This is a genomic window from Streptomyces sp. NPDC053665 (assembly GCF_055585285.1).
Genome location: NZ_JBVJKK010000003.1, coordinates 841,498 through 897,072, shown reverse-complemented (window position 1 = coordinate 897,072; position 55,575 = coordinate 841,498). Strand labels below are relative to the sequence as shown.

Sequence of the window (55,575 nt, the reverse complement as noted above, 5' to 3'; positions counted from 1 at the left end):
TGCCTGGTCGTCACCCCGGGCGACCGGGCGGACCTGGTGGTCGGCGCGCTGGCCGCCCACAGCGCCGGGACACCGCCGATCGCCGGCGTGCTGCTCACCCTGGACGAGGTGCCCGGCCGGGACATCCTGACCCTGGCCGACCGCCTCGCCCCCGGCACCCCCGTGCTGTCGGTGGCCGGCACCAGCTTCCCCACCGCCGAGCAGCTGTTCTCCCTGGAGGGCAAGCTCAACGCGGCCACCCCGCGCAAGGCCGAGCGCGCCCTCGGCCTGTTCGAGCGGTACGCCGACACCGCCGGACTGGCCCACCGCGTCTCCGCGCCGAGCAGCGACCGCGTCACGCCGATGATGTTCGAGCACAAGCTGCTGGAGCAGGCCCGCACCGACCTGCGCCGGGTGGTGCTCCCCGAGGGCACCGAGGAGCGGGTGCTGCACGCCGCGGAGGTGCTGCTGCGCCGCGGGGTGTGCGACCTGACGCTGCTGGGCCCGGTCGACCGGATCCGCAAGAAGGCCGCCGACCTCGGTGTGGACCTCGGCGAGTCCCGGCTGATCGACCCGGCCACCTCCGAGCTGCGGGACTCCTTCGCCGAGAAGTACGCGGCCCTGCGCGCCCACCGGGGCGTGACCGTGGAGCTGGCTTACGACGTCGTCTCGGACGTGAACTACTTCGGCACGCTGATGGTCCAGGAGGGTCTCGCCGACGGCATGGTGTCGGGCTCGGTGCACTCCACCGCCGCGACGATCCGCCCGGCCTTCGAGATCATCAAGACCAAGCCGGACGCGGACATCGTCTCGTCGGTGTTCTTCATGTGCCTGGCCGACAAGGTCCTCGTCTACGGGGACTGCGCCGTCAACCCGGATCCCGACGCCGAGCAGCTGGCCGACATCGCCATCCAGTCGGCCACCACGGCCGAGCAGTTCGGCGTGGAGCCCCGCATCGCGATGCTGTCGTACTCCACCGGCACCTCCGGCTCGGGGGCCGACGTCGACAAGGTCCGTGAGGCCACCGAGCTGGTGCGCGCCCGCCGGCCCGACCTGCGGATCGAGGGCCCGATCCAGTACGACGCCGCCGTGGAGCCGTCCGTCGCGGCGACCAAGCTGCCCGGCTCGGAGGTCGCCGGGCAGGCGAGCGTGCTGATCTTCCCCGACCTGAACACCGGCAACAACACCTACAAGGCCGTGCAGCGCTCGGCGGGCGCGATCGCCGTCGGGCCGGTGCTCCAGGGCCTGCGCAAGCCGGTCAACGACCTGTCCCGGGGCGCCCTGGTGCAGGACATCGTCAACACCGTCGCCATCACGGCGATCCAGGCCCAGTCCCCCGCCCCGTCCCCGAGCGAGAAGGCGACCGTCCAGTGAGCCCCACCCGTGTCCTCGTCCTCAACTCCGGCTCCTCGTCGGTGAAGTACCAGCTGCTCGACATGCGCGACAGCAGCCGCCTGGCGATGGGCCTGGTCGAGCGCATCGGCGAGCGGTCCTCCCGGCTGAAGCACACGCCGGCGGGCGGCGAGAGCCGGGAGCGCGGCGGCGCGATCGCCGACCACGACGCCGCCCTGAAGGCCGTGGCGGAGGAGCTCGCCAAGGACGGCCTGGGGCTGGACTCCCCCGAACTGGCCGCCATCGGGCACCGGGTGGTGCACGGGGGCAAGTCCTTCACCGAGCCCACCGTGATCGACGACGCCGTGCTCGCCGAGATCGAGCGGCTCATCCCGGTGGCGCCGCTGCACAACCCGGCCAACCTCACCGGCATCCGCACGGCGCAGGCGCTGCGGCCGGATCTGCCGCAGGTCGCCGTCTTCGACACCGCGTTCCACACCACGATGCCGGAGTCGGCCGCCCGCTACGCGATCGACGTGAAGACCGCCGACGAGCACCGCATCCGCCGCTACGGCTTCCACGGCACCTCGCACGCCTACGTCTCCCGGGCCACCGCCTCCCTGCTGGGCAAGGACCCGTCCGAGACGAACGTGATCGTGCTGCACCTGGGCAACGGGGCGTCGGCCTCGGCCGTGCGGGGCGGCAGGTGCGTCGACACCTCCATGGGGCTGACGCCTTTGGAGGGGCTCGTGATGGGTACGCGCTCGGGAGACATGGACCCGGCCGTCATCTTCCATTTGATGCGCGTCGGCGGAATGTCCGCCGACGAGATCGACACTCTTCTCAACAAGAGGAGCGGGCTGATCGGGCTGTGCGGTGACAACGACATGCGGGAGATCCGCAGTCGTGTCGACGCGGGCGACGAGCAGGCGGAGCTGGCGTTCGACATCTACATTCACCGGCTGAAGAAGTACATCGGCGCCTATTACGCCGTTCTCGGGCGGGTGGACGCGGTCGCCTTCACCGCCGGTGTCGGCGAGAACGCGGCGCCCGTGCGCGCGGCCGCCGTGGCGGGTCTGGAGGAGCTGGGTCTCGCCGTGGACCCCGGACGCAACGGGGTGCGCTCGGACGAGGCGCGGCTGATCTCGCCCGACGGTGCCCGGGTGGCGGTGGCCGTGGTCCCCACCGACGAGGAAATGGAGATCGCCACGCAGACCTACGCGCTGGTAATTGGTTCGGGGAATCACACCTGAGCGGCAACCCGCCCTTTTGTATTTTCCGCCAGACGGAATATTCCGCTGGGAAACAAACCGATAGGATCGCCCCCATGCGCCGTTCGAAAATCGTCTGTACTCTCGGCCCCGCGGTCGACTCCCACGAGCAGCTTGTCGCGTTGATCGAAGCCGGCATGAACGTGGCCCGCTTCAACTTCAGCCACGGCTCGCACGCCGAGCACCAGGGCCGATACGACCGGGTCCGGGCCGCCGCCAAGGAGACCGGCCGGGCCATCGGTGTCCTCGCCGACCTCCAGGGCCCGAAGATCCGGCTGGAGACCTTCGCCGAGGGTCCCGTGGAGCTGGTCCGCGGTGACGAGTTCACCATCACCACCGAGGACGTCCCCGGCGACAAGACGATCTGCGGGACGACCTACAAGGGCCTGCCCGGCGACGTGAACAAGGGTGACCAGGTTCTCATCAACGACGGCAACGTCGAGCTGAAGGTCACCGAGGTCGAGGGCCCCCGGGTGAAGACGATCGTCATCGAGGGCGGCGTCATCTCCGACCACAAGGGCATCAACCTGCCCGGTGCGGCCGTCAACGTGCCCGCCCTGTCGGAGAAGGACATCGAGGACCTGCGCTTCGCCCTCCGCATGGGCTGCGACCTGGTCGCGCTGTCGTTCGTCCGGGACGCCAAGGACGTCCAGGACGTGCACCGCGTGATGGACGAGGAGGGCCGCCGCGTCCCGGTCGTCGCCAAGGTGGAGAAGCCGCAGGCGGTGCAGAACATGGAGGACGTCGTGATGGCGTTCGACGGTGTGATGGTCGCCCGTGGCGACCTCGCCGTCGAGTACCCGCTCGAGAAGGTCCCCATGGTGCAGAAGCGGCTCATCGAGCTGTGCCGCCGCAACGCCAAGCCGGTGATCGTGGCGACCCAGATGATGGAGTCGATGATCACCAACTCCCGTCCGACCCGCGCCGAGGCCTCCGACGTGGCCAACGCGATCCTGGACGGCGCCGACGCGGTCATGCTGTCCGCCGAGTCGAGCGTGGGCGCGTACCCGATCGAGACCGTCAAGACGATGTCGAAGATCGTCACCGCGGCCGAGCAGGAGCTGATGTCCAAGGGCCTGCAGCCGCTGGTTCCGGGCAAGAAGCCCCGCACGCAGGGCGGTTCGGTGGCCCGTGCCGCCTGCGAGATCGCCGACTTCCTCGGCGGCCGCGGCCTGGTGGCCTTCACGCAGTCCGGCGACACCGCCCGCCGGCTGTCCCGCTACCGCGCCCAGCAGCCGATCATCGCCTTCACCACCGACGAGGGCACCCGCAACCAGATGGCGCTCAGCTGGGGCGTCGAGCCGTACGTCGTGCCGTTCGTGAACAGCACCGACGAGATGGTCGAACTGGTCGAGCAGGAGCTGGTCAAGCTCAACCGCTTCAACACCGGTGACATCGTGGTGATCACCGCCGGTTCGCCCCCCGGCGTCCCCGGCACCACCAACATGGTCCGCGTCCACCACCTGGGCGACGCCACGAGCTGACCCCCGCCCCACCCGCCCGGACGACCGAGGGCGCCCCCCCGCGTACGGGGGGCGCCCTCGCTGGCGTTCATGGCTGATCATCATCTATCCATATTCGATCAGATGTGAAAATCTTGTGCCGCTCCCGGGGAGAGGGCACAGGGGGAACGCGCCTGACCAGCGCACATGTCTCACCCGACGGACCACATCCGTCGGCTCTTCACACCAGCTGCCGCGCAGCCATGTCCGCCTGCTCTCTTCCTGGCCTCATCATCCGACAGCAGACAGGCGACGACATGCGAAGAGCCCTGCGCTCGCGGGGGTTGTCCGGCACCGCTCTGGTGGCCGCCACCGCCGTACTCACCGGACTGGTGTACGCGACACCGGCCCGCGCCGACGACCCCCCGGCCGATGACCCGGACGCCGGCAGTGTCCGGATCAGTCTCGGGATGCGCGCCCGTACGGACCGGTGCGTGGCCGGCACGGCACTGCACATCGGCGGCCCCGCCCTCAAGACCGCGGCCGCCAAGGCCCTGAACGGCACCGACACCGATCTCGCCGCCGCCCTGGAAGGCCACCAACTGGGCCTGGGCACGATCGGTGACGCCCGCTCCAAGGACAACGACGCCGTCATCGACTACCTGGACCAGTCCCGCAAGCGCAAGGACCGCTGGGAGACGGCCAACAAGATCTACGCGCAGACGGGCTGGGACTCGGGCACCGAGTACCACGCTCCGGAGTTCGACAAGGGGATCGTCGCCTTCACCCTGGGTCCGCAGCGCGACCTCTACGGCAGGCTCGGGCAGGACGGCCGCAGCGTGCCCACCAAGGCCTCGGTCGACCAGGCGAAGAAGATCGCCGAGGAGATCAAGGGCCAGGACGACTGGAACGACTTCGCGGTCGGCACCATGCTCGGGGACACCGACGTCCGCGGCCCCTACAACACCACCACCGCCAGCGACGTCGCCTCCTTCCTGCGCCACGGCGGCTTCGTCAACAAGCCGCTGGAGGAGGGCTCCGCCGAGTACCGCCTGGAGGTCGAGGCCCTCAAGGTCGCCTGGGGCGGTTGCGACAGCTTCAACCCCGTCGACGCCCGCCGGATCCTCACCCCGGTGGTGCTGACCGCCCATCAGGAGTGGGAGCAGGAGTACGCCGCCCAGGCCAAACCCCGGACGACCATCATGGCCGCCGAGGCGACCGCCTCGGCCGAGGCCCGCAAGGCCACCGAGGCGATGATCGAGTCCATCGGGCAGGCGTGGCTCGCCGAGCAGATCCTCCTGTGGCAGAAGTACTGGGCGGGCCAGCCCAAGGACAACATCCACCGGCCCAAGGCGGCGGTCTTCACCCAGGCGAAGACGGATCTCGCCAACGCCCAGAAGCGCGCCGCCGACCAGCTGACGCTCGCCAACAAGGCGGTGGCGTCGGCCAAGACGGCCTCCGAGCAGGCGGGCACGGCCCAGAACGACGCCTACGCCCTCGCCGACGCCGCCAAGACGCCGCGCGGCCGGGGTCTGCTGTACGCGCAGCAGTCGGTGCAGGTCGCCAAGGCCTCGTACGCGGCCGCCCAGGCCGCGGCGAAGGCCACGCAGACCGCGGTGAACGCGGCCAAGGCGACGGTGGCCGACAGCAAGGCGCTGTTCGCGCTGTCCAAGACCCAGGCGCACGCCATCAACACCGAGTTCCGCCGGATCGCCGCGCAGGAGGCGGCCGCCCAGGCCAAGGCGGCCCGGGTGTCCGCGGACGCGCTGGCCAAGGAGGCCGCGGCCAACGCCACGAAGGCGAAGAACGCCCAGGCCACGGCCGAGGCGGCACAGGAGACCGCCCGCGAGGCGGCGCAGACCGCCAAGGAGCAGCGCACCAAGGCCGAGCAGGAGAAGGCCGTCGCGGCGAAGGAACGCCGTACCGCGGCCGGTGAACGCGGCAAGGCACAGGCGGCCGAGAAGCGCGCGGCCGAGGAACGCGAGACGGCCGGAAGCGCCCGCACCAAGGCGGAGAGTGCCGCCAAGACGGCCGACGAGCAACTCGGCGTGGCGCTCGAGGCCGAGGGCAAGGCCGCCGCGGCGCGGGAGAAGGCCGAGGAGGCGGAGCGCAACAAGAAGGCCACCGCCGCACGAGCCGCCGCCCTGGAGTCGGCCGCCGCCGCGGCCGTCGGTACCGGTGCCGCGGCCGAGACCCGTGAGGCGGCCACCGTCGCCCGCGCCGCCGCCGACGACGCGGCCGGCGCGGCCACCCGGGCGAACACCGCCGCCGGCGAGGCGAGCACCGCGGCACAGAAGGCACGCGCCGCCGCCACCCGGTCCGAGGCCGCGGCCCAGCGCTCGAACGCGGCCGCGGACAAGGCCTGGTCGGCCTACCAGACGGCTGTGGCCGCGGGCGCCACCGCGCATGCCGCAGCCGCCGAGGCCATCGACGCCTCCGATGCCGCGTCGGCGAACGCCGCCAAGGCGGAGCAGGAGGCCAAGAAGGCCCAAGCCGCCTCCCTGAAGGCGGGCAAGGAGGCCGAAGCGGCCCGCACCGAGGCGGCCAGGACCAGCTCTTGGGCGGCCGTGACCGCCGGGCACGCCTACGCGGCCGGCCTGGCGGCTTCGGCAGCCCGCGACTCGGCCGCCGAGGTCATCAAGCCCGCCAACGAGGCCATCACCGTCGGGACTCCCTACAAGGAGACCGACACCGCGGCCGCGTTCGCGGTGCTCGTCGGACAGACCTCGAAGCCGATCGCCGAGCGGCAGGCCGCCGCGGCAGCGGCCAAGGCCAAGGACGCGGCCAAGGCGGCCGCCGATGCCAAGGCACTGGCCGACAAGGCGTCCGGTGACGCCAAGCTCGCCGCCCAGGCGGCAGCGGCAGCCGCGGCCGACGCGGCGGCCGCGCTCACCTCCGCCTCCGCCGCCCGGGCTTCGGCCGCGGAAGCGGCCAAGGCCGCCGAGGCCGCCAAGAAGGCCGACACCAAGACCGGCGAGTACGTGGCCCAGGCGGGCACGGACTGGTTCTACGCGGACTTCGCGGCCCGCGAGGCGTCGACCGAGGCGGCCGCGGCGAACGACGAGGCCACCGAGGCCGAGAAGAGCGCCGTCAACGCCCGCGCCTCCGCCGACGCTGCCACGCGCGACGCCGGCGCCGCGGACTCGGCGGCCACCCGGTCCGAGAAGGACGCCGACACCGCGGAGAAGTCCGCGGCCAACGCCGACGAGGACGCGAAGGCGGCCGACGCGGCGGCGGACCGCGCCGAGAAGGAGTTCCTGGAGGACCTGGAGGAAGAGCGCAAGGCGGCCCTGGAGGGTCCCAAGCCGGCGACGGGGCCGGACCTGACCCAGGACGAGGAGGCCCTGCTCCGGGCCCAGTGCGGCCAGACCTGCGTCGACGATTTCCGCGAGGCCAAGCAGCTCCTGGCCATGGACGTCATGGACTGGGTGGTCGCCAACGGCGGCCAGATCATCCTCGACGAACTCGGCTACACCGACGCCAAGAAGTGCTTCACCAAGCGCGACGTCGAGGGCTGCCTGTGGACACTGGTGAACGTGATCCTCGTGGGCGCGGCCGTCACCAAGATCCCGGCGGTCGGCAAGGCGATCTACCGGGTCGGCAACGGGATCCACAGCTTCTGGGAGCGCCTCGACAAGGCCAAGGACACCCTCGACCGGTTGCGTACGGTCGTCGACCGGGTCAAGAAGGGGCAGAGCGCCGTGGCGTGCCTCGTCCCGCTCGCCGAGGGAGCCGCAGCGCGGCAGGCCCCGTCCCACCAGGCGGCAGCGAACGCGAGCAGGGTCGCCACTGCCGCCTCCGCGGGGAACCCGAAGGTCTGCGTGACCTCGGCGCTCGGCAAGAACAGCCGGCTGGCGAAGCTTGCGGAGAAATCCACGAAGAACCAGGCCGTGCAGCGTGAGATGAACCAGCTCATCAACAAGCTGATGGGCGGCAACGACCAGCCGGGCAAGGGTTCCAAGGCGCTGTCGCACGGCATCCGGTACCTTCGGGGCGACGCCGGCGCGCGGCTGTTCTTCCGCGAGGTCGACGGCGGCTTCGAGATCATCGGCAAGTCCGACAAGCCGAACGAGCCGAACGTCATCAAGGAGTTGCTGAAGATCTATGGCTCATGAGCCCCTGGTGACGGTGGAGACGGCCGACTTCTCCATCACCTATGTACTGGCCCTGGACGACGACGCACGCACTGTCGAGGACGTGGACGCCGTCATCACCACCGGTGACGGGACAGGGTGGACCGCGACACTCATGACGGCACGGAAGATCGCCGAGGTGCTGGACGAGCGTTCCTCGACCGGCGGGGACCCGTGTCTGCGGATCCCCGACCTCGTGGTCGTGCGCAGCGGCGGCCTCCCGGCCATGACCGCGGCCCTGGTCGACCTCTTCGGCCGACACGGCCTGGACACCGACGTCCTGCCGCGCTTCGTCGACGACGAGGACGGGGAAGAGGACGACTGACGCATCGCGCAACGAGCTGTGCCCCGCCGGATTCGTCCGGCGGGGCACAGCTCGTTGCGGCTCCCTGGAAGACCTCGCAGGCGGCGTCAGTCCGTGACGTACTGGCGCAGCCCCGGCACGGTCAGCGTGCCGCCGAACTGGGCGGCCTGGGTGACCTTCACCTTGGTGAAGTAGATCAGCGGGATGTTCAGGGGCGGCGGGTGCTCCGGGTCGAAGGTGACCGGGATCAGTCCGAGCAGGTTGCCGGAGATGCTCTCCGTGTACATCACCGTCTTGCCGTCGTCGATCGTGGAGGTCGATCCCTTCGCGGCCTGGACGTGGTGCGTCTTCCCGGACTGCTTGTCCTTGACCAGCTGGTGCAGGTCCCCGATGTCGGTGCCGTTGCTGATGACGTACTTCAGCACCTTCTTGGTGGTCCCGCTGGCCGTCCTGACCTCGACGATGCCCTGGTAGTCGGCGCCCTTGAGCGTCAGGGAGCTGGCTTCCAGGTACCACGGTTCGTCGGGCACCAGGATCTGGTTGTCGACGCCTCCCTCGGCATCGGTGGCGGCCGGGCAGTCCTCGGGGTCGACCGACGGGCTCGCGGAGGGGCTGGGGGAAGCGGTGGCCTCGTCCGCTGCCTCCTCGGCCTTGTCCTCGGCGTCCTCGGCCGCCTTCGACGCCGCGTCGGTGGTGTCCTTCGCGGTGTCCTCGACGGTGTCCTTCACGGCGTCGGTGGCCTTGCCGGCGGTCTTCCCGGCACTGCCGGCGGCGTCGGACGTGTCCGTGCCCGAGGGCTTCTCGGTCTTCTCCGGCGTGCCCGTCTCCGCGGACGGGGACGAGCTGGACGCCGACGGCGTGGGGCTCGGGCTCTCGGTGGACTTGCCGCCCGTGAGGATGCCGCCGATCGCGTCGCCGATGCCCTCGAGGAGGCCGCCGCTCCTGGACTCCGAGGGGCTGGGCGCCGCCTCGTCCTCCTTCTCGTCCGAGGCGTCCCCGGAGGCGGAAGGGGCGGGCTTCGGTTCGGCGTTGTCGCCCGGGTCGTCGGAACCTGAATCCGACGAACCTGACGAACCGGAGGAACCCGACGGGCTCTTGTCCGCGTCCGTGCCCGAACCGCCCGCCGACGCCGAGGGAGTCGGCTCGGCCGCAGGGGTGTCCTTGCCGCCGTCGTTTTCACTGCCGCTCGCCGAGGGCGAGGGGGAGGGCGAGGCGTCGGCCTTGTCCTTGTCGTCCTTGCCGAGCGCCTCGACGCAGTCCTTGTACTCGTCGGCCTTGAGGCTGTTGGACGCCGTCGGGTGGTCGTCGGCGAGGGCCAGCGTCGGGGTGAAGCCCATGCCCATGAGGACGGCGGTGGGCATCGCCGCCATGGCTATCGCCTTGCCGGCCGGCATCTGGAACCTGGTGAACAGCGGCTTCCTGGGGGCCGCGTGACGGGGACCCGTTCTCGGCCGGTCCTGCGTCCCGGGGAACTGGTCGCGGGCGTCAGCCGACACGGTGCCCCCCGTGGTGCGCCTCGGGCCGCACGTCGCCGGCCGCCTCGCCGTCACCGGTCCCCGGCGCGGGGTGCGGGTGCCCCGGCTCCCCGGGCTCGCCGGCGGGGGCGGGCTCCCAGGCGGCCTTGTCCGCGGGACCCTCGTCCGCCGGCCCCTTGCCGCGCCCGGTGTCCTCCGGCCGGCCCGGCGCCCAGGCCATCGCCAGTGCGCCGCCGAGCATGGCGAGCAGGAAGCCGATGATGAAACCGCCGATGTTGGAGACCACCAGCGACACCAGGGCCAGGATGATCGCCGCCACACCGGCGAAGATGCGCGTCGCCTGCTGGAACCACATCGTCAGGCCCAGCGTGACGAGCAGGACGCCGATGATGAGGGAGCCGGCACCCGCGGTGGTCGCCATGGTGAGCGACATGGTTCCCAGCTTCAGGGTGGCGTAGGGGAAGTAGGCGATCGGCACGCCGCCGAGGATGGTGAACAGCCCCGCCCAGAACGGCCGGTTGCCCCGCCAGTCACGGAATCGCCGACGCAGCCGGGTGAAGGTCCCGGCGCTCTGGACCGGAGTCTCGGCACTCATGGAAAACAGCTCCCTCGGTCCGGTGGAGGTACGTACCGGCTCGGCCGTAGGCGTTCAGTAGCCGGAAATGGTGAGTCTGTGGAGGCGCCCGGCGTACGGCCGGGCCGGGCGGCGGGGCGGGGAAGCGAGGGCTTCCCCGCCCTTCAGGGGCGCTTCGGCCCTGGGGGTGTCTGTCGGCCGGAGACCGTCAGAAGCACTCCATCTCCTTGTTCATGCCGAGCTTCATCGACAGGCCGTTCAGCGTGAACGTCCCCGCGGAGGTCGCCCACGCCGTCTGCTCGACCTTTGTAAGGTCGGCCGACTCGGCCTGCTGGGCGAAGCCGCCCGGCAGGACGTTCTCGCCCTGCTTGACGTCGGGGCCGCGGGTCTTGTCCTTGACGGCGACGCCGATGTCGATGTTCTTGAACTTCGCGTCGGCGTCGAGCTGGGCGACGTCGATGTAGAGGTTCTCGGCGGTGACCGGCTTGTCGTTGCCCGCCTCGAGACGGAGGTACACCGTCTTGCCGATGAGCGGGATCGGCGTCGCGACCGACTGACACATCTTCTTGATGGTCGCCGTGTCGAACGAGGAGATGGCGACCGGGACCGGCACCTTCTCCTTGCCCTCGGTCGTCTTGTAGACGGTGTCGATTCCGCCGTACTGGGCGAAACCGTCACCGTGCAGGTGACCGGCCGACACCTTGAACTGCTGGCCGGAGACGCTGAACGACGCGGCGAGCGCCCCCTGAGCGAGTCCGACACCCACACATGCCGCGGCGGCGACGCTGGGCACCATGACCACAGCGAACCGCTTCCATCTGGTCCCGCCACGCACCTGGGACTCCATATTTCCTCCTTCTCGGACGTACATCTCCTGTCCTGGCCCGCCGCGAACTGCGGCTCAGCCGGGCAGGGATGGGAGAAGTGCTACGTCCTCGGGAAGGAGAGCGCCTGCACTCGGCGGCGCAACTGCGCCCGAATCACCGGCGATCACCCCCGAGCGACAACCACTGGTCGCGCCTGACACGCATCACGCACAACCCTGCTGGACAGGCTTCACCCTGTGGGCGAAGACCCCCCTGTCCAAGAGCCGGCGCCACTGCCGCCGGCTCTGCTCGGTGGGGACCCAGATCGTCCCGCGACCCAACCGGCTGCCGGGGTACGGGAATGGACCGAGCGTGGCCGATCGTGGTGCATTCTCGCCGCCCGCACAAGGGGGTTCGTTACTCACTAGTAACGGCGGGATAACCGAACAACGACCCAACGGTCTCGGACGGCGACACAGGGTTGCGCCGGACGGCGGTACAAAGCTGTTGATCGCTGGACAGAATCCGACAGATCAACGCCCCGGTCTTACTGGTAGTAACAGCGACCGCGATTGCCAAGATTTGGCAAAGCGCGGCCGCAGTGAGGACTCCACAGCAGACTTTTCACCCGGGCACCACAGGCCCGGGCGTTTAGCGACTGGTCAGAACAGAGCGCGCGCCAGGGCCCGGCGCGCCGCGATCACCCGCGGGTCCTCGGGACCGACGACCTCGAACAGCTCCAGCAGCCGCACGCGTACGGCGTCCCGGTCGTCGCCCGCCGTGCGCGCCACGGTCTCGATGAGCCGGCCGAACGCGTCCTCGACGTGACCGCCCACCAGGTCCAGGTCGGCGGCGGCGATCTGCGCCTGTACGTCGGACGGCTTCTCGGCCGCGTCCCGGCGCACGCGCTGCGGGTCGGCGCCCTGCACCCGCTGGAGCAACTCGGCCTGTGCGAGGCCCAGTTTGGCCTCCTCGTTGGCCGGGTCCTCGTTCAGCACGTTGCGGTACGCCTGGATCGCCCCGCCCAGGTCGCCCGAGTCCAGTGCCTGCACGGCGGCCTCCAGGAGCCCGTCGTGCGGACCGGCCGGCCGCTCGGGGGCGGCCGGGGCGCCGCCCGGCTCGGCCTCCGGGTCGACGACGAGGCCGGTCAGGCCGAAGCGCTGCTCGGCGACCTGCACCAGCTGGTCCAGGGTCTGCCGGATCTGCGCCTCGCCCGCGGCACCCTGGAAGAGCGGCAGCGCCTGCCCGGCGACCACCGCGAACACCGCGGGGATCCCCTGGACACCGAACTGCTGCATCAGCATCTGGTTGGCGTCGACGTCGATCTTGGCGAGCAGGAAGCGGCCGTTGTACTCGACGGCCAGCCGCTCCAGGACGGGGCTCAGCTGCTTGCAGGGCTGACACCACTCGGCCCAGAAGTCGATGACGACCGGCACCTCGGCGGAGCGCTGCAGGACGTCGTTCTCGAAGCCCGCTTCGTCGACGTCGATGACCAGGTCGGCCGGGGAGATGGCCCCCGTGCCGCCCTCGCGGGCCGCCTGGGCCCGCGCCTGCTCCGCCTTCGCCTTGGCCTCCTGGGCCGCCTTCACCGCGGCGAGGTCGACGACTCCGCTCATGGACATGTTCCGTGGCTGCATGCGCCTATCCTCCCCCGTAGTGCGCGCGCGTGTGAAAACGCGGTGTGGAAGCCGGGCCGGTCGGTGCCCTTCGGCGCCGGGTCCCCACCCCACGCCGTGCGTGTCGAGGCCCGTGTACGTCCGGCACGGGCTTTCGCTACGAGTCGTAGCGTAATGCCAGAGACGGCCTTCGGGACACCGTCCCCCGGTGATCTCCCTCACGGGGCCGTGCGGGAACCGTCGGTTTATGGTCAGGACATGCACAGTCGCAGCCCGTCCGGCCGTTCCGGGCGCCCGCGCAGCGCCGCGGCGGACGCCGCGATCCTGGCCGCGACCCGTGCGGCGCTGGTGGACCTGGGCTGGTCCAAGCTCACCCTGGGGGACGTGGCGACGCGTGCGGGGGTTGCGAAGACGACGCTCTACCGCCGCTGGGCGGGCAAGAACGAACTGGTCGTCGACGCCGTGGCCGAACTGTTCGACGCGCTGGAGCTGCCCGACTGCGGCTCGCTGGCCGCGGACATCGAGGGCGTGGTGCTGCAGTTCGCCGCGATCCTGGCCCTTCCGGAGGCGCGCAGCGGGCTGATGGCGGTGGTGGCGGAGGCCACCCGCGACGAGGCGCTGCGCGAGCGCATCCGCGCCTCCGTGGTGGACCGGCAGAAGCGGCTGGTCGTGGAGGGCCGCGCCCGGGCCCAGGCGCGCGGCGAACTCCCGGCCGAGGACGACCCGGAGTCGGCGGCGCGCACGGTGGACCTGATCTTCGACATGGTGGCGGGCGCGGTGGTGCACCGCACCCTGGTGAGCGCGGAACCCGCCGACGAGGAGTGGGTCCGCGGCTTCACCAGGGTGCTGTTGCAGGGGCTGGGGTCGTAGCCCGTCAGAAGCCGGCCGGCTCCGTGTACACGCCCCACTCGTCGCGAAGCACCCCGCAGATCTCGCCGAGGGTGGCCTCCGCGCGGACGGCGTCCAGCATCGGCTCGATCATGTTGGCGCCGCTGCGGGCGGCGGCCAGCATGGCGTCCAGGGCGGTGCGCACCGCCGCGTCGTCCCGCGCCGTCTTCCGGCCGGCCAGCACGCGCACCTGCTCGCGCTCCACCTCGTGGCTGACGCGCAGGATCTCCAGGTCCCCGGTCACCGAGCCGTCATGGCAGTTGACGCCGACGACCCTCTTGTCGCCCTTCTCCAGCGCCTGCTGGTAGCGGAACGCCGACTCGGCGATCTCGCCGGTGAACCAGCCGTCCTCGATGCCGCGCAGGATGCCGGACGTGATCGGGCCGATGGGGTGCTGCCCGTCGGGGTGGGCCCGCAGACCGCGCTCCTTGATCTGGTCGAAGATCTTCTCGGCGTCGGCCTCGATGCGGTCGGTGAGCTGCTCGATGTACCAGGAACCGCCCAGCGGGTCGGCCACGTTGGCGACGCCGGTCTCCTCCATCAGCACCTGCTGCGTGCGCAGCGCGATCTCCGCGGCCTGCTCGCTGGGCAGGGCCAGGGTCTCGTCGAGCGCGTTGGTGTGCAGCGAGTTCGTCCCGCCGAGCACCGCGGCCAGGGCCTCGACGGCCGTGCGGACGACGTTGTTGTACGGCTGCTGGGCGGTGAGGGAGACACCCGCGGTCTGCGTGTGGAAGCGCAGCCACTGGGCCTTCTCCGACTGCGCGCCGTACACGTCCCGCATCCAGCGGGCCCAGATGCGGCGGGCCGCGCGGAACTTGGCGATCTCCTCGAAGAAGTCGACGTGTGCGTCGAAGAAGAAGGACAGGCCGGGCGCGAACACGTCGACGTCCAGGCCGCGCGAGAGGCCCAGCTCCACGTAGCCGAAGCCGTCCGCGAGGGTGTAGGCCAGCTCCTGGGCGGCCGTGGCCCCGGCCTCGCGGATGTGGTAGCCGGAGACGGACAGCGGCTTGTACGCCGGGATCCCGCCCGCGCAGTACTCCATGAGGTCGCCGATGAGCCGCAGGTGGGGCTCGGGCTGGAAGAGCCACTCCTTCTGGGCGATGTACTCCTTGAAGATGTCCGTCTGGAGCGTGCCGTTGAGGACGGACGGGTCGACGCCCTGCCGCTCGGCGGCGACCAGGTACATGCAGAAGACGGGCACGGCCGGGCCGCTGATGGTCATGGACGTGGTGACGTCGCCCAGCGGGATGTCCTTGAACAGGACCTCCATGTCGGCCGCCGAGTCGATCGCCACGCCGCAGTGCCCGACCTCGCCCAGCGAGCGCGGGTCGTCGGAGTCGCGGCCCATGAGGGTCGGCATGTCGAAGGCGACCGAGAGCCCGCCCCCGCCGTTGCGGAGGATCATCTTGTAGCGCTCGTTGGTCTGCTCGGCGTTGCCGAACCCGGCGAACTGCCGGATGGTCCAGGTGCGGCCCCGGTAGCCCGTCGCGTACAGACCGCGGGTGAAGGGGTACTCCCCGGGCCAGCCGATCCGCTCGAACCCGTCGTACCGGTCCCCGGGCCGGGGCCCGTACACCGGCTCCACGGGGTCCCCGGAGAGCGTGGTGAAGTCGGCCTCGCGCTTGCGTGCGGCGTCGTACCGGGCCTGCCAGCGGCGGCGGCCCTCCTCGATGGCGTCAGCGTCCATACCCTCGAATTTACTTGGACGTCCTAGTAAATGTCGATGGCTGACGGCAGTGACCTGGCGAACGGGTGAGGCCGGCCGCCGTACGCGCGCGTACGGCGGCGGTCCCGGGTGTCCTGCTACGCCTTGGCCGGCGCGGGCACGTCCTCGGCGAGCCTGCCGTCCAGCTCACGGCTGATCCGGCGCTCGACGAAGAACGCGGCCGTGGGGATCGTGCCGGCCAGCAGCACCCACAGCTGCTTCTTGACCGGCCACTTCGCCTTGGAACCCAGATCGAAGGCGAAGATCAGGTACACGACGTACAGCCAGCCGTGCGCGATGCTGACCACCTGGGTGAAGTCGGCCGCGCCGCCCAGATCCAGGACGTACTTGCCGATCATTCCGAGGGTCAGCGCGACGAGCAGCACACCGGTGACGTAGGCCATGACCCGGTAGCGGGTCAGCACGCTCTTCTTCATGCCGTCGAGCGTAACGACCCGTTCCGGGAGATCTTGCCCCGGGTCACTGCTCCTCGAAGTCGCCGGCCGCGACGCGCAGCGGGCGCAGCATCGCGAAGATCTCGGCGCACTCCTCCGCGTCGTACGCGCCGAGCCCGAAGTCCATCGCCATCAGGTCCCGCGTGGCCGACTCGACCACCTCGCGGCCCTTGGCGGTGATGCTGGCCAGGGTGCCGCGGCCGTCGTTGGGGTTGGGCCGCTTGGCGACCAGGCCGGACCGGACCAGCCGGTCGACGGTGTTGGTCACGGACGTGGGGTGCACCATCAGCCGCTCGCCGATCTTGGACATCGGCAGCTCGCCCGACTTGGAGAAGGTGAGCAGCACCAGGGCCTCGTAGCGGGCGAAGGTCAGCCCGTACGGCCTGACCACCGCGTCGACCTCGGCGAGCAGGATCTGCTGGGCGCGCATGATCGAGGTGATCGCGGCCATGGACGGCACGTTCCCCCAGCGCTGCTTCCAGCGTTCGTCGGCGCGCGCGATCGGATCGAAGGAGAGACTGAGCGGCTTCGGCACGGACCAGACCTTACCGGCCGGTCACATGGTGGTCAGCTCCGTCTCGCCCTTCGGTCCACCCGCCGCCGCGGGCACCCCGGCGGCGGGTGGGCGCGGGCGCTACCGCGCGAGGTGCCGCTCCACCGTCTCCACCTTGGACGTCAGTCCGTCCGTCACACCGGGGCGGATGTCCGCCTTCAGCACGAGGGAGACGCGCGGCGCCCGCCGCTCGACCGCGGCGACGGCACGCCGGACGACGTCCATGACCTCGTCCCACTCCCCCTCCACGGACGTAAACATCGCGTCCGTGGAGTTCGGCAGCCCGGACTCCCGCACCACCCGCACCGCGTCGGCGACGTACTCCCCCACGTCCTCGCCCACGCCCAGCGGCGTCACGGAGAAGGCGACGATCACGCGTTCACCACGCCTTCCTTGCGCACGCGCGAGGCGATGACCGCGTCCTCGGCCTCACGCCGCAGCCGGCGCTCGGCGAAGAAGCCGCCGGCCGGGAGCACCGAGAGGACGAAGTACAGCGCGGCGGTCCCCAGCGGCCACTTGGCCCGGTTCCAGGCGTCGGCCCAGAAGACGACGTAGAGGACGAACAGCGCACCGTGCACCGCCCCCATCACCGGCACGGCGTTGAAGTCCGTGGTCCGCTTCAGCACCGAGCAGACCAGCAGGAGCAGGAACGAGATCGCCTCGGGGGCCGAGACCAGGCGGAGGCGGCGGAGGGCGGTGGCGGTCTTGAGGTCCACGGGTCACCTTCGGTGGCAGGGATCGGTTTGTGAACGCACGCACAAGCGTCGCGCCCATTGTGGCAAACCGCCCCGGCCGCCCGGTCCCTAGGGGTGCACTCAGGGACGTTCTCCACCCATGGGGCCTGTCCGCGGGGCCCGGCCTGCGGATACCTTCGCGTACGTGGCGATGTTCCGACTTCAGAGCAGCAAGGTGCTCGCCGTCGACATGACCGGAGACGCCGTGAAGGCGAAGAACGGCTCGATGGTCGCGTACGACGGCGAGATGGCCTTCAAGAAACTCAGCGGCGGCGGCGAGGGCATACGGGGCATGGTGACCCGGCGCCTGACCGGCGAGCAGATGACGTTGATGGAGGTGAAGGGCCGGGGGACCTGCTGGTTCGCGGACCGGGCCTCCGAGATCAACCTGGTCCGTGTGCAGGGCGACAAGCTCTACGTGGAGTCGAGCAATCTGCTCGCCACCGACGGCGGGCTGCGCACGGGGACCGAGTTCACCGGCCTGCGCGGCGCCTCCCAGGGGAACGGGCTGTTCACCACGACCCTCGAGGGGCACGGCCAGGCGGCGATCATGTCGGACGGACCGGCGGTGGTGCTCCGGGTCAGCCCGCAGTACCCGCTGACCGTGGACCCGGGCGCCTACGTGGCGCACCAGGGGAACCTGCGGCAGTCCTTCCAGTCCGGTGTGACGTTCCGCACGCTGCTCGGGGAGGGCGGCGGCGAGGCGTTCCAGATGCGGTTCGAGGGGGACGGGCTGGTGTACGTGCAGCCGAGCGAGCGGAACACGATCGCGGGAGACGTGTGAGATGGGCTTCCGGGAGATCAACGGGAAGATGGTCGAGGCGACGGTCGCGCCCGGGCAGCGGCTGTTCAGCCAGCGCGGCGCGATGCTCGCGTACAAGGGCGAGGTGTCCTTCACGCCCAACATGGCGGGCGGCCAGGGCGGGATCATGTCGATGATCGGCCGCCGCGTCGCGAACGAGGACACCCCCCTGATGTCCGTCGAGGGCAGCGGCACGGTCCTGTTCGGGCACGGCGGGCACCACGTCCAGGTGATCCGCCTCACCGGCGACACCCTCTACGTCGAGGCGGACCGCCTGCTGGCCTTCGAGGGCACGCTCCAGCAGGGCACGATGTTCCTCGGTGCGCAGGGGGGCGTGATGGGCATGGTGCGCGGCCAGGTCAGCGGCCAGGGGCTGTTCACGACGACGCTGAAGGGGCACGGGTCCGTCGCGGTCATGGCCCACGGCGGCGTCATCGAGATCCCGATCACCCCGCAGCACCCGGTGCACGTCGACCCGCAGGCCTACGTCGCCCACCACGGCGAGGTCCGCAACAAGCTGTCCACCGCCCTGGGCTGGCGGGACATGGTGGGCCGCGGCTCCGGCGAGGCGTTCCAGCTGGAGCTGAGCGGCAGCGGTGCGGTGTACGTCCAGGCGTCGGAGGAGAAGCTGTGAGCACCTACGCATCCCCGGGCGCCGGCCCCGCGGTCTTCGACCCGGCGACCCTGCCCTGCGACGACAACGTCAATCCGTACACCTTCTGCGTGGAGCTCAAGGGGAGCCAGTGGTTTCTGCAGAAGGGGAAGATGATCGCCTACTACGGCTCGATGGACTTCAACGGCGTCGGGCACGGCCGGCTGGACCGTCTCGTGCGCACCTCGTTCCATTCGCCACTGCACGCGAGCGACTGGGTGGTGGCCGAGGGGTCGGGCAAGATGCTCCTGGCCGACCGGGCCTTCGACGTCAATTCGTACGACCTCGAGGACGGCAACCTGACCATTCGCTCGGGCAACCTGCTTGCTTTTCAGCCAAGTCTGTCGCTGAAGCAATCAATCGTGCCGGGTTTTCTGACGCTCATCGGGACGGGGAAGTTCGTGGCCGCGTCCAACGGCCCGGTGGTGTTCATGGAGCCCCCGATCCGGGTCGACCCCCAGGCGCTGGTCGGCTGGGCCGACTGCCCCTCGCCCTGCCACCACTACGACCACGGCTACATGACGGGCGTGATGGGCGGTCTACGTGCACTGACGGGCCTCGGGGGCGCCTCCGGCGAGGAGCACCAGTTCGAGTTCGTGGGCGCCGGCACGGTGCTGTTGCAGTCGTCCGAGACGTTGATGGCGGAGCAGGCGACGGGGGCGGTCCCGCACCAGGCGGGGGTGCCCGGCGCGGGGGCGCACGGCCCGCAGCCGGGGCAGTCGGGCGTACCGCGCCTTCCCGGACAGCTGGGGGACCTCCAGCGTCGCTTCGGGCTGTGAGCGGTAGTCTGCGGAGTGTGACATCGAACGCCTGCGCACGGTTGTTCGCCAGGTGTGCGCTGCCACACGCCACCCCTCACTAGTTCGCCTTTCAACATTTTAGGTAGACTTCATTCATGGAGACCGAGACGGCCACCCGCTGGCTGACCGATGCGGAGCAGTGCGCTTGGCGCACCCACCTGGAGGTCAACAGGCTGTTGACGTACCAGCTCGAGAAGGACCTGCAGCCGTTCGGCCTGACGATGAACGACTACGAGATCCTCGTGAACCTCTCCGAGTCCGACGACCTGCGGATGCGGATGAGCGACCTCGCCTCCGCCACGATGCAGTCCAAAAGCCGCCTGTCGCACCAGATCACGCGCATGGAGAACGCGCACCTGGTCAGGCGGGAGAACTGCGAGTCGGACCGCCGGGGGCTCTACGCGGTCCTCACCGACCACGGCATGGCGACGATGCAGAAGGTCGCGCCGCACCACGTGGCGTCCGTGCGCAGGCACTTCATCGACCTGCTGTCCCCGGAGACCCTCACGGAGCTCGACAAGGCACTCAAGCCCATCGCCGAGCACCTGCGCGGCCAGCGCGGGCGCCCCTGACCCGCTAGCGGAGCGGCAGGCGGAGTTCGAACAGGGCTCCGCCTGCGGGTCCCCGCCCGGCGGTGAGCGTGCCGCCGTGCCGGACGGCGACGTCCCGGGCGATGGCCAGCCCCAGTCCGGCGCCTCCGTCGTCCCGGCTGCGGGCCGCGTCGAGCCGGACGAACCGTTCGAAGATCCGCTCCCGGTCCCCCTCGGGCACCCCGTCGCCGTCGTCGGCCACCCCGACCACGGCCCGGTCGCCCTCGCGCCGCACGCTGACCGTCACGGCCGAGCGCGCGTGCCGCTGGGCGTTGTCCAGCAGATTGGCGAGCACCCGCCCCAGCTGCCCCCGCGACCCGGCCACCTCCACGGCCTCCGCCCGCACGCTCACGCCGGTGCGCCCGGCGGCCTCCTCGCGGGCCAGGGCGGCCAGGTCGACCGTCGCCTCCCCGGGCCGCTCCCCCGCGTCGAGCCGGGCGAGCAGCAGCAGGTCGGCGGCCAGCCTCTGCAGGCGCACGGTGTCCTCCACGGCCCCGTCGAGGTCCAGCAGCTCGGGGTGCGCGGCGGCCACCTCCAACTGCGTGCGCAGGGAGGCGATCGGGCTGCGCAGCTCGTGGGAGGCGTCCGCGACGAACCGGCGCTGCCGCTCCACGGACGTCTCCAGCGCCGCGAGCGTCTCGTTGGTGGTGCTGGCGAGCCGGGCGATCTCGTCGTGCGTGTCCGGCTCGGGCACCCGGCGCGCGAGGTCCTCGGACCGGGTGATCGCGGCCATCTCGCGCCGGATGCCCTCGACGGGCCGCAGGGCCCGCCGGGTCACCAGCCAGGTCACGCCCGCGACGACGGCCAGCAGCAGCGGGAAGCCGATCAGCATCACGGTCAGGGCGGTGCGCACCGCCCCGTGCTCGGCGGCCAGCGGCCAGCCCGCGTAGACCTCGAGGTGGCCGCGGTCCCGGGTCTCCACCTCGACGGCGGCGAACCGGTAGTCCTCGGTGTCCCCGTCGATCGTCGCGGAGCCGTTGCTGAAGACGCTCTCCCCGGAGATCTCGCCCGGTGCGAGGCTCTCGCCGGAGTCGTCCTCGTCGTCCCCGTCCGGCGACGCGGCCGGCTGCGGCTCCACCCGGGTGCTGTCGGTGCCGCTGATCCGCTCCAGGTCCTCGCTGGCCGCGACCAGCCGTCCGTCCTCGTCGAGCACCTGCACCGGCCCGTCGTCGCCGTCCAGCCCGGACAGCTTGTCGTAGGGCGTGCCGGCGGCCAGTTCCGAGGCGACCGCGCGGGCGGAGCGCTCGGCCTGCGTTCCGGCCTCGCCGATCAGGTTGGACCGCAGGGACAGCAGCACGGCGGCCCCGGCCGCGACCAGGGCGACCGCGACGACGAGCGTGGCTCCCAGCGTGGCCCGCGCCCGGACGGACCCGAACAGCCGGCTCACGGCGCCGTCTCCAGCCGGTACCCGGCCCCGCGCACGGTCCGGATCAGCCCCGGGCGCAGCTTGCGCCGCAGCGTGCTGACGTACACCTCGACGATGTTCGGGTCGCCGTCGTAGGCGAAGTCCCAGACGTGCTCCAGGATCTCCGACTTGGACACGACCTCGCCGGGGCGCAGCACGAGCTGCTCCAGCACGGAGAACTCCTTGGCCGTCAGGGCGATCTCGGCGTCACCGAGAAAGACCCGGCGGGCTGCCGTGTCGACCTTCAGATCCCCGTGCACGTGCACGGGCGACGCCCCGCCGCCCTGCCCGCGCCGGCGCAGCAGCGCCTTCACGCGGGCGACCAGCACGACGTAGGAGAACGGCTTGGTGAGGTAGTCGTCCGCGCCGGTGTCGAGGCCCTCGGCTTCGTCGTACTCGCCGTCCTTGGCGGTCAGCATCAGGATCGGCACGTCGTGGCCGGCGGCGCGCAGGGCGGCGCAGACCCGGTAGCCGTTGAGCCCTGGCAGCATGATGTCCAGGATCACCAGGTCGTGGACGCCCTCCGAGGCCCGGTGCAGCCCCTCCAGTCCGTCGTGGACGACGTCCACGGCGTACCCCTCGGCCGTCAGGCCTCTGGCGAGCGACAGGGCCAGCCGCTTCTCGTCCTCCACGATCAACAGGCGCATGCGTCCAGAGTGGCAAAGCCAAGCTGAAGATCCCTTCAGGGGGCTTCAGGTTCCTCTCAGCCTCCGTCGGCCAGAGTCGAAGACATCGAAAACGAAACGACTCGGGAGGAACCCGCATGAAGCGCAACATCGTGATCGCCGCCGTGACCGCCGCCGCTCTGATCGGAGGCGGTACGGCCACGGCCCTCGCGACCACGGGAGACGACGACGGCCCGGCGCGCCAGGCGGCGAACACCCGGGTCTCGGACGACGACGGCCGCGACGACCGGGACGACGCCGAGCAGGTCGCCGACGCGGACGTCACGGCGGCCGAGGCCATCGCCTCCGCGCTGAAGCACACCTCGGGCACGGCCGTCTCCGCCGAACTCGACGACGAGGACGACTCCGGCAAGACGGTGTGGCAGGTCGACGTGCTGGCCGGCGACGACACCTGGCGCAGCGTGAGCGTCGACCCGTCCAGCGGCAAGGTCCTCGGCGCGCAGAAGGACGACGAGGACGACACGGCGCAGGTGCGGGCCGCGCTGAAGGGCTCCGCCGTGACCGCCGAGGAGGCGGCGAAGGCCGCGGCCGGCAAGGGCGTGGTGACGTCCGTCGACCTCGACGACGACGGCAAGGGCCAGGCCTGGGAGGCCGAGACCCGCAAGCAGGACGGCGCCGAGCAGGACTGGAAGATCGGCCTCGACACGGCGAAGGTCACCGCGGACCGCTCGGACACCGACGACGACCAGGACTGACCCGTCACCCAGCACCGCAACCGCCCCGGCGCCCACGGTCGCGCCGGGGCGGCGACGCGCCTCGCAGCGCACCCGCACCCGGCGTGCCACGGAAGGGGCCGTGCCGGGGGGTGTCCGCCCGCAGCTGGTTGGCGCGTCGACGGACAGTGAGTCGGCGTGACACCCCATCGCGCCGTTCCGAGGACGGACACCCCCCGGCACGGCCCCGACCCCCCACCCACGGTCAGGCGCCACGCACCCCCGGCCAGGCGCCGCGCATGCCGGCCAGGCGCCACGCACCCCCCGGATCAGCCGCCGCAGGCGCTCGGGCTCAGCCCTCCGTCAGCCCCGCCACCAACTCGTCGGCCGCCCGGTAGGGATCCAGCTCGCCCGCCACGATCCGCTCCGCCAGGGCCCCCAGGCGCCGGTCCCCGTGCAGGTCCCCGATCCGCTCGCGCAGGGCCGTCACCGCGATCGTCTCGACCTCGCGCGAGGCCCGGGCCGTCCGCCGCTCCGCGAGGACCCCCCGCTCCTCCATCCAGGCCCGGTGCTTCTCCAGCGCCTCGACGACCTCGTCCACGCCCTCACCCCGCGCGGCGACCGTCTTCACGATCGGCGGACGCCAGTCCCCCGGCCCCCGCGACTCCCCCAGCCCCAGCATGTGGTTCAGCTCGCGGGCCGTGGCGTCCGCGCCGTCCCGGTCCGCCTTGTTCACGACGTACACGTCGCCGATCTCCAGGATCCCGGCCTTGGCCGCCTGGATGCCGTCGCCCATGCCGGGCGCCAGCAGCACCACCGAGGTGTCCGCCTGCGAGGCGATCTCCACCTCCGACTGCCCGACCCCCACCGTCTCGACGAGGATCACGTCGCACCCGGCGGCGTCCAGGACCCGGATCGCCTGGGGCGCGGCCCACGCCAGCCCGCCGAGATGCCCGCGCGTGGCCATCGAGCGGATGTACACGCCCGGGTCGGACGCGTGATCCGACATGCGCACACGGTCGCCGAGCAGCGCACCCCCCGAGAACGGGGAGGACGGGTCGACGGCGAGCACGCCGACCCGCCTGCCCTGCTTGCGGTAGGCGCTGACCAGCGCCGAGGTCGACGTCGACTTGCCGACACCCGGCGACCCGGTCAGGCCGACCACGTACGCGCCGCCGGTCAGGGGCGCCAGCGCCTCCATGACCTCCCGCAGCTGCGGGGACGCCCCCTCCACCAGGGAGATCAGCCGGGCCACGGCCCGGGGCCGACCTTCCCTGGCCTGGGCCACCAACGTGGAGACGTCCTGCATCACAGCTCCGTTCAGATCAGGGACGTACCGACACTCAGGCCTTGGGCACGCGCACGATCAGCGCGTCGCCCTGGCCCCCGCCACCGCACAGCGCGGCCGCGCCCACCCCGCCGCCCCGCCGCTTCAGCTCCAGCGCGAGATGCAGCACGAGCCGCGCACCGGACATCCCGATCGGGTGACCCAGGGCAATGGCACCGCCGTTGACATTCACCTTTTCGGTGGACACTCCGAGGTCCTTCATGGACTGCACGGCCACCGCCGCGAACGCCTCGTTGATCTCGACGAGGTCGAGGTCGGAGACCTCCAGCCCTTCCTTCTTCAGCGCGTGCAGGATCGCGTTGGACGGCTGCGACTGCAGCGAGTTGTCCGGCCCGGCCACGTTGCCGTGCGCCCCGATCTCGGCGATCCACTCCAGGCCGAGCTCCTGCGCCTTGGCCTTGCTCATCACGACGACGGCGGCGGCGCCGTCGGAGATCTGCGAGGCGGAACCGGCCGTGATCGTGCCGTCCTTGGCGAAGGCGGGACGCAGCTTGCCGAGCGACTCCGCGGTCGTGTCGCCGCGGATGCCCTCGTCCTTGCTGAACAGCACCGGGTCGCCCTTGCGCTGCGGGATCTCGACGGGCGTGATCTCGGCCTCGAACAGACCGTTCTTCTGCGCGGCGGCGGCCCGCTGGTGCGACAGCGCGGCGATCTCGTCCTGCTCGGCCCGGCCGATGCCGAGGCGGGTGTTGTGCTTCTCGGTGGACTCGCCCATGGCGACGCCGTCGAAGGAGTCGGTCAGCCCGTCGTGCGCCATGGAGTCCAGCATCTGGATGGCGCCGTACTTGTACCCCTCGCGGGACTTGGGCAGCAGGTGCGGGGCGTTGGTCATGGACTCCTGGCCGCCGGCGACGATCACGTCGAACTCACCCGCGCGGATGAGCTGGTCGGCGAGCGCGATGGCGTCGAGGCCGGACAGGCAGACCTTGTTGATGGTCAGCGCCGGCACGTTCATCGGGATGCCGGCCTTGACCGCGGCCTGGCGGGCCGGGATCTGCCCCGCGCCGGCCTGGAGCACCTGGCCCATGATCACGTACTGCACCTGGTCGCCGCCGATCCCCGCACGGTCGAGGGCGGCCTTGATCGCGAAGCCGCCGAGGTCGGCTCCGGAGAAGGACTTCAGGGAGCCCAGCAGCCGTCCCATGGGCGTACGCGCACCCGAGACGATCACCGAGCTGGTCGTTGCAGAAGACATGAGCTGCGATCCCCTTACCGGCTGCACAGCCGAGGAGTGAACGAGGGTTTACTTCGAATGTACTGAGTGGCACTCCGTGCCGTCATCGGGCCGTCGGTGTGATCGCGCGCACGTTGCGTAACCACCTCCGGGGCGCTGCACTGAACTCATGCTGACGCGAATCGACCACATCGGGATCGCCTGTTTCGACCTGGACAAGACCGTCGAGTTCTACCGTGCCACCTACGGCTTCGAGGTCTTCCACTCCGAGGTCAACGAGGAGCAGGGCGTGCGCGAGGCCATGCTCAAGATCAACGAGACGTCCGACGGGGGTGCCACCTACCTCCAGCTCCTGGAGCCGACCCGGGAGGACTCCACCGTCGCGAAGTGGCTCGCGAAGAACGGCGAGGGCGTCCACCACATCGCCTTCGGCACCGCGGACGTCGACGCGGACGCCGCCGACATCAAGGACAAGGGCGTGCGCGTGCTGTACGAAGAGCCCCGGCGCGGCTCCATGGGGTCACGGATCACCTTCCTGCACCCCAAGGACTGTCATGGCGTACTGACAGAACTGGTCACTTCGGCGCCCGTTGAGTCACCTGAGCACTGACCCTCGTACATAGGGGCCGGTAGGGTTGGGTGCGGTCGCCGCTCAGCCAGGGTGACCGCGGTCCCGCCGTGCGACGGCAGGACCACCGGGGTCCGGGTTTCGGGGGACGAGCGTCGGGGCAGCAGCCTCTGCTCCGCCGATGATCTGACACCATTCCCCGGGGGCCCCGTTCGGCGGATGGACGGAGCTCGTACGGAAAGAGTTTCGACCAGGGGACGGATGGGACCGCGCAGTGCGGGGCTACGAGAGCCAGGAGCGAGAGCCGGCGGCTGACGTCGACCACCTCTCTCGGTTCGAAGCCGAGATGAAGCGGCTGAAGACCGAGCGGGAAAAGGCGATCCAGCACGCCGAGGACCTCGGCTACCAGGTCGAGGTACTGCGCGCCAAGCTGCACGAGGCGCGGCGCACCATCATGACCCGGCCCTCCTTCGACGGGGGCGACATCGGCTGGCAGGCCGAGCAGTTGCTGCGCAACGCGCAGATGCAGGCCGACCAGATCCGCACGGACGCCGAGCGGGAACTGAGCGAGGCCCGGGCCCAGACCCAGCGGATCCTGCAGGAGCACGCCGAGCAGGCGGCCCGCCTCCAGGCGGAGCTGCACCAGGAGGCGGTCACCCGCCGCCAGCAGCTGGACCAGGAGCTGGCCGAGCGCCGCCAGACGGTCGAGTCGCACGTCAACGAGAACGTGGCGTGGGCCGAGCAGCTGCGCGCCCGCACCGAGCAGCAGGCCCGCCGGCTGCTGGAGGAGTCCCGCGCGGAGGCCGAGCAGTCCCTGGCCGCCGCCCGCGCGGAGGCCGAGCGGCTGGCCACCGAGGCCCGGCAGCGGCTGACCAGCGCGGCCGAGGAGGCCCGGGCGGAGGCCGAGCAGATCCTGCGGCGGGCCCGCACGGACGCCGAGCGGCTGCTGAACGCGGCCTCCACGCAGGCCCAGGAGGCCACCGACCACGCCGAGCAGCTGCGCACCTCCACCGTCTCGGAGTCGGAGTCCGCGCGCCGCGAGGCCCAGGAGCTCACCAAGGCCGCCGAGCAGCGGATGGCCGAGGCCGAGGAGGCGCTGCGCAAGGCGCAGTCCGAGTCGGAGAAGCTCGTCACGGAGGCCAAGGAGGCCGCCGCCAAGGCCCTGGCGAGCGCCGAGTCGGCCAACGAGACGCGCACGCGCACCGCCAAGGAGCAGGTCGCCCGGCTGGTCGAGGAGGCCACGAAGGAGGCCGAGAGCACCAGGTCCGAGGCGGAGCAGATCGTCGCGGACGCCCGCGCCGAGGCCGAGAAGATCGTCGCGGAGGCCGCCGAGAAGGCGCGCACGCTCACCGCCGAGGAGACGGCGACCCAGCTGTCCAAGGCGGCCCGTACGGCCGAGGAGGTCCTCAACAAGGCGTCGGAGGACGCCAAGAAGACCACCAAGGCCGCGGCCGAGGAGGCCGAGCGGATCCGCAAGGAGGCCGAGGCCGAGGCGGACCGGCTGCGGGCCGAGGCGCACGACATCGCCGAGGAGCTCAAGGGCGCGGCGAAGGACGACACCAAGGAGTACCGCGCCAAGACGGTCGAGCTGCAGGAGGAGGCCCGCCGGCTGCGCGGCGAGGCCGAGCAGCTCCGGGCGGACGCCGTCGAGGAGGGCGAGAAGATCCGCGCCGAGGCCCGCAAGGAGGCCGTGGCGCAGATCGAGGAGGCGGCGAAGTCCGCCGAGGAGCTGCTCGCCAAGGCCAAGGCCGACGCGGACGAGCTGCGCACCACGGCCCAGGCCGACAGCGAGAAGGTCCGCACCGAGGCCATCGAGCGGGCGACGACGCTGCGCCGGCAGGCGGAGGAGACCCTCCAGCGCACCCGGCAGGAGGCCGAACGGCACCGCGAGGAGGTCGTCGAGCAGGCCGAGGCCCTCAAGGCGGAGGCCGAGCGCGCGGCGCTGGAGCTGCACGAGGAGACCGAGCGGGCCGTCGAGGCCCGCCGCGCGGAGGCCGCCGAGGAGCTGACGCGGCTGCAGCGGGAGGCCGAGGAGCGGCTGACGGCGGCCGAGCAGGCGCTGTCGGAGGCCCGGGAGGAGGCCGCGCGGATCCGCCGCGAGGCCGCCGAGGAGAACGAGCGGCTGCGGGCCGAGGCCGCCGAGCGCATCCGCACGCTGCGGCAGCAGGCCGAGACGGAGGCCGAGCGGCTGCGGGACGAGGCCGCTTCGGACGCGTCCGCCGCGCGGGCCGAGGGCGAGGCCGTCGCCGTACGGCTGCGCACGGAGGCCGCGACGGAGGCCGAGCGGCTGAAGTCCGAGGCGCAGGAGAGCGCCGACCGGATGCGCGCGGAGGCGCAGGCCGCCGCCGAGCGGCTGGCCGCGGAGGCGTCCGAGACGCTGGCCGCCGCCCAGGAGGAGGCCAACCGCCGCCGCCGCGAGGCCGAGGAACTCCTCGGCAGCGCCCGGCAGGAGGCAGACCAGGAGCGCGAGCGGGCCCGCGAGCAGAGCGAGGAGCTGCTGGCCTCGGCGCGCAAGCGTGTGGAGGAGGCCCAGGCCGAGGCCGTCCGGCTGGTCGAGGAGGCCGACCGGCGGGCCACGGAGATGGTGTCCGCCGCCGAGCAGCACGCGCAGCAGGTCCGCGACTCCGTCGCGGGGCTGCACGAGCAGGCCCAGGAGGAGATCACCGGGCTGCGCAGCGCCGCCGAGCACGCGGCGGAGCGCACCCGGCGCGAGGCCGAGGAGGAGGCGGACCGGGTCCGCGCCGACGCCTACGCGGAGCGCGAGCGGGCGAGCGAGGACGCGAGCCGGCTGCGCCGCGAGGCGCACGAGGAGTCCGAGGCCGCCAAGGCGCTCGCCGAGCGGACGATGTCCGAGGCGATCAGCGAGGCGGAGCGGATCCGCGCGGATGTCGCCGAGCACGCCCAGCGGGTGCGCACGGAGGCGTCCGACACGATCGCCGAGGCGGAGCAGAGCGCCTCGCGCACCCGGGCCGACGCCCGCGAGGACGCCAACCGCATCCGCTCGGACGCGGCGACGCAGGCGGACACCCTCATCACCGAGGCGCGCAGCGAGGCGGAGCGGCTCACCACCGAGACGGTCCGGGAGACCGACCGGCTGCGCATGGAGACGGTCACCGAGGCGGAGCGGGTGCGCACCGAGGCGCTCGCCGAGGCCGAGCGGGTGGGCGCGGAGGCTGCCGGGGAGGCCGACCGGCTTCTCGCGGAGGCCACCGGTGAGGCGGAGCGGCTGCGGGCCGAGGCCGCCGAGACGGTCGGTTCGGCGCAGCAGCACGCGGAGCGGATCCGCACCGAGGCCGAGCGCGTCAAGTCGCAGGCGCGGGCGGAGGCCGAGCGTGTCGTGGCCGACGCGCGCGAGGAGGCCGACCGCACGCTGGACGAGGCCCGCAAGGACGCCAACAAGCGGCGCTCGGAGGCGGCCGAGCAGGTCGACAAGCTCATCACGGAGACCACGGCCGAGGCGGACAAGCTGCTCACCGAGGCGCAGCAGCAGGCGCACAAGACCACCGCCGAGGCCGAGGCACAGGCCGACACGATGGTGGGCGCGGCCCGCACGGAGGCCGACCGGCTGGTGTCCGAGGCGACGGTCGAGGGCAACTCGCTGGTGGAGAAGGCCCGTACGGACGCGGACGAGCTGCTGGTCGGCGCGCGCCGGGACGCCACGCAGATAAGGGAGCGCGCCGAGGAGCTGCGCGACCGCATCACGACGGAGATCGAGGAGCTGCACGAGCGGGCCCGCCGGGAGTCGGCCGAGGCGATGAAGACGGCGGGCGACCGCTGCGACGCCCTGGTCAAGGCGGCCGAGGAGCAGCTGGCGAAGGCGCAGGCGAAGGCCAAGGAGATCGTGTCGGAGGCCAACTCCGAGGCGGGCAAGGTGCGCATCGCTGCGGTGAAGAAGGCCGAGGGGCTGCTCAAGGAGGCCGAGCAGAAGAAGTCGACGCTGGTCCGGGAGGCCGAGGAGCTCAAGGCCGAGGCGGTCCGCGAGGCCAAGCGCACGGTCGAGGAGGGCAAGCGCGAGCTGGAGGTGCTGGTCCGCCGCCGCGAGGACATCAACGCCGAGATCTCCCGTGTCCAGGACGTGCTGGAGGCGCTGGAGTCCTTCGAGGCTCCGGCCGGCGCCAAGGACAGCGGGGTGAAGGCGGGCGCGACGGTCGGCGCGCCCCGATCGGGTGGCAAGTCCTCGGACGGCTAGGCGTCCGGAGCGAGCCGGAACGGCCGATTCCGGGGGCATCGAGGGGCTTTGACCGGGTTCTGGCAAGCGATCCGCCGCTTAGCCACTCAAAAGGGGTCTCATTTTCCGGTTCAAACGCGCATCCGCTCGATGACACACCGTTCCGGCCCCTAGGATTCCACCTATCACCTCACCGGTCTCATTCGACAGGAACCCCATGAGCGACACTTCCCCCTACGGCTTCGAGCTTGTGCGGCGTGGGTACGACCGCGCTCAGGTGGACGAACGTATCTCCAAGCTCGTCTCCGACCGTGACAGCGCTCTCGCCCGCATCACCGCTCTGGAAAAGCGCATCGAAGAGCTCCACCTCGAGACGCAGAACGCCCAGGCCCAGATCACCGACGCCGAGCCGTCGTACGCGGGTCTCGGTGCGCGCGTGGAGAAGATCCTCCGCCTCGCCGAGGAAGAGGCGAAGGACCTGCGCGAGGAGGCCCGGCGCGCGGCCGAGCAGCACCGCGAGCTCGCCGAGTCGGCGGCCCAGCAGGTGCGCAACGACGCCGAGTCGTACTCGGCCGACCGCAAGGCCAAGGCCGAGGACGAGGGCCTGCGGATCGTCGAGAAGGCCAAGAGCGACGCCGCCCAGCTGCGTTCCGAGGCGCAGAAGGACGCGCAGTCCAAGCGCGAGGAGGCGGACGCCCTCTTCGAGGAGACCCGCGCCAAGGCCGCGCAGGCCGCCGCCGACTTCGAGACGAACCTCGCCAAGCGCCGCGAGCAGTCCGAGCGGGACCTGGCGTCGCGTCAGGCCAAGGCAGAGAAGCGCCTCGCCGAGATCGAGCACCGGGCGGAGCAGCTGCGCCTGGAGGCCGAGAAGCTCCGCACGGACGCCGAGCGCCGCGCCCGCCAGACCGTCGAGACGGCCCAGCGCCAGGCCGAGGACATCGTGGCCGACGCCAACGCCAAGGCCGACCGCATCCGCTCGGAATCCGAGCGCGAGCTGGCGGCGCTGACGAACCGTCGCGACTCCATCAACGCGCAGCTGACGAACGTCCGCGAGATGCTCGCGACGCTCACCGGCGCCGCGGTGGCCGCAGCCGGCACGCCGGCCGAGGACGAGCCCATCTCCCGCGGGGTCCCGGCCCAGCAGTCCCGGTAACAGCCCGGCATACGGAAGCTGAACCTCCGCAAAGCCCTCTGCCGCTCGGGTGGCAGAGGGCTTTGCCGCGCTCTAGCGTGGCGGTCATGATGGAGCTGGAGGGGCTGACCAAGCGTTACGGCGAGAAGGTGGCGGTCAACAACCTGTCGTTCACCGTGAGACCGGGCATCGTCACCGGCTTCCTCGGGCCGAACGGCGCGGGCAAGTCCACCACCATGCGGATGATCCTGGGCCTGGACCATCCGACCGCCGGCGGCGTCCGGATCGACGGCAAGCGGTACGACCAGCTCAAGGACCCGCTGACCTGTATCGGCGCCCTGCTGGAGGCCAAGGCCTGGCACGGCGGGCGCACCGCCTACAACCACCTGCTGTGCCTCGCGCAGAGCAACGGCATCCCGCGCGCCCGGGTCGGCGAGGTGCTCCAGACGGTCGGGCTGACCGGCGTCGCGAAGAAGAAGACCAAGGGCTTCTCCATGGGTATGGGCCAGCGGCTCGGCATCGCCGCCGCGCTGCTCGGCGACCCGCGGATCCTGATGTTCGACGAGCCGGTCAACGGCCTCGACCCGGAAGGCATCCACTGGATCCGCACCCTGATGAAGTCGCTCGCCGCACAGGGCCGGACCGTGTTCGTCTCCTCCCACCTGATGAGCGAGATGGCCCTGACGGCCGACCACCTCGTCGTCATCGGGCAGGGGCGGCTGCTCGCGGACACCTCCATGGCCGACTTCATCGACCGCAACTCGCGTTCGTACGTCCGGGTGCGCAGCCCGCAGCGGGAGCGGCTGCTCGATGTGCTGCACGAAGCCGGGTTGGTGGCCGTGGAGAGCGGTGAGGGCGTGCTGGAGGTGGACGGCGGCAAGGCCGAGCAGATCGGCGAGCTGGCGGCGCAGCACCGGATCACCCTGCACGAGCTGAGCCCGCAACAGGCCTCCCTGGAGGAGGCGTTCATGCGGCTGACGGCGGAGTCGGTGGAGTACCACGCGCACGGCGCAGCGGGCGCCGGGGCGCCACCACCGCAGCAGCAACAGCAGCAGTGGGGCGACGGCTGGAAGAGGGGCTGAGCATGGCGGTGACACAGGTCGTACGGTCGGAGTGGACCAAGATCCGGTCGGTGGCGTCCACGGTGTGGACGCTGTCGCTCGTGGTGGTCGTGACGGTCGCCCTCGGCATGCTGATCTCGGCCCTGTCGAAGAACGAGTTCGACTCGATGAGCGCGCAGGACCGGGCGGAGTTCGACCCGACGTTCATCAGCTTCGCGGGGATGAGCCTCGGGCAGCTGGCGATGATCGTGTTCGGCGTGCTGGTGGTGTCGAACGAGTACAGCACCGGCATGATCCGCACCTCGCTGGCGGCGGTGCCCCGGCGGGGCTCCTTCCTGTTCAGCAAGATCGCGGTGGCCACGGCACTCGCCCTGCTGGTCGGGCTGGTCACCAGCTTCGCCGCGTTCTTCCTCGGCCAGGCGATGCTGGGCGGGCACCGGGCGGAGATCGGCGATCCGGGGGTGCTGCGGGCGGTGTTCGGCGGTGGCCTCTACATGGCGCTGATCGCCATGTTCTCCATGGGTGTCGCCGCGATGCTGCGCTCGCCGATGCTGTCGCTGGGCATCCTGATGCCGTTCTTCTTCCTGATCTCCAACATCCTGGGCAACGTCGAGGCGACGAAGAAGGTCGGCCGGTTCCTGCCCGACCAGGCCGGCAGCAAGATCATGCAGGTGGTCCCGCCGGTCGGCGACGACACGCCGTACGGTCCGTGGGGCGGGCTCGGGATCATGGCGCTGTGGGTGCTGGCCGCCCTGGCCGGGGGGTACCTGCTGCTGAGGAAGCGGGACGCCTAGCGGTGCGGAGGCCGCCGCTCTTTTACCTGCTCTTGGGCGGAACCGTCAGCGCCTGGATATCCTCCTAACCCTTACGGGGGCGTGTGCCCCGCTGTCCTGAACCTTGCGATGGGTGCGGAGCATGATCGAAGCAGTCGGCCTGACGAAGCGCTACGGCGACAAGACCGCTGTGTACAACCTTTCCTTCCAGGTGCGGCCCGGAGCCGTGACCGGCTTCCTCGGGCCGAACGGCTCCGGCAAGTCGACGACCATGCGCATGATCCTCGGTCTGGACAATCCGACGGCCGGGCACGTGACGATCGGCGGCTTCCCCTACCGCAGGCTGCCCAACGCCGCCCGCCACGTCGGCGCGCTGCTGGACGCCAAGGCCGTGCACGGCGGCCGCTCCGCCCGCAACCACCTGCTGTCCCTGGCCCAGCTGTCGGGCATCCCGGCCCGCCGGGTGGACGAGGTGCTGGGGGTCGTCGGTCTCCAGGACGTGGCCAAGCGGCGGTCCAAGGGCTTCTCCCTCGGCATGGGGCAGCGGCTCGGCATCGCGGCGGCGCTGCTCGGCGACCCGCAGGTGCTGCTGTTCGACGAGCCGGTCAACGGCCTCGACCCGGAGGGCATCCTCTGGGTGCGCAACCTGATGAAGGCCCTGGCCGCCGAGGGCCGCACCGTCTTCGTCTCCTCGCACCTGATGAGCGAGATGGCGCTGACCGCCGACCACCTCATCGTCATCGGCCGCGGCCAGCTGCTCGCCGACATGAGCGTCACGGCCTTCATCTCGGCGAACTCCGCCGACTTCGCCCGGGTGCGCACGCCCGACAGCGAGCCGCAGCAGCGCGAGAAGCTGTCGGCCGCGCTCACCGAGTCGGGCGGCCACGTGCTGCCGGAGCAGGACGGCGCGCTGCGGGTGACCGGGCTGCCGCTCCCCCGCATCAGCGACATCGCGCACGAGCACGACGTGCGGCTGTGGGAGCTCTCGCCGCACCAGGCGTCCCTGGAGGAGGCGTACATGCGGATGACGCAGGGCGCCGTCGACTACCGGTCGACCACCGACCAGAAGGAGGGACTCCAGCAGCCGCTGCCGCCCGGCGCGCAGCCGCCCATGCCGGTGCCCGGCCAGGGCCAGCCCGGCTGGTACGCCCCGCCGCCGCCCCAGCCGGGCGCGCCGGTCCCCTCCGGCCCCTACGGCGCTCCCCAGGGCGCCTTCGCCCCGGGCCCGGTCAACCCGTACGCCCAGCCCGCGCCGCAGGGCTTCGCCGCGCCGGCCCCGCAGGCGCCCGCGGGTGCGCCCGCCGCGCCCCCGGCCCCGCCGTCCTCCGCGGGCCAGGCTCCCTCCGCCGGCGCCCCGACCGCGCCTCCGGCCCCGCAGGCGCCCGCCCCGGCGGCCGCCGCGGCACCGGCCCCCGCGGACAGCGCGCCGGCGGCTCCGTCCGCGCCCGCCGCCGCCCCGACCACCGACCTGACCAAGCCCGAGGACGCCCGATGAGCAGCCCCCAGCCCCAGATGCCGCAGGCCGAGCCCGCCTGGCACGCGGCGCCCGGCACGCCGTTCCCCGCCGGCCCAGCGGAGCCCGGCTACACCTCGCCGATCCCGGTCGTCCGCACGCACCTGGTGCACGCGATCGCCTCCGAGTGGACGAAGATCCGGTCGGTGCGCTCCACGCTGTGGACGCTCGGCGTGTTCGTCCTGCTCGTCGTCGGCATCGGCACGCTGACCGGAGCGATCGTGGCCGGCTCCGACCCGGCCCTGAGCGGCGAGAGCCCGCTCGGGCTGGGCTTCTTCGGGGTGCTCCTGGGCAGCATGTGCATCATCACGCTGGGCGTGCTGACCACCGCCTCGGAGTACGGCACGGGGATGATCCGCACCACCATGGTCGCCTGCCCGAGCCGCGGCCGGGTCCTGGCGGCCAAGGGCGTGGTGTTCTTCCTGGTCGCGTTCGTGGTGACGCTGGTCTCGGCGTCCCTGGTGGCCTTGCTGCACGTGGCGCTGCTGGAGGGCGACGGCGCCCGGAGCCCCTCCGGCGGCGAGTGGCTCAAGGCCACCGTCGGCATCGCGGCCTACGTCGCCCTGCTGGGCCTGCTCTCGCTGGCCGTCGGCTCGATCATCCGCCACTCGGCCGGTGCCATCACGATCATGATCGGCGCCGTGCTCGCCCCGCTGGTGATCGCCCTGTTCATGTACTCGGAGTCGCTCCAGGGCGTGCGCGACGCCCTGTTCGAGTACTCGATCCCGAACCAGCTCAGCGTCTTCTACGCCAACTCCCTCAGCTCGTCCGGCCCGTCCGGCTGGGACCCGCTGTGGATCATGCTGGGCGCCACGGCCGTCGCGTTCGCCGGCGCCTTCGCGCTGCTGGAGAAGCGGGACGTCTGAGCCCGGTTCAGAACCTCGGCGCGTTACGGGACCGCCGCACCCCCGGGGTGCGGCGGTCCCGCGCGTTCCAGCAGGCCTTGTGCCAGTGCCGGCGGTCGTCGACGCCCGCGTGCTCGGACCAGGCCACCACGTGCGGCACCCCGTCCGGGATCAGCTGGTCGCAGCCCGGGCAGCGGTAGGACTTGCCCTGCGCGCTCGCCCCGGCCACGTGCCGCACGCTCCAGCTCTCGCCCCGCCAGTCCTCGGAGGACTGCCAGCCGCCGTAGCGGCCGCCGTCGTCCTCGGAGGTCCGGCCGGACGATCCGGCGCCCTTGGCTCGGTTGCGACGCGGGGACACGGGACACCTCTCGGGGCTATACAGGAAGCACGGGCCGCGTCCAGCCTACGCGGCACGGGGGCCGGTGGACGTACGCCGCCGGTCGCCACAAGTCGCCCGGCGAAGGCGACGGGCGGCCCTCCGGGGGCCGCCGCGCAACCGCTCGCGGTCCCCCGCGCAGCCGCTCATTCGGCAGACAATCCGCAAAATACTCCGCCCGGCCGTGTCCTCGGCACGTGTCGGACGGTTATGCGCTGTGGGGGAGCTCCGCGTCGGAGCCAAGGAAGCAGGAAAGCAATGCGCGTTGGAAGTTTCGTGCTGGGGGCCCGGTTCCCCGGCCAGGGCGAGGGAGAGGCGCTGCACCGCGCGGTCCGCTCGGCCGAGGTGGCCGAGGAGGCCGGGCTCGACACGGTCTGGCTGGCCGAGCACCACTTCGTGCCGTACGGCACCTGCCCGTCGGCCGTCACCCTGGCCGCCCTGCTGCTGGGCCGCACCCGCCGCATCCGGGTCGGCACGGCGGTCAGCGTCCTGCCCACCGCCCACCCCGTGGCCCTGGGCGAGCAGGCGGCGCTGCTGCACCACACGAGCGGTGGCCGCTTCACCCTCGGCGTCGGCCGGGGCGGCCCGTGGATCGACCTGGAGGTCTTCGGGGCCGGCCTGGAGGCCTACGAGACGGGCTTCCCGGAGTCCCTCGACATCCTGGCGCGCTGGCTGCGCGAGCCGTCCGTGTCGGCCGACGGGGAGCGGTTCCGCTTCCGCGAGGTCCCGGTCGTGCCCCGGCCGTCGGAGGCCCTGACCGACGTGGCGGGTCCCGAGCTGGTCGTCGCGTGCACCTCGCCGAAGTCGGTGCGGCTGGCGGCCGAGCGCGGGCTGCCGATGCTGCTCGGCATGCACGTGGGCGACGAGGAGAAGGCCGAGATGGTCGCGCTGTGGCGGCGGCACGCGCGCGACAGCGGCCGGCCGGCCGAGGAGGTGCGCGCCGCGGCCCATGTGTCGGCCGGCGTCTGCCAGATCGCGGACCGCCGGGCCGACGCGGCGGAGACGCTGATGAAGGCGATGCCGGGCTGGCTCAAGCAGGGACTGGAGGCGCACGTCACGGTCGACGGGCGCACGCGCCGGATGCGCGACCCCCTGGCGTACACCGAACTGCTCTGCGGGCTGCACCCGGTGGGCACCCCGCGGCTGTGTGCGGACCGGCTCGCGGCCACCAGCGAGCGGACCGGCATCTCCCGCTTCGCCCTCCTCGTCGAGGGTTCCGGCGACCTGGCCGCGACGGAGGAGAACGTACGGCGGCTGGGGGCAGAGGTGCTCCCCCAACTCCTCTGAGGGCACGGTGGATCCCGGGCACTTGCCGCTCCGGTACAAAAAGTGCACCTCCCGCGTACGGAGCGGCAAGCGAGCGGCGCTGCGTCAGCAGTCCCGGAATTCGGGAGACTGGTTGAGCACCTGACTGCGGACCGAGGTGAAGCGCGTCAGCTTCTCGTCGACCGAGGAGTCGAGCGGGAACACGGCCACCCGGTGGCAGTTCTGGAAGGCCAGCCGCACACCGAAGTGGCGTTGCAGCGCACCGCGTATCGCGTCACTCGCAAGCGCGCGCAGCAGCTGGCCGCGCGCCTGCTCGTCCGGCGGAGGCGTCTGGTTGTCGGCGAACGCACCGCCGTCCACCTTCAGCTGGGCCACCAGGGAGCTGATCATCTCCCACGCATAGGGCAGGGAGGTCCGGACGCAGTCGACGAATTCCGCTTCGTCGACCTCGCCTCGCTCGGCCTGTTCGAGTAGGGCCGGTGAGACGTCGAGCGACATGAGTTCTCCTCTCGCACCCCCAACCAGCGGGGGTTGCCTGACGGATGAGGGAGCTCGCGATCCAGACACGCTGCGTACACAAATCGCGACCTCCCGCTCATACGGTAAGCACCGGAGCGGAACGGCACCAGGAAAATGCGCAGATGAGACACTCCCAGTGAGCACACCGTGCACACAATCGGCCATTACCGAACACGCGTTTTCCAGGGCGAATCGCGTGGACACGTGCCCGTCGAGTAGCGTTGCGGACCATGCGTCTCGTCATTGCCCGCTGCTCCGTGGACTACGCCGGGCGGCTCACCGCCCACCTTCCCTCGGCCCCGCGCCTGATCCTGGTGAAGGCGGACGGCAGCGTCTCGATCCACGCCGACGACCGGGCCTACAAGCCCCTGAACTGGATGTCGCCGCCCTGCACCCTCAAAGAGGGCACGGGCGAGGAAGAGGGCGTCTGGACCGTCGTCAACAAGGCGGGCGAGAAGCTCATCATCACGATGGAGGAGGTCCTCCACGACTCCTCGCACGAACTGGGCGTGGATCCCGGCCTGATCAAGGACGGCGTGGAAGCACACCTCCAGGAGCTGCTCGCCGACCGTATCGAGACACTGGGCGAGGGCTACACGCTGATCCGCCGCGAGTACCCCACGGCCATCGGGCCGGTGGACATCCTCTGCCGGGACGCCGACGGCCGGACGGTCGCCGTGGAGATCAAGCGGCGCGGTGAGATCGACGGTGTCGAGCAGCTGACGCGCTATCTGGAGCTGCTGAACCGCGACCCCCATCTCGCGCCGGTGCGCGGCGTGTTCGCCGCGCAGGAGATCAAGCCCCAGGCCCGCGTCCTCGCCACCGACCGGGGCATCGGCTGCCAGGTCCTCGACTACGACGCGCTGCGCGGCATCGAGGACGACAAGCTGCGGCTGTTCTGACCGCACCTCCCGCGCGCACACCCGCGCGACGAACACGGAACACACACAGGGCCGGGTCCGCGTACGGACCCGGCCCTGCCGTGTGTAGGGGTGTCAGATCACCGACGGGGAGCCGCTCGGCGCGCCGCTGCCGCTCGCCGGTGCGCTCATCGTGCTCGCGGGAGCACTGGAGGCGGGGCCGCTCGCGGAGTTGGACGTGGAGGGCGAGGACGGCGGCGGGTCGGACGTCGGCGGCTCGGAGGAGGCCGGGGGCTCGGACGAGGTCGGCGGCTTTGAGGTGGGCGGCTTGGAACTGGCCGGCGGCTTCGACGACGCGGGCGGCTTGGAACTGGCCGGCGGCTTCGACGACGCGGGCGGCTTGGAACCGGCCGGCGGGCCGGACACGGAAGCGGAACCGCTCGGGTCCGGGGATCCGCTCGGGCCGCCCGTCGGCGTGGGGTCGTCCGAGGTGCCGAGCGTGCCGTCGGGGCCCGGGTCGGTCGGGCGGCTCGCCGCCGGTTCGGTGTCGCCGTTGGTTCCGTCGGCCGGGCGGTCGGCGCCCAGGCTGCCGTCGCCCGCGTCCTGGCTGGCGGACGGGTTGACGCCCACCCGGTCCGAGGGTGTGCCGGGGTCGTTGTCGGAGGTGGCGCCGAGGGTCACGACCGTGCCGAGGACGGCGACGAGCAGGGCACCGGCACCGGCGGCCACGAGGTTGCGCCGGGCGAGGCCCCCCAGTCCGCCCCGGGCCTTGCGCGAGGGCGCGGGGGTGCTGTGGTGGGTGACGAGCGCCGGGGAGGTGGGCGGCTGGAGCGTCGGGAACGCCGCGGGGGCAGCGGGGGCCGCACCGGCGAGGGGCGCCGGATCCTCCTGCCGGGCCTCGGGCACCTCGTCCGCGACGGCCGGCCCGAGGCTGAGCGGGGTGCCGGAGCGGTCGGCGACCAGGGCGAGGGCCCGGCGTCCGGCGACGGTGCCGCGCTTGTCGGACAGGGCGCCGCGCAGGCCGATGGAGGCCTCCAGCTCGGCGCGGGCCCGGTCGAGCCCGCCCTCGCACAGGGCGAGGATGCCGAGCTCGTGGTGGAAGTAGGCCTCCTCGGCGACGTCCCCGGCGAGCCGGGCCGCCTCGGCGCCGGAGCGCAGGGTGCGCTCCCAGGCGCTCCAGTGCAGCCCGGCGGCGAAGGCGGGGGCGGCGGTGCGGGCCAGGTGCACGGCCGCGCTCCGCTCGTCCTCGGCCGGCGGCCGGGTGGCCGGTGCGAGGACGGCCAGGGCGGCGAGGAGCGCGTCGGCCTCGGCGCTCACCCGCTCGGGCGTGACCGAGGGGTGCCCCGCCCACCAGGAGTAGTGCTGGGCGGCGCTGCGGGCGGCGGCCTCGGCCTCGTCGCCGTACCCGGCGGCCTCCAGCTGCGCCTGCACGCCCGCGGCGAGCCGGTAGCGGGAGCCGACCGGGGAGACCAGGCCGCAGGCGGCCAGTTCACCGAGGGCGGCGTCGGCGTGGGTGTCGCCGACCAGGGCGGGCAGGTGGGCCTGGTGCGGGATCTCGCCGCCGAGGGCGACGGCGAAGCGCAGGGTGGCGCGGGCGGAGGCGCTCAGCCGTGCCGCGAGCAGCGGCGCGGGGGCGGCGGCCTCGGCGAGCGAGGGCAGGGGTACGTCGTCCCCGTCGTCCGGGTCGAAGGAGTCGGAAGGGGGCGCGTCCTCGAAGACGCCGAACTCGTCCACGGCGCTGGTGCCGGCGCGCAGCCGGTCGCGCTGGCGGAGCAGGGCGCCGGCCTGCGCGAAGCGCAGCGGCAGGCCCTCGGACTCGAACCAGAGGTCGCCCGCCCAGGTGGACTCCTCCTCGGTGAGGGGCCGGCCGACGGCGTGCTCCAGCAGCTCCAGGCCGTCGGCACGGTCCAGGCCGCCGAGGGTGACCTCCTCGACGGCGGAGTCGCCGGAGGGGGCCGGCACGTCCGGGGTGGCGCCGAACAGGAAGGCGCACTCGGGGGTCGCCTCCAGCAGCTCGTCGAGTGCGGCCCCGCCGAACTCCAGGTCGTCGAGGACGACGACGGCGCCGATCTCCCGGACGTGGGCGAGCAGCCGGTCCCGGTCGGGGCGGTGCAGGGGGGCGCTGTACACGGCCCGGAAGAGGTCGTCCAGCAGGTCGCCGGCGGTGCGGCCGAAGCCGCTGAGGCGGATGACCCCGTCGGGGGCGAGGTCGGAGCAGTCCTCGGCGACGACGTCGAGCAGACGGGTGCGGCCGGAGCCGCCGGGGCCGGTGAGCCGGACGGAGCGGCCGCGGGCCAGCAGGCGGACCAGCTGCTCGCGCTCGTCCTGGCGGGCCAGCAGCGGCAGGTCGGGCTGGGCGGGGCCGGGCGGCACGGGCGGCCGGGACGCGCGCTCGGCCTCGGCCCTCTCGGCGGCGGTGAGTCTCACGGGAGCGGCGGGCCGCTCGGCGGGCGGGCAGACCTCTATCTCGCTGCCGTCGACGGGGTTGACGGTCAGCAGGAAGTCGCCGGAGACCAGCTGCACGGTGCGCGCCAGCGCCGGTGCGTGCTGCCCGAAGTCGGAGGTGAGGGATTCCCTGGGAGGGCGCTGACGCGGCGTCTCGCCGTCGCCGTCGTGGCCGTACTCCTCGGGTCCCCGGTTGTCAGGGTCCATAGGTCATGCCCCCCAGAGGCGTGTGTGTGCTCGGTGAAGCCCCTCCCGGCCTTGCTGCACACCGCGCTGTCGCTTCTGGTCCGGGCCCGCTCGAAGGGTGCAGTGCAGCGGGCAGCCAGACCTTAAACCTTCGCACAGTATCTCCGACAGTCCGGGGTGCCGCTCCGTCCGTAACGTCACGGTGTCGTGAGGATTGTGCGCGGCGCGCTGCTCGGCGCCGTGGGGCCGGGTCTCCCCGGTCGCCCGGTTCACACCCGGACGGGCGTCACACGCGGGGCAGGGTCTCCACGCCGATGCCGCCCTCGATGGCGAGGATGCGGTGCAGGCGGGTGGCGACGAGCAGCCGCTGCATCTGCGGCGGGACGCCGCGCAGCACCAGCCGCCGGCCGCAGCGGCCGGCCCGCCGGTGGGCGCCCATGATGACGCCGAGTCCGGTGGCGTCCCAGGAGTCCAGTGCGGACAGATCGAGCACGAGGTCACCGACTCCGCCGTCGACGGCCGAGTGCAGAACCGTACGGGCGTCCGCCGCGCTGCGGACGTCGAGGCGGCCCCCGACGACCAGCTCGGCGTGGTCGCCCCTGATGTACATATGCGCTCCCGGTGCGTGCGAATCGTGCTCCGCGTTCTGGTTCTGGGTATGCAACCTCTGACTGTGTGGAGGAGCCGGAGGTTGCTTCTTGTAAGCGAACCGATACCGAATTCACCCCGGGGAGTGATCCCCCCGGGGCGTGTGCGGTTTTCAGTGCTTGTAGAAGCCCTGCCCGCTCTTGCGGCCGATGTCACCGGCGTCAACCATCCGGCGCATCGACTCGGGGGCGGCGAACTTCTCGTCCTGGGACTCGGTGTAGATGTTGTTCGTGGCGTGCAGCAGGATGTCGACGCCCGTCAGGTCCGCCGTGGCCAGCGGGCCCATGGCGTGGCCGAAGCCCAGCTTGCAGGCGAGGTCGATGTCCTCGGCGCTGGCCACGCCGGACTCCTGCAGCTTCGCGGCCTCGACGACCAGGGCGCAGATGAGACGGGTCGTCACGAACCCGGCGACGTCGCGGTTGACGACGATGCAGGTCTTCCCGACGGACTCGGCGAACTCGCGGGCGGTGGCGAGGGTTTCGTCGCTGGTCTTGTAGCCGCGCACCAGCTCGCACAGCTGCATCATCGGCACCGGCGAGAAGAAGTGCGTGCCGACGACCCGCTCGGGGCGCTCCGTCGCGGCCGCGATCTTGGTGATCGGGATGGCGGAGGTGTTGGAGGCGAGGATCGCCTCGTCCTTCACGATCTTGTCGAGCGCACGGAAGATCTCGTGCTTGACCTCGAGCTTCTCGAACACGGCCTCGACGACGACGTCCGCGTCGGCCGCGGCGTCCAGGTCGGTGGTGGCGGTGATGCGCGCCAGGGCGGCGTCGGCGTCGTGCGCCTCCAGCTTCCCCTTGGCGACGAACTTGTCGTACGACGCCTTGATGCCGTCGGTGCCGCGCCGCAGCGCCTCGTCGGTGACGTCACGCAGGACCACCTCCCAGCCCGCCTGTGCGGAGACCTGGGCGATGCCGGATCCCATGAGGCCGGCTCCGATGACGGCGAGCTTCCGTGCCACTGTGCGACTCCCCTGACGCGCTGTTCATGTCTGCCTCTCCAGCGGACAGTAGCGGTCGTGAGGTCCTGTGTGACCAGTAAGTAATGCGCGTCACGTCTCACATGACGGACATCACACCGGCAGGGGTCACGCGGCGCCCCGGACGGCGTAGTTGGGCCCCTCCCCGGTGACGGTGGGCACACACGTGTCCCGATCGGCCGGTGCGTAACTAGGCTGGTCGCATGGTCAATCTGACGCGCATCTACACCAGGACCGGCGACGCGGGCACGACCGCCCTCGGTGACATGAGCCGGGTCGCCAAGACCGACCTGCGGATCGCCGCGTACGCCGACGCCAACGAGGCGAACGCGGTGATCGGCACGGCGATCGCGCTGGGCGGTCTGGACGAGGAGGTCGTCGAGGTCCTCACCCGCGTGCAGAACGACCTGTTCGACGTGGGGGCGGACCTGTCGACGCCGGTGGTGGAGAACCCGGAGTTCCCTCCCCTGCGGGTCGAGCAGTTCTACGTCGACAAGCTGGAGGCGGACTGCGACCGCTTCAACGAGCGGCTGGAGAAGCTCCGCTCCTTCATCCTCCCCGGCGGCACCCCCGGCGCGGCCCTCCTCCACCAGGCCTGCACGGTCGTGCGCCGGGCGGAGCGCTCCACCTGGGCCGCCCTGGAGGTCCACGCCGACGTGATGAACCCCCTGACCGCCACGTACCTCAACCGCCTCTCCGACCTCCTGTTCATCCTCGCGCGGACGGCGAACAAGGAGCTCGGCGACGTCCTGTGGGTCCCGGGCGGGGAGCGGTAGGGGCACCCCGGCGCCTCAGCGACGCGCTCGCTGGTCCTCGACCCTCGCCTCCGGCTCCCCCGCCGGAGCCTTCCGCGGCCAGATCAGATAGCTCAGCGCGATCAGGCCGTGGATGCCCGCGGCGCGCCACGCCACCCAGCGCCAGCTCTCCAGCGAGGTGACGCGGCTCGGGTCGTCGACGTACCAGATGGCCAGCTGGAGCAGCCCGGTCGCGACGACGGCGCCCACGAGCGTGCCCAGCCAGACCTTTCCCTCGTGACGCGCCCGGGCCAGGCCGAACCGCGGCGGGCCGGCGGGCTTCGGGGCGCCGCCCAGCCGGTGGGCCGCGTGGCCGTCCAGCCACGTCACCGTGCGGTGGCCGTGCCCCACGGTGTAGCCGATGTACAGCGCGGCCAGCCCGTGCGTCCAGTCGGGATCGGCGCCGTTCCTCAGGTCCACCGCGGTGGCGACCAGCAGGACGACCTCCAGCAGCGGTTCGCACAGCAGCAGCGCCAGTCCCGTGCGCGGCATCCGCAGCAGGTAGCGGAAGGCCAGCCCGGCCGCCAGCAGCACCCAGAAGCCGACCTCGCAGGCGGCGATCAAGGCGACGATCACGGTTCGCTCCTCTCGGTCACCCTTCAAGGCTCCCGGGCGGTGCGGCCGGAGTCGTCGTCACCGCCGACGAGGTCGCGGTACATCGAAAGATGCAGCCGGGGACCCTCCGCGGGGATCAGGCGCCGCACCACGCGGCCGTGTTGGATGGGGACATGGCCGCACGACCGACCCGCCCCAGCCGCTTCGACGCGGTCGTCGCGCTGGGCAGCCTGCTGGGCGGACTGCTGCTGTGGGGTCTCGGCCTGTCCGTCCGGCCGCACACCGAGCCGTACGTCCTGCTGCCGGGACGCTGGCCCGTCCTGCTGCCGCTGGTCGTCATGGCGGGCTGCGAGCTGCTGCGCCGGACCGCGCCGCGCACGGCCCTGCTGGTCGGCACGCCCGCGATCGTCCTGGACACCGTCACCCAGGGCAACCTGGTGACGATCCTGATGTACACCGATCTGATGTACGCGGCCGTGCTGTACGGGCCGCCCGCCTCGGCGCACCGGATCCCGCGGATCACCGGGCTGCTCACGGTGGCCGGAGCCGTCGTGCCGTTCGCGCTCTGGCGCGAGCCCGAGGCGCTGCTGATCGGCGTGGTGACGGGCCTGGTCGCCTTCGGGCCCGCCTCCACCGGGCTGATCGTGCGCAACCACCGCGAGGCCGCCGACGCGGCCCGGCTGCGCGCCGGGCAGACCGCGCTGCTCGCCGAGATGGACCGCACCCAGGCGGTCACCGCCGAACGCGCCCGGATGGCCCGCGAACTGCACGACATGGTCGCCAACCACCTCTCGGCGATCGCCATCCACTCCACGGCCGCGCTCTCCCTGGACGACGCGAAGACCTCCCGGGACGCCCTCACGGTCATCCGCGAGAACAGCGTCGAGGGGCTGGCCGAGATGCGCCGTCTGATCGGCATCCTGCGGGACGCCGGCGGCGGCACCGAGCCGGCCGCGGCCCCCACGCTCGACGGGCTGGACGCCCTGGTCGAGGCGGCCCGCACCAACGGCCTCGACGTCCACCTGGACGCGGCCCCGGGCGCCGTACCCGCGCCGGTCGAGCTCGCCGCCTACCGCATCGTGCAGGAGTCCCTGACCAACGCCCTCAAGCACGCCGGTCCCGGCCGGGTCGCCGTCCGCCTGACCCGGCGGGACGGGTCGCTGGCCGTCACCGTCACCAGCCCCTACGGAGACCGTGAGGTGCCCGGCGCTCCCGGGTCGGGCGCGGGCCTGGTCGGCATGCGCGAACGCGTCGCGCTGCTGGACGGCACGTTCGAGGCCGGACCCGAGACCTCGCCGGAGGGCAAGGTCTGGGTCGTGCGCGCCGCCCTGCCCGTCGTCGAAGGAGAACCCGCATGATCCGCGTCCTGGTCGCCGAGGACCAGTCCGCCGTCCGCGCCGGCCTGGTGCTCATCCTGCGCAGCGCCCCCGACATCGAGGTGGCCGGCGAGGCGGCGGACGGCGAGCAGGCCGTGGAGCTGGCCCGGGAGCTGCGGCCGGACGTGGTGCTGATGGACGTTCAGATGCCGCGTCTGGACGGGGTGACGGCGACCCGGCGGATCGTCGCGGACCGGCTCGCGGACGTGCTCGTGCTGACCACCTTCGACCTGGACGAGTACGTCTTCGGGGCGCTGCGGGCGGGCGCCTCCGGCTTCCTGCTGAAGCACACGGAGGCCGGGGACCTGCTGGAGGCGGTGCGGACCGTCGCGCGCGGGGAGGGCCTGATCGCCCCCGCGGTCACCCGGCGGCTCATCGCGGAGTTCGCCGCGAGGCCCGCCCGGGAGCCGGCGGCCGACCCGGCGGTGCTGGAGCGGCTGACCCGGCGCGAACGCGAGGTGCTGTCCTGTCTCGGCGAGGGGCTGTCGAACGCGGGGGTGGCCGAGCGGCTGGACATGGCCGAGGCGACCGTGAAGACGCACGTCAGCCGCCTGCTGGCCAAGCTGGAGCTGCGCAGCCGGGTGCAAGCGGCGGTGCTCGCGCAGGAGTTGGGGCTCTGATCCGGCACGGATCGGCACAGGTCGTGGTGGTCCAGACCTATTGACCGGTGGTCCAGACCTTTCTATTCTCACCGCATCACGAGTGGCGTGAGGCTCAGTCACGCCCCCCACAACTCCATCGAGGAGGCGCAGCATGCGCTTCAGACACAGAGCCGCGGCAGGGTTCGCGACCCTGTTGCTCCCCTTCGCCGGCCTCGTCGGCCTGGCGAGCCCGGCCCAGGCAGCCACGTCCGCGACCGCCACCTACACCAAGACCCAGGACTGGGGCTCCGGCTTCGAGGGCAAGTGGACGGTGAAGAACACCGGCACCACCTCCATCAGCTCCTGGACCGTCGAGTGGGACTTCCCCTCCGGCACGTCCGTCACCTCCTCCTGGGACGCCGACGTCACCTCCTCCGGCACCCACTGGACCGCGAAGAACAAGGCCTGGAACGGCAGCCTCGCCCCCGGCGCCTCCGTCTCCTTCGGCTTCAACGGCTCCGGCTCCGGCTCCCCCGCCAACTGCAAGCTCAACGGCGGCAGCTGCGACGGCGGCGGCACCGGCGAGCCCGGCGACAGCGCGCCGAGCGCCCCCGGCACCCCCACGGCCTCCGGCATCACCGACACCTCGGCGAAGCTGACCTGGTCCGCCGCCACCGACGACAAGGGCGTCAAGAACTACGACGTCCTGCGCGACGGCGCCAAGGTCGCCACCGTCACGACGACCTCGTACACGGACACCGGCCTGACCAAGGGCACGGACTACTCCTACTCGGTCCAGGCCCGTGACACCGCCGACCAGACCGGCCCGGTCAGCGGCGCCGTGCGGGTCCGCACCACCGGCGGCACCACCGAGCCGCCCCCCGGCGACAAGGTCAAGCTCGGCTACTTCACCGAGTGGGGCGTCTACGGCCGCAACTACCACGTCAAGAACCTCGTGACGTCGGGCACCGCGTCGAAGATCACCCACATCAACTACGCGTTCGGCAACGTCAAGAACGGTCAGTGCACCGTCGACGACACCTACGCCGCCTACGACAAGGCCTACACCGCCGACCAGTCCGTCAGCGGCACCGCCGACACCTGGGACCAGCCGCTGCGCGGCAACTTCAACCAGCTGCGCCAGCTGAAGGCCAAGTACCCGCACATCAAGGTGCTGTACTCCTTCGGCGGCTGGACCTACTCCGGCGGCTTCGGCCAGGCGGCGCAGAACGCGGCCGCGTTCGCCAAGTCCTGCAAGGCCGTCGTGGAGGACCCGCGCTGGGCCGACGTCTTCGACGGCATCGACATCGACTGGGAGTACCCGAACGCCTGCGGCCTGACCTGTGACACGTCCGGTCCGGCGGCGTTCAAGACCCTCTCCCAGGCCCTGCGCACCGAGTTCGGCTCCAACTACCTGATCACCGCGGCCATCACCGCCGACGGCTCGTCCGGCGGCAAGATCGACGCGGCCGACTACGGCGGCGCCGCCCAGTACCTCGACTGGTACAACGTGATGACGTACGACTACTTCGGCGCCTGGGACAAGGCCGGCCCGACGGCCCCGCACTCCCCGCTGACCTCGTACAGCGGCATCCCGAAGGACGGCTTCAACTCCGCGGCGGCCATCGCCAAGCTCAAGGCCAAGGGCGTCCCGGCGAGCAAGCTCCTGCTCGGCATCGGCTTCTACGGCCGCGGCTGGACCGGTGTCACCCAGGCCGCCCCCGGCGGCACCGCCACCGGCCCCGCACCCGGCACCTACGAGGCGGGTATCGAGGACTACAAGATCCTCAAGAACTCCTGCCCCGCCACCGGCACCGTCGCCGGCACCGCGTACGCCCACTGCGGCAGCAACTGGTGGTCGTACGACACCCCGTCGACCATCGCCTCCAAGATGAGCTGGGCCAAGAGCCAGGGCCTGGGCGGCGCGTTCTTCTGGGAGTTCAGCGGCGACACCGCCAACGGAGAGCTGGCGGCCGCCATCGACAGCGGCCTGAAGTAGGCCGGACGAGAGAGACGTTCGAAGGGTCATAGACCCTGGACGACACTGACGCTCCCCCGGAATCCTTCCGGGGGAGCGTCACCCGTTCGGGGGGGGGACCGCGGCTACGCCACGTTCACCCGCTGTCCGGGGGGCGCGGCCTCGAGCCACGCGAGGAAACCGGTCAGCGCGTCCTCGCTCATCGCGAGTTCCAGGCGCGTACCCCGGTGCAGACAGGCCAGGATCACGTGGTCGGAGAGCAGCGCCAGTTCCTCCTCGCCCTCCGGGACCCGGCGGCCGGCCACCTCGATCGCCGACCGCTCCAGGACGCGGCGCGGGCGCGGCGCATACGAGAAGACCCGGTACCACTCGACGCGGTCGCCGTTGTACCGGGCCACTCCGTACGCCCACCCCTTGCCGTTGCTCTCGCCCTCGGCGGGGGCGTCCCAGCGCAGGCTGGCGTCGAAGGTGCCGCCCGAGCGCTGGATCAGCCGGCGGCGCAGACCGAAGACGAACAGGCCCACCACCACGAGGGCCACCACGATTCCGCACACAGTCAGAGCGAGGACCATCGACACCGACCTCCTCGTCTCCTAGGTAACGGAACGTAAAAACACCCACATCCGCCTCAGCCGCGGCCGGGTCCGGATCTCTCCGGTACCCAGCCGCGGCTGAGTGACGTCAAGTACACGGCGAGCGGGGTCAGCGCGCCGCCGTCGCAGCCCGCAGCCGGACGTCCGCGCGGCGCCGGGCCTCCGCGTCGTCCTCCGCCTTCGCGCGCTCCAGCTCCTGCTCGGCACGCTGGACGTCGATCTCGTCCGACAGCTCGGCGACTTCGGCCAGCAGGGAGAGCTTGTCGTCCGCGAACGAGATGAATCCGCCGTGCACCGCGGCGACGACCGTCCCGCCCTCGCTCGTGCGGATGGTCACCGGGCCCGACTCCAGCACACCGAGCAGCGGCTGGTGACCGGGCATGACGCCGATGTCGCCGGACGTGGTGCGCGCGACGACCAGGGTGGCCTGGCCGGACCAGACCTCACGGTCGGCCGCGACCAGCGCGACGTGCAGCTCAGCAGCCAAGGTGGCTCCTCGGGTCACCACCCGGCGGGAGTGCCGGGTGTTGGTTACAAGTCTAGTAGGCGTGACGGAGGGGGCGGGACGAACCCCGCCCCCTCCGGTGTGAGCACGCGGCTCACGTCGAGCACGAGGCTCAGGAGACGCCGAGCTCCTTCGCGTTCTTCTTCAGGTCCTCGAGACCACCGCACATGAAGAACGCCTGCTCCGGGAAGTGGTCGTACTCGCCGTCGCAGATCGCGTTGAAGGCGGCGATCGACTCGTCCAGCGGCACGTCCGAACCGTCCACGCCGGTGAACTGCTTGGCGGCGTGGGTGTTCTGGGACAGGAAGCGCTCCACGCGACGGGCACGGTGGACGACGAGCTTGTCCTCCTCGCCGAGCTCGTCGATACCGAGGATCGCGATGATGTCCTGCAGGTCCTTGTACTTCTGCAGGATGTTCTTCACGCGCATCGCGGCGTTGTAGTGGTCCGCCGAGATGTACCGCGGGTCGAGGATGCGGGACGTCGAGTCCAGCGGGTCCACGGCCGGGTAGATGCCCTTCTCGGAGATCGGACGGGACAGAACCGTCGTCGCGTCGAGGTGGGCGAAGGTGGTGGCCGGGGCCGGGTCGGTCAGGTCGTCCGCGGGGACGTAGATCGCCTGCATCGAGGTGATCGAGTGACCACGGGTCGAGGTGATGCGCTCCTGGAGGGTGCCCATCTCGTCGGCCAGGTTCGGCTGGTAGCCCACCGCGGAGGGCATACGGCCGAGCAGGGTCGACACCTCGGAACCGGCCTGGGTGAAGCGGAAGATGTTGTCGATGAAGAACAGCACGTCCTGCTTCTGGACGTCACGGAAGTACTCCGCCATCGTCAGGCCGGCCAGGGCCACGCGCAGACGGGTGCCCGGGGGCTCGTCCATCTGGCCGAAGACCAGGGCGGTCTTGTCCAGAACGCCGGACTCTTCCATCTCCGCGATGAGGTCGTTGCCCTCACGGGTGCGCTCGCCGACGCCCGCGAAGACGGAGACGCCCTCGTGGAGGTTGGCGACACGCATGATCATTTCCTGGATCAGCACGGTCTTGCCGACACCGGCACCACCGAACAGACCGATCTTGCCGCCCTTGACGTACGGGGTCAGCAGGTCGACGACCTTCAGGCCCGTCTCGAACATCTCGGTCTTCGACTCGAGCTGGTCGAACGCGGGGGCCTTGCGGTGGATGGACCAGCGCTCGCCCGTGTGGACCTCGTCGGTGTTCAGCACCTCGCCGAGGGTGTTGAACACCTTGCCCTTGGTGAAGTCGCCGACGGGGACGGTGATGCCCTCGCCGGTGTCGGTCACCGGGGCCTGGCGGACCAGGCCGTCGGTCGGCTGCATCGAGATCGCGCGGACCAGGCCGTCGCCCAGGTGCTGCGCGACCTCCAGGGTCAGCGTCTTCTTCGCGCCCTCGAGCGCCGGGTCGGCGACCTCGACGTGCAGGGCGTTGTAGATCTCCGGCATCGCGTCGACGGGGAACTCCACGTCGACGACCGGGCCGATGACCCGCGCGACGCGGCCAGTGGCCACGCCAGCAGGAGCGGTCGGCTCAACAGTGGTGGTCATTTGTCAGTCACTCCCCGCGGTCGCGTCGGCCAGGGCACTGGCGCCACCGACGATCTCGCTGATTTCCTGGGTGATTTCGGCCTGGCGGGCCTGGTTGGCAAGCCGGGTGAGCGTCTCGATGAGCTCTCCGGCGTTGTCGGTGGCCGACTTCATCGCGCGCCGCGTGGCGGCGTGCTTGGAGGCGGCCGACTGGAGCAGCGCGTTGTAGATACGGCTCTCCACGTAGCGCGGCAGCAGGGCGTCCAGGACGTCCTCCGCCGAGGGCTCGAAGTCGAACAGCGGGAGGATCTCGCCCTTGGGCTTGGCCTCCGCCGCCACCTCGTCGAGGCTGAGCGGCAGGAGCCGGGCCTCGATCGCCGTCTGCGTCATCATCGACACGAACTCGGTGTAGACGATGTGGAGCTCGTCCACCCCGCCCTCGGCCGTCTCCGTCTCGATGGCCTCGATCAGCGGGGCCGCGACCTTCTTGGCGTCCGTGTACGAGGGGTCGTCGGTGAAGCCCGTGAACGACTCCGCGATCTTGCGCTCGCGGAAGTTGTAGTGGGCGACACCACGGCGGCCGACGATGAAGTTGACGACCTCCTTGCCCTCGGCCTCCAGCTTCGCCGTGAGCCTCTCCGCCGCCTTGATGGCGTTGGCGTTGAAGGCGCCGGCCAGACCGCGGTCGCTCGTGAGGAGCAGGACCGCGGCACGGGTCGGGTTCTCGGCCTCCGTCGTCAGCGGGTGCTTGGTGTTAGAGCCGGTGGCGACCGCCGTGACCGCGCGGGTGAGCTCGGTCGCGTACGGGGTGGAGGCCGCCACCTTGCGCTGCGCCTTGACGACGCGCGAGGCGGCGATCATCTCCATCGCCTTGGTGATCTTCTTGGTCGCGGAGACGGATCGGATGCGACGCTTGTAGACCCGGAGCTGGGCTCCCATGAGTCAGGTCCCTTCCGTCGTCACTTGCCGGCAGCCGGGGCGTCCTCGCCGAGCAGCTTGCCGTCGGAGGTCTCGAACTGCTTCTTGAACTCCGCGATGGCGTCCGCCACGGCCTGCAGGGTGTCGTCGGACATCTTGCCGCCCTCGCGGATGGAGGTCATCAGACCCTGCTCCTTGCGGTGCAGGTGGTCCAGGAGCTCCGACTCGAAGCGGCGGATGTCGGCGACGGGGACGTCGTCCATCTTGCCGGTGGTGCCGGCCCAGACGGAGACGACCTGGTCCTCGGTGGCCATCGGCTGGTACTGCGGCTGCTTCAGCAGCTCGACCATGCGCTGACCGCGCTCCAGCTGCGCCTTCGACGCGGCGTCCAGGTCGGAACCGAAGGCGGCGAACGCCTCCAGCTCACGGAACTGGGCGAGGTCCACGCGCAGACGGCCGGAGACCTGCTTCATCGCCTTGTGCTGCGCGGAACCACCGACTCGGGAGACGGAGATACCGACGTTCAGCGCGGGGCGCTGACCGGCGTTGAACAGGTCCGACTCCAGGAAGCACTGGCCGTCGGTGATGGAGATGACGTTGGTCGGGATGAACGCCGAGACGTCGTTGGCCTTGGTCTCGACGATCGGCAGACCGGTCATCGAACCCGCGCCCATCTCGTCGGAGAGCTTGGCGCAGCGCTCCAGCAGGCGGGAGTGCAGGTAGAAGACGTCACCCGGGTAGGCCTCACGGCCCGGCGGGCGGCGCAGCAGCAGCGACACGGCGCGGTAGGCGTCGGCCTGCTTCGACAGGTCGTCGAAGATGATCAGGACGTGCTTGCCCTGGTACATCCAGTGCTGGCCGATGGCCGAACCGGTGTACGGCGCCAGGTACTTGAAGCCGGCCGGGTCGGACGCCGGGGCGGCGACGATGGTCGTGTACTCCAGCGCGCCGGCCTCCTCCAGAGCGCCGCGCACGCCGGCGATGGTGGAGCCCTTCTGGCCGATGGCGACGTAGATGCAGCGGACCTGCTTGTTCGGGTCGCCGGTACGCCAGTTGTCACGCTGGTTGATGATGGTGTCGACAGCCAGGGCGGTCTTGCCGGTCTGGCGGTCACCGATGATCAGCTGACGCTGACCGCGGCCGACGGGGGTCATCGCGTCGACGGCCTTGTAGCCCGTCTCCATCGGCTCGTGCACCGACTTGCGCTGCATGACCGTGGGGGCCTGCAGCTCGAGGGCGCGGCGGCCTTCGGACTCGATCTCGCCGAGGCCGTCGATCGGGTTGCCGAGGGGGTCGACCACGCGGCCGAGGTAGCCCTCGCCCACCGCGACGGAGAGAACCTCACCGGTGCGGGAGACCGGCTGACCCTCCTCGATGCCGCTGAACTCACCGAGGACGATGGCACCGATCTCGCGCTCCTCGAGGTTGAGGGCGAGGCCGAGGGTGCCGTCCTCGAACTTCAGCAGCTCGTTGGCCATGGTCGAGGGCAGGCCCTCCACCTTCGCGATGCCGTCGCCGGCAAAGGTGACCGTACCGACCTCCTCGCGCGAGGCCGCGTCCGGCTTGTACGCCTGGACGAAGTTCTCCAGCGCGTCCCGGATCTCCTCCGGCCGGATCGTGAGCTCCGCCATCTGGGTTCCCTGCTCTCCTTGTTGGGCCCGAAGTTTCTTAGGGGGTCTGGGGGCGACCCCCAGGATTCTTCTGCACGGCCCAACCAGGGCCGTCGTAAGTACGTTGTGCCTATTGAGTTGCTGCTCAGCCGGCGAGCCGGCGGCTGGCGTCCTCGATGCGGTCCGCGAGGGAGCCGTTGATCACCTCGTCGCCGACCTGCACCCTGATCCCGCCGAGGACCTCGGGGTCCACGTCCAGGTTGAGGTGCATCTGGCGGCCGTAGAGCTTCGCCAGGGCGGCGCCCAGGCGCTGCTTCTGCAGGTCGCTCAGCGGAACCGCCGAGGTCACGATGGCGACCATGCGGTCCCGGCGTTCGGCGGCGAGCTTGGACAGGTACTCGAGTCCCGACTCCAGGCTACGTCCACGCGGCGCGGTCACAAGGCGCGTCACCAGACGCTCGGTGGCCGACTGCGCCCGGCCGCCGAGGAGGCCGCGCAGCAGCCCGCTCTTGGCCGAGGTGGTGGCCTTGCGGTCGGTCAGCGCGGCACGCAGCTCGGTGCTGCCGGAGACGATCCGGCCGAACCGGAACAGCTCGTCCTCGACGTCGTCGAGCTTGCCGGCCTGCTGGGCGGCGGTGAGGTCGGCCGTGTCGGCCAGCTCCTCCAGCGCGTCCACCAGGTCGCGCGAACGCGACCAGCGGGAGCGCACCATGCCCGCGACCAGGTCGGCGGCGGGGCCGCTGACCTGCGTGCCGAGCAGGCGCTGGGCCAGCTCGGCCTTGGCCTGACCGGCCTGCGCCGGGTCGGTCAGGACCCGACGCAGCGACACCTCGCGGTCGAGCAGCGCGGTGACGGCGGCCAGCTCGTCGGCGAGCCGCGCCGCGTCGGCGGACGTGGAGTCCGTCAGCGCGTCGAGACGCTCTCGTGCGGCTGCCAGGGCCTCGCGGCTCGCTCCATTCATCGCCCGGCCTCGGCCTTCTCCTCGAGGTCGTCGAGGAACCGGTCGATCACGCGGCTCTGCCGGGCGTGGTCCTCGAGGGACTCGCCGACGAGCTTGCCGGCCAGGTCGGTGGCGAGCTTGCCGACGTCCTGGCGCAGCGCGGACGCGGCGGCCTTGCGGTCGGCCTCGATCTGGGCGTGACCGGCGGCGACGATCTCCTCGCGCTGCCGCTGGCCTTCCGCGCGCATCTCGGCGATGAGCGTGGCGCCCTGCTCCTGCGCCTCCTGGCGCAGACGCGCGGCCTCGTGCCGGGCCTCGGCGAGCTGTGCCTTGTACTGCTCAAGGACGCTCTGGGCCTCGACCTTCATGGTCTCGGCCTCTTCGATACCGCCTTCGATCGCCGCGCGGCGCTCCTCCAGAACCTTGTTGATGTTCGGAAGCAGCTTCTTCCAGAAGAAGAAGAACACGATGGCGAAGGCGATGGTGCCGACGAGCAGCTCGGGGCCCGGAGGAATGAGCGGGTTCTGCTCTTCCTCGGCCGCCAGCTGCACCAGGTTGGCGATCACATCAGTGCCTTTCGTCGAAAAGTGTCAGGTGGCTAAGGCTTAGCGACCGAACACGAACGGCATAACGATGCCGATGAGGGCGAGCGCCTCACAGAAGGCGAAGCCCAGGATCTGGTTGGCACGGATCAGGCCGGCGGCCTCGGGCTGACGGGCCAGGGCCTGGGTGCCGTTGCCGAAGATGATGCCGACGCCGATGCCGGGGCCGATGGCGGCGAGGCCGTAGCCGATGGAGCCGAGCGAACCGGTGACAGCGGCGAGGGTCTCAGTGGCAGCCATGCTGATTCTTCCTTCTCTTTCATGGACCGGCGGGGGTTGGCCACCGGACGATCTGGGGCTGGGGGGCGAGGACGCTCAGTGGTGTTCGGCGAGAGCGCCCTGAATGTACGAGCAGGCCAGCAGCACGAAGACGTACGCCTGGACGGCCTGCACGAAAAGCTCGAAGAGGATCATGGCGATCGTCATGACGAACGAGACGCCTGCCGCCGGGATCATCCAGCTGTTCAGCAGGTACCAGGAGGCGACGGTGAACATGACCAGCATCAGGTGGCCGGCGAACATGTTGGCGAAGAGCCGCACCGCGTGGGTGAAGGGGCGGACCAGCAGGTTCGAGAAGAGCTCGATGATCATGACGAGCGGCAGAACGGCACCCAGCGACTTGTCGTAGCCGGTCACGTTCTTGAAGAAGCCGACGAAGCCGTGCCGCTTGAAGGTCAGACCGACCCATGTGATGTAGACGATGGCGGCCAGCACGATCGGGTACGCGATGATCGACGACACCGGGAACTGTGCCAGCGGGATCACGGACCAGACATTCATGATCCAGATGAAGAAGAACAGCGAGACCATCAGGGGGACGTACTTCTCGCCCTCCTTCTTGCCGAGGGTCTCGTAGACGATGCCGCG

General features: G+C 71.4%; 52 protein-coding genes (2 of these 52 cut by a window edge). 24 read left to right on the top strand and 28 right to left on the bottom strand.

The window, feature by feature from the left end; all coding sequences use genetic code 11:
• The 5 genes from pta to ACZ6ZN_RS17040 all read left to right on the top strand — a co-directional run.
• Positions 1-1,353, top strand: partial view of a phosphate acetyltransferase gene (gene pta, locus ACZ6ZN_RS17060; RefSeq protein WP_469646866.1) — the 3' portion only. Its footprint begins 750 nt before the window's first position; only the last 1,353 of its 2,103 coding nucleotides appear in the window; the start codon falls outside the window, past its left edge; its stop codon occupies positions 1,351-1,353.
• The gene (locus ACZ6ZN_RS17055; protein WP_469646864.1) at positions 1,350-2,564 is read left to right on the top strand and encodes an acetate kinase; all 1,215 of its coding nucleotides are present in this window, start codon (positions 1,350-1,352) and stop codon (positions 2,562-2,564) included. Before pta ends, ACZ6ZN_RS17055 begins: the two co-directional genes overlap by 4 nt.
• A 74-nt stretch (positions 2,565-2,638) precedes the next feature.
• A complete protein-coding gene (gene pyk / locus ACZ6ZN_RS17050; RefSeq protein ID WP_398106495.1) occupies positions 2,639-4,066 on the top strand; it encodes a pyruvate kinase in 1,428 nt (475 codons plus the stop codon).
• Positions 4,067-4,341: 275 nt separating this feature from the next.
• Complete coding sequence (locus ACZ6ZN_RS17045; protein WP_469646860.1) at positions 4,342-8,139, top strand: hypothetical protein; 3,798 nt, start codon at positions 4,342-4,344, stop codon at positions 8,137-8,139.
• Positions 8,129-8,482: a hypothetical protein gene (locus tag ACZ6ZN_RS17040; protein WP_469646858.1), complete on the top strand. Its 354-nt coding sequence runs from the start codon at positions 8,129-8,131 to the stop codon at positions 8,480-8,482. The genes ACZ6ZN_RS17045 and ACZ6ZN_RS17040 overlap by 11 nt, the downstream gene beginning before the upstream one ends.
• A gap of 86 nt (positions 8,483-8,568) precedes the next feature.
• Here ACZ6ZN_RS17040 and ACZ6ZN_RS17035 read toward each other — a convergent pair whose 3' ends face one another.
• From ACZ6ZN_RS17035 to ACZ6ZN_RS17020, 4 genes are all read right to left on the bottom strand, one after another.
• A complete protein-coding gene (locus tag ACZ6ZN_RS17035; protein ID WP_469646939.1) occupies positions 8,569-9,855 on the bottom strand; it encodes a hypothetical protein in 1,287 nt (428 codons plus the stop codon).
• Between the two features lie 91 nt (positions 9,856-9,946).
• Positions 9,947-10,531, bottom strand: a complete 585-nt coding sequence (locus ACZ6ZN_RS17030; protein ID WP_469646855.1) for a DUF6114 domain-containing protein — start codon at positions 10,529-10,531, stop codon at positions 9,947-9,949.
• Positions 10,532-10,718: 187 nt separating this feature from the next.
• A complete protein-coding gene (locus ACZ6ZN_RS17025) occupies positions 10,719-11,357 on the bottom strand; it encodes a DUF6230 family protein (RefSeq protein ID WP_398106499.1) in 639 nt (212 codons plus the stop codon).
• A gap of 621 nt (positions 11,358-11,978) precedes the next feature.
• The gene (locus tag ACZ6ZN_RS17020; RefSeq protein ID WP_469646852.1) at positions 11,979-12,953 is read right to left on the bottom strand and encodes a tetratricopeptide repeat protein; all 975 of its coding nucleotides are present in this window, start codon (positions 12,951-12,953) and stop codon (positions 11,979-11,981) included.
• Positions 12,954-13,190: 237 nt separating this feature from the next.
• Here ACZ6ZN_RS17020 and ACZ6ZN_RS17015 point away from each other — a divergent pair, with 237 nt between their 5' ends.
• Positions 13,191-13,802, top strand: coding sequence for a TetR/AcrR family transcriptional regulator (locus ACZ6ZN_RS17015; protein ID WP_451879593.1), 612 nt, complete (start codon positions 13,191-13,193; stop codon positions 13,800-13,802).
• A gap of 4 nt (positions 13,803-13,806) precedes the next feature.
• On the opposite strand, the gene ACZ6ZN_RS17010 is transcribed toward ACZ6ZN_RS17015, so the two are convergent.
• The 5 genes from ACZ6ZN_RS17010 to ACZ6ZN_RS16990 form a co-directional block, all read right to left on the bottom strand.
• Complete coding sequence (locus ACZ6ZN_RS17010) at positions 13,807-15,507, bottom strand: acyl-CoA mutase large subunit family protein (RefSeq protein WP_398106502.1); 1,701 nt, start codon at positions 15,505-15,507, stop codon at positions 13,807-13,809.
• A 116-nt stretch (positions 15,508-15,623) separates the two neighbouring features.
• On the bottom strand, positions 15,624-15,962 hold the full coding sequence (locus ACZ6ZN_RS17005) for a DUF3817 domain-containing protein (RefSeq protein WP_398106503.1): 339 nt from the start codon (positions 15,960-15,962) through the stop codon (positions 15,624-15,626).
• A 43-nt stretch (positions 15,963-16,005) separates the two neighbouring features.
• Positions 16,006-16,515, bottom strand: coding sequence for a MarR family winged helix-turn-helix transcriptional regulator (locus tag ACZ6ZN_RS17000; protein WP_369193661.1), 510 nt, complete (start codon positions 16,513-16,515; stop codon positions 16,006-16,008).
• 99 nt (positions 16,516-16,614) lie between these two features.
• Entirely contained in the window at positions 16,615-16,908 is a 294-nt protein-coding gene (locus ACZ6ZN_RS16995; protein ID WP_398106505.1) for an MTH1187 family thiamine-binding protein, read from the bottom strand.
• Positions 16,905-17,249 carry a DUF3817 domain-containing protein gene (locus tag ACZ6ZN_RS16990; protein WP_398106506.1) on the bottom strand — a complete coding sequence of 115 codons (345 nt, stop codon included), beginning with the start codon at positions 17,247-17,249 and terminating at the stop codon, positions 16,905-16,907. Before ACZ6ZN_RS16990 ends, ACZ6ZN_RS16995 begins: the two co-directional genes overlap by 4 nt.
• A 169-nt stretch (positions 17,250-17,418) precedes the next feature.
• On the opposite strand from ACZ6ZN_RS16990, the gene ACZ6ZN_RS16985 reads away from it, so the two are divergent.
• From ACZ6ZN_RS16985 to ACZ6ZN_RS16970, 4 genes are all read left to right on the top strand, one after another.
• A complete protein-coding gene (locus ACZ6ZN_RS16985; RefSeq protein WP_398107101.1) occupies positions 17,419-18,051 on the top strand; it encodes an AIM24 family protein in 633 nt (210 codons plus the stop codon).
• Position 18,052: 1 nt separating this feature from the next.
• Positions 18,053-18,703 carry an AIM24 family protein gene (locus ACZ6ZN_RS16980; protein ID WP_451879595.1) on the top strand — a complete coding sequence of 217 codons (651 nt, stop codon included), beginning with the start codon at positions 18,053-18,055 and terminating at the stop codon, positions 18,701-18,703.
• The gene (locus ACZ6ZN_RS16975) at positions 18,700-19,500 is read left to right on the top strand and encodes an AIM24 family protein (protein ID WP_469646843.1); all 801 of its coding nucleotides are present in this window, start codon (positions 18,700-18,702) and stop codon (positions 19,498-19,500) included. Before ACZ6ZN_RS16980 ends, ACZ6ZN_RS16975 begins: the two co-directional genes overlap by 4 nt.
• Positions 19,501-19,616: 116 nt before the next feature.
• On the top strand, positions 19,617-20,093 hold the full coding sequence (locus ACZ6ZN_RS16970) for a MarR family winged helix-turn-helix transcriptional regulator (RefSeq protein ID WP_369193665.1): 477 nt from the start codon (positions 19,617-19,619) through the stop codon (positions 20,091-20,093).
• A 4-nt stretch (positions 20,094-20,097) separates the two neighbouring features.
• Here ACZ6ZN_RS16970 and ACZ6ZN_RS16965 read toward each other — a convergent pair whose 3' ends face one another.
• Both ACZ6ZN_RS16965 and ACZ6ZN_RS16960 read right to left on the bottom strand, forming a co-directional pair.
• A complete protein-coding gene (locus tag ACZ6ZN_RS16965; protein WP_469646839.1) occupies positions 20,098-21,498 on the bottom strand; it encodes a sensor histidine kinase in 1,401 nt (466 codons plus the stop codon).
• Positions 21,495-22,163 (bottom strand): response regulator transcription factor, encoded by a 669-nt coding sequence (locus tag ACZ6ZN_RS16960; RefSeq protein WP_398106511.1) that lies wholly within the window; start codon positions 22,161-22,163, stop codon positions 21,495-21,497. Before ACZ6ZN_RS16960 ends, ACZ6ZN_RS16965 begins: the two co-directional genes overlap by 4 nt.
• 116 nt (positions 22,164-22,279) lie before the next feature.
• Here ACZ6ZN_RS16960 and ACZ6ZN_RS16955 point away from each other — a divergent pair, with 116 nt between their 5' ends.
• On the top strand, positions 22,280-22,897 hold the full coding sequence (locus ACZ6ZN_RS16955; RefSeq protein ID WP_469646836.1) for a PepSY domain-containing protein: 618 nt from the start codon (positions 22,280-22,282) through the stop codon (positions 22,895-22,897).
• Positions 22,898-23,207: 310 nt separating this feature from the next.
• On the opposite strand, the gene meaB is transcribed toward ACZ6ZN_RS16955, so the two are convergent.
• Entirely contained in the window at positions 23,208-24,164 is a 957-nt protein-coding gene (meaB, locus tag ACZ6ZN_RS16950) for a methylmalonyl Co-A mutase-associated GTPase MeaB (protein WP_398106513.1), read from the bottom strand.
• A gap of 34 nt (positions 24,165-24,198) precedes the next feature.
• Complete coding sequence (locus ACZ6ZN_RS16945; protein ID WP_363117321.1) at positions 24,199-25,398, bottom strand: acetyl-CoA C-acetyltransferase; 1,200 nt, start codon at positions 25,396-25,398, stop codon at positions 24,199-24,201.
• Positions 25,399-25,546: 148 nt separating this feature from the next.
• Between ACZ6ZN_RS16945 and mce the strand changes: the two genes are divergently transcribed.
• The 7 genes from mce (at position 25,547) to ACZ6ZN_RS16910 (ending at position 35,458) form a co-directional block, all read left to right on the top strand.
• The gene (gene mce / locus ACZ6ZN_RS16940; RefSeq protein ID WP_333933921.1) at positions 25,547-25,987 is read left to right on the top strand and encodes a methylmalonyl-CoA epimerase; all 441 of its coding nucleotides are present in this window, start codon (positions 25,547-25,549) and stop codon (positions 25,985-25,987) included.
• A gap of 232 nt (positions 25,988-26,219) precedes the next feature.
• Positions 26,220-30,134 carry a polarized growth protein Scy gene (scy, locus tag ACZ6ZN_RS16935; RefSeq protein WP_469646831.1) on the top strand — a complete coding sequence of 1,305 codons (3,915 nt, stop codon included), beginning with the start codon at positions 26,220-26,222 and terminating at the stop codon, positions 30,132-30,134.
• A gap of 196 nt (positions 30,135-30,330) precedes the next feature.
• Positions 30,331-31,266 carry a coiled-coil domain-containing protein gene (locus tag ACZ6ZN_RS16930; protein ID WP_369193672.1) on the top strand — a complete coding sequence of 312 codons (936 nt, stop codon included), beginning with the start codon at positions 30,331-30,333 and terminating at the stop codon, positions 31,264-31,266.
• Between the two features lie 86 nt (positions 31,267-31,352).
• Positions 31,353-32,327, top strand: a complete 975-nt coding sequence (locus tag ACZ6ZN_RS16925; protein ID WP_469646828.1) for an ATP-binding cassette domain-containing protein — start codon at positions 31,353-31,355, stop codon at positions 32,325-32,327.
• Between the two features lie 2 nt (positions 32,328-32,329).
• A complete protein-coding gene (locus ACZ6ZN_RS16920) occupies positions 32,330-33,100 on the top strand; it encodes an ABC transporter permease (RefSeq protein WP_398106518.1) in 771 nt (256 codons plus the stop codon).
• Between the two features lie 121 nt (positions 33,101-33,221).
• On the top strand, positions 33,222-34,574 hold the full coding sequence (locus ACZ6ZN_RS16915; RefSeq protein WP_469646825.1) for an ABC transporter ATP-binding protein: 1,353 nt from the start codon (positions 33,222-33,224) through the stop codon (positions 34,572-34,574).
• Positions 34,571-35,458 (top strand): ABC-2 transporter permease, encoded by an 888-nt coding sequence (locus ACZ6ZN_RS16910; protein ID WP_451876198.1) that lies wholly within the window; start codon positions 34,571-34,573, stop codon positions 35,456-35,458. Before ACZ6ZN_RS16915 ends, ACZ6ZN_RS16910 begins: the two co-directional genes overlap by 4 nt.
• 7 nt (positions 35,459-35,465) lie before the next feature.
• On the opposite strand, the gene ACZ6ZN_RS16905 is transcribed toward ACZ6ZN_RS16910, so the two are convergent.
• A complete protein-coding gene (locus ACZ6ZN_RS16905; protein WP_398106521.1) occupies positions 35,466-35,795 on the bottom strand; it encodes an ATP/GTP-binding protein in 330 nt (109 codons plus the stop codon).
• Positions 35,796-36,071: 276 nt separating this feature from the next.
• Here ACZ6ZN_RS16905 and ACZ6ZN_RS16900 point away from each other — a divergent pair, with 276 nt between their 5' ends.
• Positions 36,072-37,100: an LLM class flavin-dependent oxidoreductase gene (locus tag ACZ6ZN_RS16900; RefSeq protein WP_398106522.1), complete on the top strand. Its 1,029-nt coding sequence runs from the start codon at positions 36,072-36,074 to the stop codon at positions 37,098-37,100.
• A gap of 84 nt (positions 37,101-37,184) precedes the next feature.
• Here the strand turns inward: ACZ6ZN_RS16900 and ACZ6ZN_RS16895 are convergent, their stop codons facing one another.
• Entirely contained in the window at positions 37,185-37,577 is a 393-nt protein-coding gene (locus tag ACZ6ZN_RS16895) for an SCO5389 family protein (RefSeq protein WP_369193679.1), read from the bottom strand.
• Positions 37,578-37,828: 251 nt separating this feature from the next.
• On the opposite strand from ACZ6ZN_RS16895, the gene nucS reads away from it, so the two are divergent.
• Positions 37,829-38,500, top strand: coding sequence for an endonuclease NucS (gene nucS / locus ACZ6ZN_RS16890; RefSeq protein WP_184560231.1), 672 nt, complete (start codon positions 37,829-37,831; stop codon positions 38,498-38,500).
• Positions 38,501-38,593: 93 nt separating this feature from the next.
• Here nucS and ACZ6ZN_RS16885 read toward each other — a convergent pair whose 3' ends face one another.
• The 3 genes from ACZ6ZN_RS16885 to ACZ6ZN_RS16875 form a co-directional block, all read right to left on the bottom strand.
• Positions 38,594-41,110 carry an ATP-binding protein gene (locus ACZ6ZN_RS16885; RefSeq protein WP_469646819.1) on the bottom strand — a complete coding sequence of 839 codons (2,517 nt, stop codon included), beginning with the start codon at positions 41,108-41,110 and terminating at the stop codon, positions 38,594-38,596.
• Between the two features lie 265 nt (positions 41,111-41,375).
• Positions 41,376-41,699 (bottom strand): STAS domain-containing protein, encoded by a 324-nt coding sequence (locus ACZ6ZN_RS16880; protein ID WP_369193682.1) that lies wholly within the window; start codon positions 41,697-41,699, stop codon positions 41,376-41,378.
• A gap of 150 nt (positions 41,700-41,849) precedes the next feature.
• Positions 41,850-42,698, bottom strand: a complete 849-nt coding sequence (locus tag ACZ6ZN_RS16875) for a 3-hydroxyacyl-CoA dehydrogenase family protein (protein WP_369193683.1) — start codon at positions 42,696-42,698, stop codon at positions 41,850-41,852.
• Positions 42,699-42,919: 221 nt separating this feature from the next.
• Between ACZ6ZN_RS16875 and ACZ6ZN_RS16870 the strand changes: the two genes are divergently transcribed.
• Entirely contained in the window at positions 42,920-43,492 is a 573-nt protein-coding gene (locus ACZ6ZN_RS16870) for a cob(I)yrinic acid a,c-diamide adenosyltransferase (protein WP_451876195.1), read from the top strand.
• Between the two features lie 15 nt (positions 43,493-43,507).
• Here ACZ6ZN_RS16870 and ACZ6ZN_RS16865 read toward each other — a convergent pair whose 3' ends face one another.
• Positions 43,508-44,086 (bottom strand): hypothetical protein, encoded by a 579-nt coding sequence (locus ACZ6ZN_RS16865; protein ID WP_469646813.1) that lies wholly within the window; start codon positions 44,084-44,086, stop codon positions 43,508-43,510.
• A 152-nt stretch (positions 44,087-44,238) separates the two neighbouring features.
• Here ACZ6ZN_RS16865 and ACZ6ZN_RS16860 point away from each other — a divergent pair, with 152 nt between their 5' ends.
• From ACZ6ZN_RS16860 to ACZ6ZN_RS16850, 3 genes are all read left to right on the top strand, one after another.
• A complete protein-coding gene (locus ACZ6ZN_RS16860) occupies positions 44,239-45,423 on the top strand; it encodes a sensor histidine kinase (RefSeq protein WP_469646810.1) in 1,185 nt (394 codons plus the stop codon).
• Positions 45,420-46,061, top strand: coding sequence for a response regulator (locus tag ACZ6ZN_RS16855; RefSeq protein ID WP_451876192.1), 642 nt, complete (start codon positions 45,420-45,422; stop codon positions 46,059-46,061). The genes ACZ6ZN_RS16860 and ACZ6ZN_RS16855 overlap by 4 nt, the downstream gene beginning before the upstream one ends.
• A gap of 133 nt (positions 46,062-46,194) precedes the next feature.
• Positions 46,195-48,021: a glycosyl hydrolase family 18 protein gene (locus tag ACZ6ZN_RS16850; protein ID WP_469646805.1), complete on the top strand. Its 1,827-nt coding sequence runs from the start codon at positions 46,195-46,197 to the stop codon at positions 48,019-48,021.
• 104 nt (positions 48,022-48,125) lie between these two features.
• Here the strand turns inward: ACZ6ZN_RS16850 and ACZ6ZN_RS16845 are convergent, their stop codons facing one another.
• The 9 genes from ACZ6ZN_RS16845 to atpB all read right to left on the bottom strand — a co-directional run.
• Complete coding sequence (locus tag ACZ6ZN_RS16845) at positions 48,126-48,572, bottom strand: DUF2550 domain-containing protein (RefSeq protein WP_451876190.1); 447 nt, start codon at positions 48,570-48,572, stop codon at positions 48,126-48,128.
• Positions 48,573-48,702: 130 nt separating this feature from the next.
• Complete coding sequence (locus ACZ6ZN_RS16840; RefSeq protein ID WP_102908178.1) at positions 48,703-49,080, bottom strand: F0F1 ATP synthase subunit epsilon; 378 nt, start codon at positions 49,078-49,080, stop codon at positions 48,703-48,705.
• A gap of 130 nt (positions 49,081-49,210) precedes the next feature.
• Positions 49,211-50,659, bottom strand: a complete 1,449-nt coding sequence (gene atpD / locus ACZ6ZN_RS16835) for a F0F1 ATP synthase subunit beta (protein WP_398106533.1) — start codon at positions 50,657-50,659, stop codon at positions 49,211-49,213.
• A gap of 3 nt (positions 50,660-50,662) precedes the next feature.
• Positions 50,663-51,577, bottom strand: a complete 915-nt coding sequence (locus ACZ6ZN_RS16830) for a F0F1 ATP synthase subunit gamma (protein WP_398106534.1) — start codon at positions 51,575-51,577, stop codon at positions 50,663-50,665.
• A gap of 20 nt (positions 51,578-51,597) precedes the next feature.
• Positions 51,598-53,187 carry a F0F1 ATP synthase subunit alpha gene (gene atpA / locus ACZ6ZN_RS16825; RefSeq protein ID WP_451876189.1) on the bottom strand — a complete coding sequence of 530 codons (1,590 nt, stop codon included), beginning with the start codon at positions 53,185-53,187 and terminating at the stop codon, positions 51,598-51,600.
• Between the two features lie 124 nt (positions 53,188-53,311).
• On the bottom strand, positions 53,312-54,127 hold the full coding sequence (locus tag ACZ6ZN_RS16820; RefSeq protein WP_469646802.1) for a F0F1 ATP synthase subunit delta: 816 nt from the start codon (positions 54,125-54,127) through the stop codon (positions 53,312-53,314).
• Positions 54,124-54,672, bottom strand: coding sequence for a F0F1 ATP synthase subunit B (locus ACZ6ZN_RS16815; RefSeq protein ID WP_398106537.1), 549 nt, complete (start codon positions 54,670-54,672; stop codon positions 54,124-54,126). Before ACZ6ZN_RS16815 ends, ACZ6ZN_RS16820 begins: the two co-directional genes overlap by 4 nt.
• A gap of 39 nt (positions 54,673-54,711) precedes the next feature.
• Positions 54,712-54,948, bottom strand: a complete 237-nt coding sequence (atpE, locus tag ACZ6ZN_RS16810; protein WP_171118085.1) for an ATP synthase F0 subunit C — start codon at positions 54,946-54,948, stop codon at positions 54,712-54,714.
• A gap of 75 nt (positions 54,949-55,023) precedes the next feature.
• Positions 55,024-55,575 carry the 3' portion of a F0F1 ATP synthase subunit A gene (gene atpB, locus ACZ6ZN_RS16805; protein WP_469646934.1) on the bottom strand. 216 nt of this gene lie beyond the right edge of the window, so the window shows 552 of its 768 coding nt (coding positions 217-768); its start codon lies off the right edge, out of view — the gene reads right to left on this strand; it ends in the stop codon at positions 55,024-55,026.

What these genes read in the sequence shown, in the direction of transcription:
- nucS (WP_184560231.1), top strand. Translation starts at nt 37,829, where the DNA reads ATGCGTCTCGTCATTGCCCGCTGCTCCGTGGACTACGCCGGGCGGCTC.
- ACZ6ZN_RS16945 (WP_363117321.1), bottom strand. Translation starts at nt 25,398, where the DNA reads ATGTCTTCTGCAACGACCAGCTCGGTGATCGTCTCGGGTGCGCGTACG.
- ACZ6ZN_RS16820 (WP_469646802.1), bottom strand. Translation starts at nt 54,127, where the DNA reads ATGAATGGAGCGAGCCGCGAGGCCCTGGCAGCCGCACGAGAGCGTCTC.
- ACZ6ZN_RS16860 (WP_469646810.1), top strand. Translation starts at nt 44,239, where the DNA reads ATGGCCGCACGACCGACCCGCCCCAGCCGCTTCGACGCGGTCGTCGCG.
- ACZ6ZN_RS16845 (WP_451876190.1), bottom strand. Translation starts at nt 48,572, where the DNA reads ATGGTCCTCGCTCTGACTGTGTGCGGAATCGTGGTGGCCCTCGTGGTG.
- ACZ6ZN_RS17020 (WP_469646852.1), bottom strand. Translation starts at nt 12,953, where the DNA reads ATGCAGCCACGGAACATGTCCATGAGCGGAGTCGTCGACCTCGCCGCG.
- ACZ6ZN_RS17015 (WP_451879593.1), top strand. Translation starts at nt 13,191, where the DNA reads ATGCACAGTCGCAGCCCGTCCGGCCGTTCCGGGCGCCCGCGCAGCGCC.
- ACZ6ZN_RS17005 (WP_398106503.1), bottom strand. Translation starts at nt 15,962, where the DNA reads ATGAAGAAGAGCGTGCTGACCCGCTACCGGGTCATGGCCTACGTCACC.
- ACZ6ZN_RS17040 (WP_469646858.1), top strand. Translation starts at nt 8,129, where the DNA reads ATGGCTCATGAGCCCCTGGTGACGGTGGAGACGGCCGACTTCTCCATC.
- ACZ6ZN_RS16910 (WP_451876198.1), top strand. Translation starts at nt 34,571, where the DNA reads ATGAGCAGCCCCCAGCCCCAGATGCCGCAGGCCGAGCCCGCCTGGCAC.
- ACZ6ZN_RS16855 (WP_451876192.1), top strand. Translation starts at nt 45,420, where the DNA reads ATGATCCGCGTCCTGGTCGCCGAGGACCAGTCCGCCGTCCGCGCCGGC.
- ACZ6ZN_RS16850 (WP_469646805.1), top strand. Translation starts at nt 46,195, where the DNA reads ATGCGCTTCAGACACAGAGCCGCGGCAGGGTTCGCGACCCTGTTGCTC.
- ACZ6ZN_RS16870 (WP_451876195.1), top strand. Translation starts at nt 42,920, where the DNA reads ATGGTCAATCTGACGCGCATCTACACCAGGACCGGCGACGCGGGCACG.
- ACZ6ZN_RS16830 (WP_398106534.1), bottom strand. Translation starts at nt 51,577, where the DNA reads ATGGGAGCCCAGCTCCGGGTCTACAAGCGTCGCATCCGATCCGTCTCC.
- ACZ6ZN_RS17045 (WP_469646860.1), top strand. Translation starts at nt 4,342, where the DNA reads ATGCGAAGAGCCCTGCGCTCGCGGGGGTTGTCCGGCACCGCTCTGGTG.
- ACZ6ZN_RS16920 (WP_398106518.1), top strand. Translation starts at nt 32,330, where the DNA reads ATGGCGGTGACACAGGTCGTACGGTCGGAGTGGACCAAGATCCGGTCG.
- ACZ6ZN_RS16960 (WP_398106511.1), bottom strand. Translation starts at nt 22,163, where the DNA reads ATGCGCCTGTTGATCGTGGAGGACGAGAAGCGGCTGGCCCTGTCGCTC.
- ACZ6ZN_RS16895 (WP_369193679.1), bottom strand. Translation starts at nt 37,577, where the DNA reads ATGTCGCTCGACGTCTCACCGGCCCTACTCGAACAGGCCGAGCGAGGC.
- ACZ6ZN_RS16885 (WP_469646819.1), bottom strand. Translation starts at nt 41,110, where the DNA reads ATGGACCCTGACAACCGGGGACCCGAGGAGTACGGCCACGACGGCGAC.
- mce (WP_333933921.1), top strand. Translation starts at nt 25,547, where the DNA reads ATGCTGACGCGAATCGACCACATCGGGATCGCCTGTTTCGACCTGGAC.
- ACZ6ZN_RS16980 (WP_451879595.1), top strand. Translation starts at nt 18,053, where the DNA reads ATGGGCTTCCGGGAGATCAACGGGAAGATGGTCGAGGCGACGGTCGCG.
- atpA (WP_451876189.1), bottom strand. Translation starts at nt 53,187, where the DNA reads ATGGCGGAGCTCACGATCCGGCCGGAGGAGATCCGGGACGCGCTGGAG.
- ACZ6ZN_RS16970 (WP_369193665.1), top strand. Translation starts at nt 19,617, where the DNA reads ATGGAGACCGAGACGGCCACCCGCTGGCTGACCGATGCGGAGCAGTGC.
- ACZ6ZN_RS17030 (WP_469646855.1), bottom strand. Translation starts at nt 10,531, where the DNA reads ATGAGTGCCGAGACTCCGGTCCAGAGCGCCGGGACCTTCACCCGGCTG.
- ACZ6ZN_RS16900 (WP_398106522.1), top strand. Translation starts at nt 36,072, where the DNA reads ATGCGCGTTGGAAGTTTCGTGCTGGGGGCCCGGTTCCCCGGCCAGGGC.
- ACZ6ZN_RS16930 (WP_369193672.1), top strand. Translation starts at nt 30,331, where the DNA reads ATGAGCGACACTTCCCCCTACGGCTTCGAGCTTGTGCGGCGTGGGTAC.
- meaB (WP_398106513.1), bottom strand. Translation starts at nt 24,164, where the DNA reads ATGCAGGACGTCTCCACGTTGGTGGCCCAGGCCAGGGAAGGTCGGCCC.
- ACZ6ZN_RS16985 (WP_398107101.1), top strand. Translation starts at nt 17,419, where the DNA reads ATGTTCCGACTTCAGAGCAGCAAGGTGCTCGCCGTCGACATGACCGGA.
- ACZ6ZN_RS17025 (WP_398106499.1), bottom strand. Translation starts at nt 11,357, where the DNA reads ATGGAGTCCCAGGTGCGTGGCGGGACCAGATGGAAGCGGTTCGCTGTG.
- ACZ6ZN_RS17035 (WP_469646939.1), bottom strand. Translation starts at nt 9,855, where the DNA reads ATGCCGGCCGGCAAGGCGATAGCCATGGCGGCGATGCCCACCGCCGTC.
- atpE (WP_171118085.1), bottom strand. Translation starts at nt 54,948, where the DNA reads ATGGCTGCCACTGAGACCCTCGCCGCTGTCACCGGTTCGCTCGGCTCC.
- ACZ6ZN_RS16925 (WP_469646828.1), top strand. Translation starts at nt 31,353, where the DNA reads ATGATGGAGCTGGAGGGGCTGACCAAGCGTTACGGCGAGAAGGTGGCG.
- ACZ6ZN_RS16955 (WP_469646836.1), top strand. Translation starts at nt 22,280, where the DNA reads ATGAAGCGCAACATCGTGATCGCCGCCGTGACCGCCGCCGCTCTGATC.
- ACZ6ZN_RS17010 (WP_398106502.1), bottom strand. Translation starts at nt 15,507, where the DNA reads ATGGACGCTGACGCCATCGAGGAGGGCCGCCGCCGCTGGCAGGCCCGG.
- ACZ6ZN_RS16880 (WP_369193682.1), bottom strand. Translation starts at nt 41,699, where the DNA reads ATGTACATCAGGGGCGACCACGCCGAGCTGGTCGTCGGGGGCCGCCTC.
- ACZ6ZN_RS16915 (WP_469646825.1), top strand. Translation starts at nt 33,222, where the DNA reads ATGATCGAAGCAGTCGGCCTGACGAAGCGCTACGGCGACAAGACCGCT.
- pyk (WP_398106495.1), top strand. Translation starts at nt 2,639, where the DNA reads ATGCGCCGTTCGAAAATCGTCTGTACTCTCGGCCCCGCGGTCGACTCC.
- atpD (WP_398106533.1), bottom strand. Translation starts at nt 50,659, where the DNA reads ATGACCACCACTGTTGAGCCGACCGCTCCTGCTGGCGTGGCCACTGGC.